We start from the raw sequence: 57,671 nt of genomic DNA, 5'->3' as shown, positions 1-57,671 counted from the left end.
ACGCCGCCAGACCAATCATACGCCCGGGCGACAGGTTTTGGGCATCAAACACCGTGGGATGTGCGGTTCCGGTGCGATAGGCTTCGGCGGTGTAGCTGCCTTTCTGGGTACGGCGCAGGATCATTTGCAGGGTGGGCGCGATAAGCCCTTCGTCTTCCAGCCGTGCGCGGGTGTCAGGGCGGAACGCGGCCAAAGTCATCAACAGGGCCCGCAGAAAGGCCTGATCCGAACCGGAAGACCCTTGCGAAATCACGGTATAAGGCCAGTTGGCTGGGAACAGGTCCTCGGCGTCATGGTCACGATGTTCGGGATAGACATACAGATGGTTGCTTGCATAGGCGCGGAAGCTTTGCGCCGGGGACATTGGGATGGTCATTGCCAGTCGGGGCAGGCTGCGCTCTACACCCGGATCGGAAACTGCGGTGGATGAGTTGCCCAGTGTCACGGCAGGGAACAGAAGCTCTCCGGCCAGACCATAGTCCAGACCTGCCTCGCGCAGCGCGGGGGTATATGTCACATGGGTCAGGTCTGGAAACAGCTCAGGGGGTAGGGTGGAATGCCCTCGGTCCCGATTGTCATAAAGTACGCCGCCAAGCCCTGATGCTACGCCCTGATGCGACAACCGACGCAGTAGCAATGCAGCGCTACCGTCAGCATTCTGACCAATCACCTGTGTGCCACGCGATGGAGCGGGCAGCTCAAGTCCTGTAACCAGCCAACCGAATGGGCCTGCCCGCACCAGATCGTCCGGGTTCAACTGGATGGTTTCGGCCTGTGCGGTCACGCTAAAGCTCAATAGAGCGGGCAGGAGGAGGAAATTTCGGAGCATGAAGTCAGATTACAATATTTTGCAGAACATATGGCGTCGAAATCGGATCAATTCTGAAAACGGCCGCGTAGCGCAGCTAAGGTCAGCCCGGGCATGATCAGGATGCAGCGCCCGTAGCGTGCGGCCAACCGGGTCGGGTTGTTCAGCAGCCGCCAGACCCACTCCAGCGCCAGCTTGCGTACCCATCGCGGTGCCCGGGTTTGTGATCCGGCGACAAAGTCTAGCCCTGCCCCGACCGACACAAAGCCGCATTCGGGGGCATGTGTTCGCCCCAATACAGCCAATCTTTCTTGCTTCGGTGCGCCAAGCGCCAAAAAACACAATCTGGCCCCGGAAGCAGCCACTTGTTTCAGGTCGGATACGGCACTAGGCCCGTCCGGGTCGTACCCAAGAGGCGGGGCAATTCGGGCCACAACTTGCAGTCCCGGATGGGCACGTTCTAGTCGCTCGGCTGCCAAATCAAGCGTGTTCTGCGTTGCACCCAGCAAAGCAACGGGCACCGCTTGCTCTGCCGCCAGTGCCGACAGGGGCGCGATCAACTCTGATCCGGGCACCAGATCAACGGGCCGTCCGGCCAATCGGGACAACCAGACAATAGGGTTGCCGTCAGCTACAATGTGGGTCTGATCCTGATAGACCGCCCGAAACGCATCAGATCCACGCATTTTGACGATGTGATCAAGATTGAGCGTCGCCACTGCAAACCCTCGACCGTCGTTCCAGTGACGGTTCAGATCGGTCAGCAAATCCTGTTGTGATGAGAAATTTACAAGATTCAATTCATTCATGCTGCTCGGGACCCGGTCCAGCGGTGTATGGGTTTCTGAGATCAGTTGATGCCCGAGCGCCATTCAGTTGTCTATGACCAGTCAAATCTCCATCTTTCCATCAACCCTCCCTGCTGAACAAATTAATCATTTTCAGCCAACTGTTTCATTTCAAGAAACTAACACTTCTGTAGATCTTTGCCTTTTGCGTGACGCAATTGCGGGGGATACTCTAACAAACGTTATGAACCTTCAGGGAAAATCTGCCCTCGTATCATAGTACCGAAATTTGAAACATTATGTGGGTTTTCACCTCTCTCAAGACGCATCTGTTTCATTGGCATTCTGCGCGGAGCGGCCTAAACTCGACACGGTTTATTAATGGATGGTTTAAAAGTGCATAGTTCTGCTCGGGAAGGCGATATCGCGATTGTTGGTATGGCGGCGCATTTCCCTGGTGCCTCATCGGTTGAGGCATATTGGTCCAACCTGCGTGCAGGATTGGAGTCTATTCGCCGTTTGAGTGATGAGGAAATTTTGGCTGCTGGCGAAGCGATGCATCTGATGCAACGCCCGGATTACGTGCCCTTCGCGGCGCCCCTGGACAAGTTCGAAGAGTTTGACGCCGAGTTCTTTGGCCTGTCTCCCAAAGAAGCCGCCATCATGGACCCGCAGCACCGTCAGTTCCTTGAGGTGGCCTGGGAAGCGCTGGAAAACGCTGGCCATCCGCCTGAAAGCTTTCCCGGCCCAATCGGCGTGTACGCAGGCTGCGGCATGGGCAGCTATTTCTATTTCAACGTTTGCTCAAACCGGGATCTGGTCGACGATGTGGGCATGTTCCTGTTGCGCCATACCGGTAATGACAAGGATTTCCTGTCGACCCGGCTAAGCCATATCCTCGACCTCAAAGGGCCGAGTGTGAATGTGCAGACGGCATGCTCGACCTCGCTGGTCGCAACGCATTATGCAACGCAAGCTTTGTTGACCGGTGAGTGCGATATGGCGATTGCTGGGGGGGTTACGATCGAACTCCCTCATAACAGAGGTTATGTTTACAAAGAGGGTGAGGTTCTCTCACCCGATGGCCATTGCCACGCCTTCGATCACCGCGCGCAAGGCACTGTTTTTGGCTCGGGTGCTGGCGCTGTCATTTTGCGGCGTCTGTCTGATGCGATCGAGGATGGCGACCATATCTGGGGCGTGATCCGCGGCACGGCGATCAACAATGATGGCGCGGCCAAAGCCGGGTACTTGGCGCCATCTGTGGATGGTCAGGCCGCCGCGATTTCCGAGGCCCATGTGATGGCCGATGTTCGGGCCGACACGGTGGACTACATCGAATGCCACGGCACCGGCACCTATCTGGGGGATCCGATCGAAGTGGCCGCGCTGACACAGGCGTTTTCGGAAACCACACAGGAAACGGGCTTCTGCCGGCTGGGCTCGGTCAAAACCAATATCGGCCATCTCGATACCGCCGCCGGGGTGGCCAGCCTGATCAAAACCTCTCTGGCGCTGCATCACAAGCAGATCCCGCCCAGTCTGGGCTATGAGAAACCCAACCCGGCCATCGACTTAGAGAATAGTCCGTTCCGGGTGAATGACACTCTGACCGATTGGGTCTCGCATAAGGGCCCGCGCCGCGCCGGGGTGAATTCTCTGGGTGTCGGCGGCACGAATGCGCATGCCATTCTGGAGGAAGCGCCTGAGCGAGCCGCATCCGAGCCGTCGGATTGGCCGTTTCAAATCCTTACGGTTTCGGCGCGGGGCAAGAAAGCGCTGGATGCCAACAGCGTGGCACTGGCCGAACATCTGCGAGCCAATCCCGATCAGGATTTGGCCGATATCGCCTGGACCCTGAAAAACGGACGGCGCGGATTTGAAAAGCGGCGCGTCATCGTCGCTGAAACCCATGAAGAAGCCGCCGCGATCCTTGAGGAAAACGATCCGCGTCGGGTTTTCACCCATACGGTGATCTCGGACGCGCCGGAGCATGTCTTCATGTTCCCCGGCGGAGGCGCTCAGTACGCCGGGATGGCGCGCGACCTTTATGAGACCGAGCCGGTCTTTGCCGATTGGATGGATCGGGGTCTGGATATCCTGCAGGCCAAGCTTGACTATGATATCCGCGCGATCTGGCTGCCCGAACCGGGCGAGGAAGAGGCTGCGGATGAGCGGTTGAAAACACCCTCGGTGCAGCTGCCGCTGATTATGATCACCGAATATGCGCTGGCGCAGCTTTGGATGGAATGGGGTGTTCAGCCCACCGCTCTGGTCGGCCATTCGATGGGCGAAAATACCGCGGCATGTGTGGCCGGTGTGATGTCGTTTGAGGATTGCATCGGTCTGGTGTATCTGCGCGGGCGGCTGTTTGATACGGTTCCGGCCGGTGGCATGCTGAGCGTCCCCTTGCCCGCCGATGATCTGCGGCCACTTTTGGGCGATGACCTTGATCTGGGTGCCGTGAACGCCCCCAGCCTGAGCGTAGCGACCGGACCACAGGCGGCGCTGGACGATCTGGAGGAACGTCTGCGCAATCAGGGTGTCGACTGCCAACGCATCCCGATCGATATCGCGGCACATTCGCGGATGCTGGAGCCGATCCTAAAGGAATTCGGCGACTACCTGCGCTCGATCGAGTTGAAGGCCCCACAGATCCCGTTCCCCTCGAACCGCAGTGGCAACTGGATCACCGAGGCCGAGGCTACGGACCCCGAATACTGGGTCGGCCATCTGCGCAACACCGTTCATTTTGCTGATTGCATAACCACGCTGTCCGAGAACCCAGAGCGTATCTTCATTGAGGTCGGCCCAGGCAAGGCGCTGGCCTCACTGACCGGACAACATGACAAGGTCGACGCCAATCAGGTGATCAGCAGCCTGCGTCACCCGAACGATGACGTGGCTGACGATGCTTATTTCATGGCCATGCTGGGCCGGATCTGGGCTTTGGGCGGCGCGTTCGACTGGGAGCAGATCTGGGGCGAGGCGAAGCGCAACCGGGTGCCTCTGCCCACCTATGCCTTCCAGCGCTCACCTTACTTCATCGAACCCGGCACGACACAGTTTGAGACAGCCAGCCAATGGCTAATGCGCACCGAAGACCCCGCCGATTGGGGCTATCGCGTGGCCTGGACACCGAAATACGCGGCCTGCGATGTCGATGTCACCGGCGATCTGTCGGAGGCGGCACAGGAAAGCTGGCTGATCTTTGCGGACGAGGCTGGGCTGTGTACCAACCTGGCCGAGCGCCTGAAGCAAGCCGGTCACAAGGTGGTCACGGTCACGCCCGGCGATGCCTTTGCGCGCATCAGCGAGGATCATTACCAACTGGCGCCGGAACGCGGGCGCGAAAGCTATGATGCGCTGATCCGCGATCTGGTTGCACAGGAACGCATCCCAACCCGGATTGTGCATGGCTGGCTGCTGACACAGGCCGAGACCTTCCGCCCCGGCGGCAGCTTCTTCCACCGTAATCTGGAACAGGGCTTTTACAGCCTGTTCTTCCTGGCGCAGGCCATTGGGGACGAAGATCTGCCGATGCCCCTGCACCTTCATGTCCTCAGCTCGGGCGCGCTGCAGGTGAGGGATGAAGCCCTGCCCTATCCCGAGAAAGCCACGGTCACTGGCCCGACCCGCGTGATCCCGCGCGAATTCCCCGGCCTGACCTGTGCGCTGCTGGATATCGACCTGCCGCAGAACGCTGGCAAGCGTCGGACCCCTGCCCTGCCTGACGGCCTGACCGATCAGGTGCTCGAAGACCTGTTGGCCCTGCCTGCCTCGTTCACGGCGGCGATCCGCGCGGGCAAGCGGTTTGAACAGGGCTATCGCCCGCAGGCTCTGGCGGAGCCGTCTCTGGACGATCTGCCCCTACGCGATGGTGGCACCTATCTGATCACCGGCGGTTTTGGCGGCATTGGCCTGACACTGGCCGAAGCGCTGATTGCCAAGGTGAATGCCAATATCGTCCTGCTCGCGCGTGGAGACCTACCGCCGCGGGATCAATGGGAAAACGTGCTGAACAACTCGGCCCCCCAGGACAAGACGGCCCGCCGTATCCGCGCCATCGAAAAGCTGGAAGCGGCTGGGGGCAAAGTGCTTCCGATGTCTGTCGACGTCAGCAATGTTGAAGAGATGCGCCGTTGCGTCGAAAGCGCCACGCAGGAATTCGGTCAGATCAACGGCGTGATCCATGCGGCTGGACTGATCGACGACGCGCCGATCATGACCAAGACCATGATGGAGATCGAGGATGTCTTTACGCCCAAGATCCATGGCACGCAGGTCATCGACCAGATCTTCCCCGACGGATCGCTAGATTGGCTGGTTCTGTTCTCATCCAGTTCGACCGCAACGGCACCTGTAGGTCAGGTCGACTATGTGGCCGCCAATGACTACCTGAACGCCTATGCTCGTGCGCGTTCGGGCGACAAAACGCAGGTTGTGTCGGTCAACTGGGGTATCTGGGCCGATGTGGGCATGGCCGCCGACGCGATGGAGGCTCGGACCGGCACTGCCGAGCCTGCGCCGGTGACATCCGCAGATGTGCCGATGCTGGATCAGGCAAGCTTTGATGACGCAGGCAACCGCCTGCTGAGTGCGACTTACAACGCCCAAGACCGCTGGTTCCTGAACGATCACCGGACCAAGGCCGGGCATGCTCTGATCCCCGGCACCGGCTATCTGGAAATGGCCTCCGAGGCCTTGCGGGTGCAGGGGGAAACCGGCCCGTTTGAAATTCGCGATCTGTATTTCCTGCGCCCTCTTGCAGTCTCGGACAGTGAAGATCAGCAGGTCCGTCTGCGCCTGCCACGCAGCGATGTGGGCTATGACCTAACGGTCGAGAGCGGGTCGGACGATGCGTTCGAACTGAACGCCCAAGCCAGCTTGTCTCTGTTGCCGTTAATCGCGCCCGCACCGCTGGATGTGGAGGCCATCGCCGCCCGTTGCGGCCCGGCCCATCAGGCCGAAGGCGCGGGCCGCCTGCGATCCCCGCAGGAGGCGCATCTGAATTTCGGGCCGCGCTGGCGGGTGCTGACCTCAACTGCACTGGGGCAGGATGAGGGCCTAGCGCATTTGGCACTGCCAGAAGCCCTGCAAACGGATATCGATGCAGGCTACCACCTGCACCCTGCCCTGATGGATCTGGCCACGGGCTGGGCGATGGAGTTGATCGCGGGATATCAGGCCTCGCACCTGTGGGTGCCGGTCTCCTACCGCTCGGTCCGCGTTTATGCACCACTGCCCGCGCAGATCGTCAGTTGGATCCGCAACGCAGGCGACAACCGCGCCGAAGGCGAGACCGCCAGCTTCGACGTCACTATCGCCGCCCCGGACGGCACGATTTGTATTGAGGTCGAGGGGTTCTCGATCCGCCGGATGGAAGATGCGGTGGATTTTGCCTTCACCGAAAGTGCCCCAGCGATCACCTCTGAGGTTGACGCCCCGGCGCCCCTGTCCCCGGCCGAGGAACGGCTGCGTCACAACCTGTCTCAGGGTATTCCAGCGGCAGAAGGGGCGGACCTGTTCTTCAAGGCACTGGCCAGCGGGCAATCGCAGATCATCCTGTCCTCGCTCGATCTCGACGGGCTGATTGCGCAGGCTGCTGATAGTGGCGCATCCACCGAAAGCTCGGATCAGAAATTCCAACGGCCCGAGTTGGACTCGGATTACGTCGCCCCGGAAAATGACATTGAACGCCGCCTCGCCGGGTTCTGGCAGGAACTACTGGGTGTTGATGAGATCGGTGTCGAGGACAGTTTCTTCGATCTGGGTGGGCATTCCCTGATCGCGGTGCGCCTGTTCGCGCAAATCCGCAAGGCCTATAACGTGGACTTCCCGATCTCGGTCCTGTTCGAGGCCCCGACCATCCGCAAATGCGCCGACCTGATCGCCGCCCGTGGCGTGCCGACAGAGGACGGCGAAGGCGATGCGCCAGCAGCATCCCCGGCGACACCGGAGCGTCGCTTTACCCATCTGGTGCCAATGCACTCCGGCGAAGGTGGACCAAAGACTCCGTTCTTCCTGGTGGCAGGCATGTTCGGAAATGTGCTGAACCTGCGCCACCTGGCGCATCTGGTGGGCACCGACCGGCCATTCTACGGCCTGCAGGCGCGCGGACTTTACGGCGATGAGGAACCGCACCGCGATCTGCGCGAGGCCGCCAAGGACTACATCGCAGAGATGCGGCAGGTGCAGCCCTCGGGGCCGTACATGCTGGGCGGTTTCTCGGGTGGCGGTATCACGGCTTATGAGATCGCCCGTCAGCTCACTGAAGCCGGGGAAGAGATCGCGGCGCTGGTCATGTTGGACACACCCTTGCCGGTACGACACCCGCTCAGCAAAGCGGATCGTTTGAAGATTCAGCTGCAGGAGATGCGAAACAAGGGCGCAAGCTACCCCATTCAATGGGCCAAGAACCGGATCGCATGGGAGATTCAAAAACGTCAGCCCAAGGAAGAAACAGCTGAGACCGGCCAGCAATTCCACGACACCGAGATCGAGGCCGCGTTCCTGGAAAGCGTCAACAGCTATCCCTTGCACCCATGGGACGGTCCGCTGACCCTGTTCCGCCCGCCTTTGGTCGGGAAATGGGAGTTGGGGCCGGGCAAACTGGTACATCACGAACGCTATTACCTGACCCATGATAATGACTGGACGCCCTGGGCCCCCAATATCGAAGTGTTCGAGGTTCCGGGTGATCATGACTCGATGGTGCTGGAGCCCAATGTCCGCGTGTTGGCCGCGCAGATGAAGACCTGTCTGGAAAATGCCGAGCGCCAGATCCCGCGTCCAACCCTCCGGCAAGCGGCGGAATGACCATGGCTGAACCCACACTCCTGACGGTTATTCTGAATTACAAGACACCGGACATGACCCTGCGATCCGTCAGCGCCGCGCGACAGGCGATGGAGGGGATCACAGGCGAGATCATCGTGGTGGACAATGATTCACAGGATGGATCGTTTGAGGCCATCGCGGCCCATGTTCAGGATCAGGGTTGGGACAAGGACAATCGCGTTCGGGTCATCCAGTCCGGTCACAATGGTGGCTTTGGCGCGGGCAACAATGTGGGCATTCGGGCGGGCCTGTCCGATGGCACGCGGCCCGACTATGTTTATATCCTGAACTCTGACGCCTTCCCGTCCGAGAACGCCATAGACCTGCTGTTGGAGCATCTGGAAACCACGCCTCAGGCAGGTTTTGCCGGCAGCTACATCCACGGCGAGGACGGGGATCCACATCTGACCAGCTTTCGATTTCCGTCTATTGCCAGCGAGTTTGAAAGCGGCATCCGCTTTGGGCCGATCAGTCGATTGCTCAAAAACCGGATCGTGCCCATTCCCATCCCGTCCGAGACGCGCCCCGTCGACTGGCTGGCCGGGGCAAGCTTGATGATGCGGCAAAGCGTTCTGGATGAGATCGGCTTCTTTGACGAGCAGTTCTTCCTATATTTTGAGGAAACCGACCTGTGCCGCCGAGCCGCGCTGGCGGGCTATCGCACCGACTACGTACGCCCCAGCGAGGTCATGCATATCGGGTCCGCTTCAACCGGTATGAAAAGCTGGAGCCGAGTGCCAAATTATTGGTTCGACTCGCGCCTGCATTATTTCATCAAGAACCACGGCCGATTATATGCGGCCGGTGCCACCTGCGTACATTTGACCGGTGGTTTCCTGCACTGGTTGCGGTGTTTGATCACCCGTAAGGACAGCGGTGTTCCGCCCCATTTTTTGCGTACCCTGGCCTGGCATGACCTGTCCGCCTGCTTTCGCGCACCCACTCGCAAAGCCACGCAGGACAGCACATCCAAGCCAGTTATTGGAGAGTAACGATGCCTTTCAGCACATTTCTTATTGGCCATGAATCCCTTGTCATTCAATGCGGGGAAATGCTGCTGGAGGCGGGGCACAAAATCCAAGGGGTGGCGACCCGCAACCCGGATGTCGAGGCCTGGGCACAGTCGCATTCCCTGCCTCTGCATGCCGCTGGTCAGGATTTGTCAAACCGGATCGAGGGTGTGTCGTTCGACTGGCTGCTCAGCATCGCCAATCTCGATCTGTTGCCGCAGACGCTTTTGGACAAGGCCAGCAAGGGCGCGGTCAATTTTCATGACGGCCCGCTGCCGCGCTATGCTGGTCTGAACGCGCCGGTTTGGGCCATTCTGAACGGTGAGGCACAGCACGGGATCACCTGGCACAAGATTTCGGGCGGTGTCGATGAGGGCGGGATTGTCGCCCAGAATCTGTTCGATATCAGCGACCGTGAGACCGCCCTGACCTTGAATACCAAATGCTATGGCGCCGCCATCGAAAGCTTTGGAGATGTGATCCGCGCGCTTGAGACGGATCAGCCGACAACCCCGCAAGATCTGTCGCAGCGCAGCTATTTTGCAAAGAACGACCGCCCGGCGGCAGCCGCTAGGCTGGATTTCTCCAAGCCTGCCACTGAGCTAGCCGCTTTGACCCGCGCGTTGGATCATGGAGAATACTGGAACCCGCTTTGCTGTCCGAAGATCGAGCGTGATGGCCAGATCTGGCTGGTCGGCTCGGTCGAGGTCAGCGATCAGCAAAGTGACGCGACACCCGGTACCATTCTGGCAAGCACAGCCGACAGCCTGACCGTTGCAACAGGTGACGGAGTGGTTGAGGTCAGCGGATTGCGCAATGGTTTGGGGGCTTCGGTCTCGACCGATGGGCTGTTGAACGGGGGCAGCGCCCTGCCCGTACCTACCCCAGATCAAGTGGTGCAGATCGACCGTTATGTTTCTGCCACTCTGTCCGCTGAACCCGAATGGCGCATCCGCCTTGAGGCGCTGCAACAGATCGAGATCCCCTTGATCAACACAGCGGCCCCGTCCGGTGCGCCTCGGTCGCAAGTGCTGCACCTTCCAACTGGACTTGACAATATCACCGCCCAAACGGCGTTGGCGGCCCTCATGGCGCGGCTCAGCGACACCATACATCTTGATCTGGCGCTGCGGCTATCGGATGCGGCATCACCCTATCTCAACAGCTGGGTTCCGATCCGCTTTGCGGCTGATCAGGCCTCTGCAGAGGCGCAAGAGGGGCTGAGCCAAACCATCGCACAGGCCCGCGAGATGGGTCCGTTTGCCTGCGATTTACCCGCGCGCATGCCGGGATCAACTCCGCTGCAAACGCCTGCGATCGGTTTGTCCGATGACGTCTCGTTTGGTCTGGTTCCGGGCACAAGCCTGACTCTTGCCGCATCCGGGGATCAGGCCGCGCTGTTTGTGGACAGCGGACATATCTCGGACGCCGCTCTGCACCTGTTTGCGGCCCGGCTGGAAAACCTGCTGGTGGCACTCTCCGGTGCGGCACAGCGCAGTCAGACGATTCAGGACCTTCCGATCTTGCCCGAGACCGAGCGTGCTCAGATCCTGCAGGACTGGAACGATACCGACACCGCATACGATCAGACCTCCTGCGTGCATCAGCATTTCGAGGCGCAGGTCGCACGCACGCCAGATGCCCCGGCGCTGGTCTTCGAGAACCTTAGCTTCTCCTACACCGAGTTGAACGCTCTGGCCAACCAGGTTGCGCATATTCTGCGTGAGATGGGTGTAGGCCCCGATACGCTGGTTGGTCTGCATGTCAAACGATCCCCGCTGCTGTTGATCGGAGCGCTGGGGATCCTGAAGGCGGGCGGAGCTTATGTGCCGATGGATCCGGCCTATCCTGCGGACCGGACGGCGCTGTATCTTGAGGATAGCGGCGCGAAGGTGGTGCTGACGGAATCCGCTCTGGCCGCAAGCCTGCCCGATCACGGCGCGCAAGCCTTGCTGCTTGACACGGACCCACGGCTGGGAACAGCTGCGACAGACAATGTCGACAGCGGCGTGCGTTCGGAGAACCTCGCCTACATGATCTACACCTCCGGCTCGACCGGACGCCCCAAGGGGGTCATGGTTGAACATCGCAACGTGTCGAACTTCTTCACCGGCATGGACGATCGCATCAGTCATGATCCGGCCGGGGTCTGGCTAGCGGTGACCAGCCTGTCCTTCGACATCTCGGTGCTCGAGCTGTTCTGGACGCTGGCGCGCGGCTTCAAGATCGTTCTCAGCGATGATGAAAACCGCGCTTTGGTCGCAGGCGATGCGACCGCCGGAAAATCCATCACCGGCAAGGGGATGGAGTTCAGCCTGTTCTACTGGGGCAACGACGATGGTGTCGGGCGCGACAAGTACAAACTGCTGCTCGAGGGTGCGAAGTTCGGAGATCAGAACGGCTTCTGCGCCGTCTGGACGCCCGAGCGTCATTTCCATGCCTTCGGTGGCCCCTACCCGAACCCGTCCGTGACGGGCGCAGCGGTCGCCGCCGTGACCGAGAATATCGGTGTCCGCGCAGGCAGCTGCGTCGCACCTCTGCACCATACCGCGCGCATTGCCGAAGAATGGGCGGTGATCGACAACCTGACCAACGGGCGCGCGGGGCTTGCCATCGCCTCTGGCTGGCAGCCTGATGATTTTGTCCTGCGACCGGAAAACACGCCGCCGGAAAACAAACCGGCGATGTTAGAGGCGATCAGCACTCTGCGTCAGCTCTGGGCTGGCGAGACAGTGGAATTCCCCACCAAGTCCGGGGATATGCACGGCGTGGTTACGCAGCCGCGCCCGGTATCGAAGAAACTGCCCGTTTGGGTCACCACCGCAGGCAACCCGGACACGTGGCGCGAGGCCGGGGCCATTGGTGCCAACGTGCTGACTCACCTTCTGGGCCAGAGCGTCGATGAAGTCGCCGACAAGATCGGTATCTACCACGCTGCGTTGCGCGAAGCGGGGTATGACCCCGATGATCACACAGTCACCCTGATGCTGCACACCTATGTCGGGCGGGACCGTGAAGAAGTGCGCGAGGTCGCGCGCGAGCCGATGAAGGACTACCTGCGCTCGGCGGCCGGTCTGATCAAGCAATATGCCTGGGCCTTCCCGGCCTTCAAGAAACCCAAAGGTGTCTCGAACCCGTTCCAGCTGGATTTGGGTAGCCTGTCTGATGAGGAGCTCGAAGGCATCCTCGATTTCGCCTTCCTGCGCTATTTCGAGGATTCCGGCCTGTTCGGCACCGTCGAGGACTGCCTGACCCGCGTCGAAGAACTGAAACGCATCGGTGTCGATGAGATCGCCTGCCTGATCGACTACGGTATTTCGGTCGATCAGGTGATGGAAGGTCTGAAGCCTCTGGCCGAAGTTCTGCGCCTGTCCAATCAGGATACAGAACTGGCCGAGGATGACTATTCCATCGCCGCTCAGATCATCCGTCACAACGTCAGCCATCTGCAATGCACCCCAAGCATGGCCCAGATGATCCTGATGAGCGACGAGGCGCGGTTCGCCTTGTCCAAGATCAAGCACATGATGATCGGTGGCGAGGCCCTGCCCGGCTCGCTGGTCAAACAGATCAACAAGCTGTCGCCTGCGCATATCGAAAACATGTACGGGCCGACGGAAACAACGATCTGGTCAACGACCGAAACCGCCGCTTCTGCCGAAGGCGTGATCAATGTCGGCACGCCCATCGCCAACACGCAGGTCTACGTGCTGGACGAACACAGAAACCCCGTTCCCATCGGCGTGGCCGGAGAGCTGTATATCGGCGGCGCTGGCGTCACCCGCGGTTACTGGCAACGCGAAGACCTGACTGCCGAGCGGTTCGTGCCTGACCCATTCTCGGATAGGGCGGGTGCACGGCTCTATCGCACCGGAGATCTGGTGCGCTGGCAGACGGATGGCAAGCTCGATTTCCTGGGCCGGGCCGATCACCAGATCAAACTGCGCGGCTATCGCATTGAACTGGGCGAGATCGAAAGCCTGATCGACGCGCAAGCCGGCGTGCGCCAGTCCGTTGTCATCGCCCGCGAGGACACGCCCGGTCTGGTGCAACTTGCCGCTTATATGACGGTCGACCAGCCGGTGGACGATAAAGCGCTGCGGCGGGCGCTGTCCGGACAACTGCCGGACTACATGGTCCCGACACATTTCGTAACGCTGGAGAGCTTCCCGCTGACACCAAACCGCAAAGTTGACCGCAAGGCCCTGCCTGCCCCGTCAGTGCAGAAGCCCCGCGTTGCGCCCCCGGTATCGGAACCCGCCGCGGGCGGCTCGGTCCCGCAGAAGATCGCAGCGATCTGGTCGCAGATTTTGGGGGTCGCCGATATCAGCGGACGAGACAATTTCTTCGATCTCGGCGGGCATTCCCTGTTGGCCGTACAGGCACACCGGGAAATCCGCAAAGAGTTGAACGTGCCGGGCCTCAGCATCACTGATATCTTCCGCTTCCCGACTTTGGCAGGCTTGGTCGAGACCATCGAGAAGAAAACCGGAGTGAAACCGGCGGACGCAGAACCAGCCCAACTAGCGCAGGACAAAGCCAGCAACCGCAGCGATGCAATGGCCCGCCGCCGCGAAATGCGCGCACGCAGACGGTCGGCATGAACAGGTTTGCGACTTCGCTATCGGAAACAGTATTTTCGCATGCGCGCATGTGTCTGAAACGCCCAGTTCACAGGTTCCAAAAATGATCAAACGATATCTTCCGGCCTTTGTTCTGCTCGCCATCGCCACCATTGTCGGAGTGGTCCGCCTCGGAACGGCCAAGCCGATGGAAGCCGAGGCCTTCGACGCACTATATGACGCGCCGGGCCCGGCACCGGCTATGCCGCAGAACGTCTTTCATCTGGGTCACAGTCTTGTCGGCCCTCTTATACCCGTGATGTTGACGGAACTCGCCGGGGACAAACACAATTACAGCAGCCAATTGGGTTGGGGCACGCCCCTGAAAGGCCATTGGGACGCGGGTGAGGATATCGCCGGTTTTGAGCTTCACAACACACCCTCAGAATACAAGAACGCCAAAGATGCGCTTTCGTCCGGGGAATACAACACATTGGTCCTGACCGAGATGGTCGAAATCCGGGACGCCATCAAATACTTCGATAGCGGAAAATATCTGCATGAATGGGTGCAGTTGGCCAGACAAGCAAACCCGGAGATACGTGTTTATCTCTATGAGACATGGCACCCTCTAGATGGTGAGGAAGACTGGCTGGACCGCCTCGACAAGGATCTGGAGCGCTATTGGGAAAAAGAAATCCTGCGCCGCGCCGCGACGTATGAGGATACACCGCAACCTACCTACGTCATCCCCGCCGGTCAGGTCATGGCACAGTTCGTGCGAGAGGTCGAAAGCAGGGGCGGTGTGGGACCTATTTCCAATCGTCGTGATCTATTTTCCGATAATATCCATCTCAGTGCATACGGCGCTTACCTCGTTGCATTGACCCACTATGCGGTGCTGTACCAGAAATCACCAATCGGGTTACCCTACGAATTGGTATGGATTGATGGTTCTCCCATGGACAATCCTGGTCCAGTAGCTGCTCGATTAATGCAAGAAACCGTCTGGGATGTGGTGCAGCGAAACCGGCGCACTGGGCTTCCTTAGAACTGAGAGCCTTGTAGGGGTGTGAGACTCAATACTACTTCGTTTCAGTTTGCTCGAGAAGTCGCTGCGCAATCGACTCCGCATGACTAAACGCAAGATGATTGTTGTCGGTAAAAAGCGGTCTTTCCTCTACTACAGCTCGGCATATACCATCATCACAAAAAGGTTCGATCAAAGATACGCGGCGTACCCCATTATCATCAATGGTTTCAAACGCATCAAAGATTGTTTCGAAGGTCTTCATGTGTTCGGCAAGCGTTTCGTCAACTGGCCAATCGCGCTCGAACGCAATATTGCCCGCCAATGTTTCGGGCACAGAATCCAATGCGGCAAAAAACGGCTCAATGATAGTCACCCGTTTTCCTGATGTGCGTAGTTGAGAAACAGTTTCGATTAGCTGCTTTTCGAATACTTCGGCCACCTCTGCTTCAGGGACCCAACGTCCCTCAAACGGCTTCCCTCCCACTGGCAATCCCTGACGCCAGATTGACACCAGCACTACTTCTTTGACGCCCGGCGCGCGTTTTGCAAATGCCAAAGCTGACTCAAATATCTCCTGGCATCGATCCCCGCCCGCGCCTAGCACGGGCATGCATCCGTGATTAAACCAAAGCGCACCTCCGCGGCCTTCTTTTGTCAGCCACACATCAAGAGCTCCGGAGAGTGCCAGTGCATGGCTGTCTCCAATAACCAATACTTCCCGCTCGGCATTTTCATTCCCAAGGCCGCAAAATTGATCTATTGCGTCCCCTAGGTACTCGCACTTTTGAAATGAAGACGGAGTGTCTTCTCGAAACGCAAGTATCGCCGACACTTCTGGAGCAAAACGCCCCGGAACACCATCACTACGTATAATCAAGCCAGAGATAGATAAAATTGCAACTGACGCCAATGAAACCATGCCGACGTAGAGCCAGCGTCCCGCCAGCACTTGTCCACGTCGCACTGGCGTTTCAATCAAATAGTAAATGTTGGCGGCTACCAGGAAAGAAAACACAAATCCAAGAACGCGCCATTCAAAGGTAAATTCTAGCGTATGTTCTTGTAGAAAAATCCGGATGGGCCAATGTACCAAATACAATGGGTAGGAAATTTTACCTACCCAAACCATTGGCTTACTTGCCATCATTCGTGTTAATGGCGCGTGCGTTGCATAGCCGCCAATAAGCATCGCTGCAGCGCCAAGGGTGGGCAACAATAAGAACCATCCTGGCACTTGGGTGAGTGGACCATGGACAACCACCGCCGAGGCGATCAACGTAAACCCCAAAGGCCCCATAGCGTACAGCCAAAAACCAGTAGGCTGGCGGTTATGTACCATCAGCGCAAGTAAAGAACCCAACAATAACTCCCAAGCGCGTGTTGGTAAAAGGTAGAAAGACAGCTCTGGCTTAATTGGTGCGAATATCAGCCCCAACCCGAAGGAAGTAAGCATTCCCAATATGACTGCCGGCAAGAGCAATCGTGGAAACCAGCGCCAAATTCCCCAACAGACCAGTGGAAAGAAGAAATAAAACTGCTCTTCTATCGCGAGGGACCACATGTGAAGCAGCGGGACCTCACTCGCTTGGAGGCCAAAATAATTTACATTGCGCCAGAAATAAAAATTCACGACATAGAGAAGAGACCAAAGGGTCTCAGTCGCCAGTTCTGCATATCGATAGGGTAGAAACAGAAACCATCCGGCAACAAGCGTCAAAAAAAGTGTTGCAACCAGAGCAGGGTAGAGCCGCCGAATCCGTCTATAAAGAAAGTAACCGAAATGAAAACGCCCGGCTTCTAGGTCACGACAGATAATCCCGGTTATCAAAAATCCGGATATGACAAAGAATATATCAACTCCGACAAAACCAGCCCTACCAATCGCAAAGAGATCAAAGTGAAACACTAAGACCAGCAGTACCGCTACTGTCCGGAGACCATCAATGTCAGCTCTATACTCCATATGGTTCTCAAAATCGCTTTGGGTTGGGTTTGCAAAACTCTAGCAGGTTTTCAGCCCAATAAGTTCTTCAGATAAGCGCCATATGTGGACTTGGCAAATAGCTGAGCCCGCTCTTCAAGTGCCGCATCGTCTACCCAGCCGTTTTGCCAAGCGATCTCATCCAAGCTGCCGGTTTGCATTCCTTGCCGATCTGTCAGTGTCCGCACGAAGTTCCCCGCATCCAGCAGAGACCCGTGCGTACCGGTATCCAGCCAGGCAAAGCCGCGGCCCATGGTCTGAACGTTCAGCAGACCTTCGGTCAGGTACATCTCGAGCAGGGATGTGACCTCCAACTCGCCACGCTCGGACGGCTGGACCTGACGGGCGCGCGCCGGGGCGTCGCCGTCGAGGAAATAGAGGCCGGTCACCGCATAGTTTGAGGGTGGGACTTTCGGCTTCTCGATGATGCCGCGTACTTTCTGCCCTTCGAAATCGACCACGCCGTAGCGTTCGGGATCGGCCACACGATAGGCGAAGACAGTTCCGCCGCTCTCTTGCGCATCTGCAGCACGCAACAGGTCAGGCAAGCCGTGGCCGAAAAAGATATTGTCTCCCAGGATCATCGCGGATGGCGCACCTGCCAGAAAATCCTCGGCCAATGTATAGGCTTGCGCCAGACCATCCGGCGATGGCTGCGTGATCCAGGTCAGCGACAGGCCGTACTGGCTGCCATCGCCCAACAGACGCTGGAACTGCTCCTGATCCTCTGGCGTCGTGATGATCGCGATCTCACGGATATGCGACAGCATGAGCACGCTCAGCGGGTAGAAGATCATCGGCTTGTCATAGATCGGCAGCAGCTGCTTTGAGACCGCCATGGTGATCGGATACAGCCGCGTTCCCGAGCCGCCCGCCAGAATGATACCTTTGCGTTGCATGATCTATCCTTTCAAAGCAGGGCAGTCTGTGACCTTCAACTCGGCCAGCACCTGCATCAGGCCCGCTTTCCAGTCAGGCTGCCCAAGCCCGTAAATGTCATTGAGCCGCGAACACTCCAGCCGCGAATTCAGCGGTCTGGGGGCCGGGGTCGGGTAATCTGTTGTCGGAATATCGGTGATCTGAGTGGCCAGACCCGCCTGCGAGACAATTTCGCGCGCGAAACCGGCCCAGCTGACATCGGGTGCCCCGGAATAGTGAAACACCCCGCCTTCAGCGCGCCCTCTGGCCATGGTCAGCAGCGCCCCGGCGATATCGGCGGCCGGGGTCGGTCCGCCGATCTGGTCGGCCACGATGGTCAGGCTGTCTCGGGCCTCAGCCAGCCTCAGGATGGTTTTGACAAAGTTATGACCGTGGGCTGAGAACACCCAGCTTGTCCGCAGGATCGCATGCCATCCGCCTGCTTGGGCGATCTGGCGCTCTCCCTCCAGCTTAGTTTGGCCATATACACCCAACGGACCGGTCGGGTCTTGGACAGCCCGAGGCAAGGCCCCTGCCCCGTCAAAAACATAGTCGGTCGAGATATGCAGAAAAGGCAAATCACGCTCTGCCGCAGCCCGCGCCATGACACCCGGCGCCTCGCCATTGATCATCCGGGCCAGCGCGGGTTCATCTTCGGCCTTATCGACCGCCGTATAGGCGGCGGCGTTGATGATCACATCGGCATCTGTGTTGCGGATCGCGGCAGCGCAGCTTTGTGGATCAGACAGGTCCGCTTGGGACCGGTCCAGCGCCTCGATCGTGATGTCATGCGCCGACGCATGCCTGCGCAGTTCCGTGGCCACCTGTCCGCTATGCCCGAAGACCAGCGCTTTCATCCGGCCACCCCGAGCCGCTCTCCAACGCCACTGCGGTCCTGAAGGGCGGCCAACCATGCACCATTGTCCAGATACCACTGAACTGTCTGCTCCAGCCCGGTTTCAGGTGTGTAAGAGGGTTGCCAGTTCAGTTCTTCCCGGATACGGGCCGGGTCGATGGCATAGCGACGATCGTGGCCGGGCCGGTCGGTGACAAACGTGATCAGATCGGCATAGGGCGTTTTGCCCGGCTTCAACCGGTCGAGGATCGCACAGAGCATTTTGACCAGATCGAGATTGGTCATCTCGTTCTCGCCGCCAATATTATAGCTGCGGCCCAGCTTGCCTTGCTCCAACACCAAAAGCAGCGCCTCGGCATGATCTTCGACATGCAGCCAGTCCCGGATGTTGTCCCCTGCCCCATAGATCGGAATCGGCTTGCCAGCCAACGCGTTCAGGATCACCACCGGGATCAGCTTTTCGGGAAACTGGTAGGGACCGTAATTGTTCGAACAATTGGTCAGAACCACCGGCAGGCCGTAGGTTTCATGCCAGGCCCGAACCAGATGATCCGACCCCGCTTTTGAGGCCGAATAAGGTGAATTTGGCTGATAAGGACTATCTTCGGTGAAAAAGCCTGTCTCGCCGAGTGACCCAAAGACCTCATCGGTCGAGATGTGATGGAAGCGGAACGTATCAGGTTTGCCTACCCCGGCCCAATAGGCCCGCGCGGCTTCCAGCAGGACGTAGGTGCCAGTGATGTTGGTGTCGATAAACGCTGCGGGTCCGTCAATCGAGCGGTCAACATGGCTTTCGGCGGCGAGATGCGTGATCGTATCGGGCTGGTGTTTATTCAGGATCGCGGCCATCGCGCCTGCATCCCGGATGTCGGCTTGCTCAAAAACATAGCCCGGTGCATCCGCCACAGAGGCGACATTATCCAGACAGGCCGCATAGGTCAGCGCATCAACATTGACGACCGAATGACCATCGGCAATTGCGCGCCGGATCACGGCAGAGCCGATGAAGCCCGCGCCGCCTGTCACCAGAATTTTCATTTGATATCCTCAATTGTGAACGGGCTGTCGATGTCCCGCAAAAAACGGTGCGATTTTATCTTTATCAGACAATTGCGGTTCGGCCAGATCGAGCGGCTATTTGATTTCTATATGGAGATTATCCAACCGCATGGTATCTTCTGTGTCTATAGTATGAAAACCCAACCATCTATAGAATACCTCAGCTTCGGTTACCAACGCCGTGAACCCATGTGTGGAACCTAACCGGAGAGTGCTTATCACATACAGTCGGAAAGATTAAACAACCCGATTTCAGCGACGCCGGCTGTTCCCGTTACTAGACCGGCACTGCAACTACTACAAGAGACCCGCCAAACGGCATTGGCATTCCAAGCCTCCTAAGAATGGCTTCTACTGACATTACAGCGGATAAGACAGCATTCCCAAATCGAGAAATATTGAATTCATCCTCTGGGTTGTAGCAATCCAAGTGTTGTTTGCGTCGACGTGACACAAACATCAGAGGAGAGAGAAGAAATACATAGGACGTCCTGTACTCAACCTTGAGGCCTGCTGTAAGGAGCTTATCCTGCAATTCGGCAAACGAATACCGGCGTTCATGCTTGGCAAAGACATCTGCCTCAGACCAAAGCGACATGTGTTGTGGGACCGTAATGAAAAATCTTGAATGCTCATCTCTTAGCGCACTACGAATGGACTTCATTACCTCCAAATCGGCATCTATATGTTCAAGAACATCAAAGGCGCAAATGATATCATATACAGTGCTTTCATCAAGATCTCGCGCGTCAAGTTGGTGAAATGAAATGCCGGGCAAGCGTTTGCGAGCATTGACTAAACCCGTATTTAGAAATTCCGTCCCAGTTATTTTTGATCCAGGAAATTCTTTACTGATTGCCTCGGTCACAAGGCCATTTCCGCATCCGATTTCTAGAATTTGATTGTGCGATCTTCCAAACTTCTTTAGTAGGTTTACTATTAGCTTGTTGCGGTTCTGAAACCACCAGTGCCAGTCCTCATATTTTTTAAGTAGATCAAATGCTTCTTCATCAAAACCAGTATTTCGTTTCATACGAGGCAACTTACTATAAGGTTGTTTGTGTGACTACCAAAAATGACATTGAGTTCTTTTGTACCTGCGTAGAGCGTTATATTCTTACCGACCGATTCTGAAAGCATATCTCATCCACATTTCTCAAAAACAAAAGGAATATCTATTTCCCACAAATATGGTGCTGCTTTATCTTTACCAGACAACTGCGGATTGGCTATCTTAAGAGGCCAGCTAATTCCGATATCAGGATCATCCCACCGAACAGCACCTTCTGTTTCCGGGGCATAGGTATCAGAACATTTGTAGATGATCTCTGTATTCGGTTCCAATGTCATGAAGCCGTGAGCAAAACCGACGGGCACCAGCATCATCCGGCCATTGTCGAAGCTGAGTTCTTCCCCAACCCATTGACCGAAAGTCGGTGAGCCTTTGCGAATATCCACGGCGACGTCAAAAAGCCGGCCTCGTCCGCAGCGCACCAGCTTGGCCTGTGCTCGTGGGGGGACTTGGAAATGTAAGCCGCGTACGGTGCCGGCGGTGTCGGAAAGTGAGCGGTTATCCTGTACGAACACGGTTCCGATGCCCTTAGCTGCAAAGCTGTCTAGGTTGTAAATTTCCTCGAAAAAACCACGCTGATCGCCAAAGCGTTTGGGTGTGATCAGCTTGACAGCCGAGATAGAAAGAGGAACCATGTCCATAGCTAAAAGTTCTCATGTAATCCACCTGAACTACATTTTCAGGAGTCTTTCTAGACCTGTTCTTACATGACAAAATCTCTTGTCAACTTCTAAAAGTATAAGTTAGTCGCTCATTGTAACAAATGGCAAAGGCTGATAAAGTTAGGGGCGTTTCCCTTGCCTTTTTATACCCGCTATCTACCAAGTTTATGTTTTGATTTTGGAGCCTTTAGCTTGAAAATATCTAATAGAAAAAGAATTCTGGTGATTGGCGGGGCTGGCTTCTTGGGCTCACACCTTTGCGAGCGCTTGCTTCACTGCAAATCCGCCGCATAGTCAAACCAACCAGATGCGCCAGATCCTCTTTTAGCTCAGGCGGCCATCTGTCCCAAAATCCCCGACGACGGACATAAGGCTCTTTCGTTGCTCTGAAACCCGATTTTCCGGCCATTTTTTGATTAGGTTTTTTGTGCCGAATTCCTGATTGGGAGAAGGAACGACAAAGATGAAAGCAGCTAGATTTACGGATGGGCTGATAGTCTTTGCGGCATGGTTGAGTATCTCAAGAAGAGGGAAGCTGGGTGTTCAGCGTTGTTCAGGGTGGAGGGTTGTACGTATCAACTCAAAAGGGAGGACAAATTCACTCACTGCAAAATTCGGCTAGCTCATTTGGCACTGTCACTAAGTTAGAGCACTGTTGGTTTGGCGCAGTACCAAACTCGCCCCGAAGCTGATTACCAGCCCGACGGCGGCCAGTGAAAGGAGCATTGAACCCGCGAAATACGTTTCTCCCGGCATCGTGAGGTTGCTCACATCGGCAACATTGTTGACGCGCCAGATGAGAAAGAGACAGGCTGCCCCAATCGTCAGCAAAACGCGCGGCAAGAGCACCAACAGAGGAACCAATGGCACGAGAATAACAGCGTCATAAGTATGAAGTGGCACCGTGGCTATAACAAGGGCAACCGCGCATCCTGCTGCAATCGCCCGCCTAGGTGCTGCATCTTCGTTGCGGGAAATCCATCCAATCAATGCGCAAAGCACTAAGGCAGCAAGCGTGAGTGGGATGGTCGAAATATCGCAACCCGCGATATGATGGAAAAGATTCCGCAATCCGGTGGTGCTAGGAGGGAAGTTGACTTGGTATTCTCCATATTCTCCAATGCGCTGCACCATCAATGACAGCACATTGCCGGCCCCGTGCAGCAAGAAAGGCTGCAGCGACGACAACAAAACAAAGATGCCGCTGCCGATCAGTGCAGGCCACCAAAACCTCGAGACAATTAACAAGCCTGCCAGAGGCAAACCAACCGTCGGTTTCAAGGCCAGAATGATCAATGCTATCAACATCATCCATCGATTTCGTGACAGCCAAGATATAAGGAAAAGCGTCACACCCAGCATGACTAAGATGCTGGTTTGCCCCAAAGCCAACGTGAACGCAGTGGCAGAGGCCAGTGAGGCAAAGATACCCATCGCGATAAATGCACCCCGCTCCACCCCGGGCAGAAACGTCGATAGCCGTTGCCAGTAAAACAGGCAAGTCCCGACTAAGAGCAATCCGTTTAATGCGCGCCAAGCTTGTCCTGAGAGCGTGTACTCAGCTCTCGCGCTCACAACAGCAAGCGGCCACCAATTCGGGGGATAGAACCAAGCATGCGGCCTGTTCAGACCAACAAACAATACATCTCCAGTCTCGGCATAGACGTCCGAATAAGGATTGGCACCATCGTTCCAAAGATAGCCCGCCAGCCAAATACTTTTGAAGTCTATTGTATCAGACGGGTCTAAAAACGACTTTTGTGCTAGGTACGCGAGACCAAGAAAAAGTATCGCAAGTCCGCAAAGCAGAAGAATTCGTGAAATCAGCCAATTTATTTTTAGTTGCACGTTACCCCTCACTTAAAAACGTAAAACCGACTCATCAGAAAGAACACACCTGTGTATGTTACCATGGCTGGAATCTGTGCGATGCCCGGCGAAAGGCCCATCTCGATTCCTCCATGCAGTACCGCTAGATTTACTGCTAGGCTGACACCGAAGCCGAAAAAAAACTGGATTGCACGCTTGGCGCTTGGCGCATGATTGAATGTAAACTTGGAGTTTAAGAAAAATGAACTGCACACAGCGACGCAATGACCAATTACATTAGAAACTCCCGGCGGGGTGCCTACAATGTATAAAAAACCGTAGAAAACCGTTAAACCGACAAGCGTGTTCACGACGCCGACCAGACCAAAGGCAACGGCTTGCAGCAACAATTCATTCAATCGCGATTGCTTGGATGTATCCGTGGCCAGCTTAGGCACGTTTGAACACCTCCTTGATGTCGTCGATTGAGCCCGGATCTTTGTCGCTAGATTGATCATAGTCAGAACTCACTAGTACATCTTGCACGAAGTACAGCGGGCGCTGCTTGGTTTCGTTGAAGATGCGACCAAGGTATTCGCCAATAACGCCCAGAACCATGAGCTGAACACCCCCGATCAGCGTGACAATGGCGACGAGTGACGGAAACCCATCGACCGGATCGCCAAAGAAAAGCGCTTTTAACACGATGTAGATTCCGTAGACAAAAGCAAGCATTGCGACCAATAGCCCAATGTAAGTCGACAGTTTCAGGGGCAGTATGGTGAACGAGGTGACCGCTTCGAGGGACAAGTTCCAAAGCTTCCAATAGCTCCATTTAGTCTCATCGGCAAAGCGAGGGTCGCGGTCGTATTCAATTGCGATCTGACGAAAGCCCACAACCGCAAACAGGCCCTTCATAAAACGGTGCTGCTCACGTAACTGAAGCAAAGCATCTAGAGATTTCCGGTCCATCAAGCGAAAGTCACCAACATTAGCAGGAAGTTTGACCTTTCCACCAACCCGGCTCATAGTTTTATAGAACAACTGGGCGGTTTTCTTTTTTAGCCATGTTTCACCTGCGCGGCTGCGGCGCTGTGCGTAGACGACGTTGTATCCCTCGTGATGCTTTTTGATCATTGACGGGATCAGCTCAGGTGGGTCCTGCAAGTCGGCGTCAATAGGGACCACCACGTCACCGCGCGCGTGGTCCAAGCCAGCCGATAGGGCGATCTCTTTGCCATAATTGCGACTCAGATCAATTACTATAATCGAAACTTCGGTGTTCATAAGCTCGCGTAAGCGATCCAATGTTTCGTCCGAGCTGCCGTCATTCACATAGATAATTTCGAGTTCGATGCCGTCAATTTTGCACGCCGTCTTTGTGCGCTTATGAAACTCAGCAATACCGTTTTGTTCATTATAACAAGGAACTACAATAGAAAGTAACATAAACCAGATATCCACAAATACACTCAGATAGCACCACTTGAACGAACCGCCCTAGGACACAATCAGTAGCCATAGCCGTAGCTGTCGGCCTTATCTAGAAGTCGGCATTTGTTCAGCACAACACCCAGCAGGTTGCTGCGGGAGCCAATCTCGCGCTCGCATTTTTCTAATTCCTCGGCGGTAGTCGTTTCAGCAGCAGCTAACAAAATCACGCAGTCGATTTGATCGAGAAAGGCAAATGTATCGTCGCATGCCAGCAGTGGCGGCGTATCAAACAGCACTACGTCTGGTTGATATAGCTCTTCCAGCTGATCAATCACATGCGCAGCGCCTTGGCTTTGCAAAAGTTCTGCCGAATTAGGGGTTGGTTTGTGATTGGTCCCAAAAGCGAGCTTTTCTTGATGGCAAACCAACTGTTTTTCCGGACTGCCACGGCCTTCCAAAACGCTAGAAAAAGCTTGTTCTTGGGAGATTTGTAATAGTTTAGCCATCGAAGGACGCCGCATGTCCAAATCAATTACAAGGGTGCGGCTTTCGCGCTGACGGGCAAGGCTGAAGGCCAAATTGAGACACAGCGTTGTCTTTCCACAAGCGCTGCCTGGTGACGTGATGGCGAGCCGCCGCCAGTTATTTTTCTGCATCTCATACAGGATGCGTGTGCGCAGCACATCAAACGGGGTTGTTAGATCTGCGGCCCGATCGATAAAGACGCGGCCTTTTTTCAAAGCGGCGATGTTGAACTCCGCGACAGGCAATTCGGCCCATAAAGAAACCGAAGCGGGCGCTTCAACGGCTTCAACAAATGATGCCGGTTTAGCGATATACCCGGTAGGGGGCAATGCGTGTCCTTCGTCATGGGTCACGTCCTGCGCGCGGGCGGCGCGGGCTTTTTGGATAGCGGATTGGATACGTTCCATGCACCTATTCCTATCAGCCAATACCGAAACGGCTGAGCAAAGCGTCAATTCCGAGCTTGTCGCCAACCTCTTCGACAAACAGGTCGAGCGGCATATAGTGGGAATGGATCAGATAAAGTGACACACAAACCCCAAAGACCGGCGCTAGAATAGCGCAGAAGACAAATACGCGCCGGAGTGCGATCTGTCCCGAGGTCTGGACGTAGGGTACGACGCCAAAAGCCGGGACACCAAGCCGGCTGACCAAATCAGCGGGTCGGCGTATAGTGTTGTTCAACAATTCTAACAGCACAAAAACGCCCAAAGCCAACCCTATCCCACCCGCAAACCCGGCTGCGGCAATAAGCTTGCGGTTGGGATCGGTTGGATTGGCCGGAGCGATAGCCTGCTGGGTCACGGTTATGCGCCGACCACGAGATTGCGCCTCAATCTGATCACCGGTGCGTGCCTCGGCCAAGCTGGCGGTCGCTTGTTCATATTGTATGCGTAGAGTGTCGTAGTCACGCTCCAATGTGCCTAGCGTGATGGCATTAGTTGGTGTCTGTTCAATCGCCGCAGCTAAATCATTCAACTCTGTTTGGATGATTGTTTTCTGTTCACTGATAAAGTCAATCTGCCCGTCGATATCCGACAGTTGAAGTTCATACGCAGAGATGTTCGGGGCGTTTTCTGTTCCCAACCCCAACGCGATATTGGCCGCCTCAAGCGCAGCAATCTGCGCATCCAGTGATTTCACCCTTGGGTGGTCCGGGGAATAAATCACCACTGCAGCAGATCGCTGATCTTTCAACTGACGCAATTGACGCTGCTCAGGGGTTAAGCTTTCTCCTGTAAAATCTGGGCGCCCTGTGCGTTCATAAATTTCAACCAGCCGGGTCCGGCGGTCGCGTAACCCTGACAACTCCCGATCGAGTTGCAGATTGCGCTCCTGTAGCGAGGACTGTCGGGTACGGCGGTAATCCAACCCTTCAGGCAGAGCGTCTTTGTGATTTTCTTTGAAAGCCAGAATGCGGGCACCCTGTGCGGCCAACTCTTCATCTAGCCTGGCCACTTCCTGCACAAAGAACTCCAGAGTCAGGCTGGTTGCTCCGGTGCGTAAAGCCACATTTTCTTGTAGAATTTGGGTGACCAGCTCATTGGTGACTGCGGCCGACACCTGACCCGAAAAAGATTGAAAAGACACCGATACGAACGGGCTGGCATAGGGCAGAGAAATGCTAATACGAGACCGCATATCCGCAACGATAGCATCCGGCCCCATATCGGCTTCACCAGCGTAAACATCAAATTTCTGTGCCAAATCCAGAAGGTTGGCACGGTTCATCAAGCGTTGCTCGATCACCTGCAGGATTTCAACCTCACTGGCCTGAACAGTGGTGGCCGCCAGATCGTCGGGAATCTGCGGCGATTCCACCACTAGTCGGGCGGTGGCGCGATAAACCGGAGGCAGTGTCACAGCCAACACAAGGCCGGCTGCGGTGCAGATCGCCACAATTACAAGCAGATATGGCAACCTGCGCAGCAGCAACGACCAATAAAAACGAACTTCACCCATCATGACAAAGATCTGCTTTCTTCTACGGGCATGCCCGAGGCAAAAAAGGCACCGTCATCTAGAACCTGCTGCACCAGATTCCATGAAACCCTTTTTCGATCACGCGTGAAGGCATAAACCATGGCAAGGTCGCAAAGCTGATTGACCAGCCTCGGCACCCCACCGGTGGCCTCATAGACCTTGTCCGTTGCAGCTGGGCCGAAAAGATTGCGCTCTGCCCCGGCAACCTCTAGGCGGTGACCGACATATTTCCGTACCGTAAGTCTGTCCATCGCCGTCAAATGGAAACTGGAGGAGACTCGCTGCGCAAACTGGCGCATATCCGGGCGCCGTATAATTTCCCGCAGTTCCGGTTGGCCCACCAAAACCAGTTGCAGCAACTCATCTTTGTTTGAGTTGATATTGGTGAACATCCTGAGTTCTTCCAGAGACTCGGCGCTCAGGTTTTGCGCTTCGTCGAAGATCAGGATGACCCGGTGGCCGCTAGCATATTCATCGATGAGAAAGGTCTGGAACGCCGCAAAAAGGTCAACATAGGTGGCCTCGGCTGGTGCAGGCTGATCCAGCGACATCAACACCCAGCGCAGTAACTCACCCCGATCACCATGCGCGTTCGAGATCATGCCGATCCGGACCTTGTCATCCACTGACTTCAACAGGTGATGCAACAATGTGGTTTTACCAGTTCCAACCTCACCGGTGATCAGGGTAATCGGTGCTCGGGTTAGGATACCGTATTCCAGCATCGTATAAGCCCGACTGTGAGCATCAGACCAGAACAGGAAGTCCGGATCCGGCAGCAATGTGAACGGGCGCTCGGTCAGGCCGAAATGCTCGGTATATATATCCAGGCTGCTGCTCGAACGGCTCTCCTGCGTGGTATGACCGGGATTGATATTCACCGTACTCTGCTCTTTCACTAAAGAAGATGGCGAAACAAAAGCCTGCGCCGTTTTCATCTTATCATCTGACAAGAGTGGTTTCGAGGCGTCAGCGTTTCCTGCCTTCCAATTGGTCCGGTTTCCGGCAAACCTCCAGCGACGGCGCAGCACAAGCGGGTTTAGCACCGCCTTGCTGGGTATGGAAAGCCGATAGGGCATTTCCTTCATCTTCCGTTCAGGACGGGCTTCAGCCCGCACCCATCATAACAGATTTGATACTCACTACTCATAACACTGCACTTTTATCAAACACTTAGTATAGGGCCTCAACTGCCATCAGCGAAGTCTGCGTCGGGCCAGTATGATCAAAACAAGGTTACACCTTCGTTCTCAACTGACCACTGCATAGTTCCTGTCGGCGGAATCGCCCCTGCATAAGAATCGCGCGCTACAGCCGAAAACCATATTTCTTCCGTCGCTCTTTTTACCTTTCCAAACAGGACTATACGTACATCATCCCCGGCGATCGCGCTGTGTCCTTGATCACAGAGATATCTTTCCAATCATGCTTTATTCAGGTTGCCCAAAGGCCCAATCTGTCCACTAAAGGAACATAATGTGTTACCTGCATATTTTTTAGACATATCATTGGAAACAATGCGGGTTATGTGGCGCGCAATAGAGCGAATTTTTGTCGATTTTGCGGCAAATTTGCTTTTATGTGCAACTGTCCGTTTGTGGAGGCGGCAGAAATGGTGTAAAACTTTCCACAGTGTTAAAAGGTGCTGCTGTAATTTCGATGTAATTTTCTTGTTACGTTTCCATCGAGTCGCCCTTGTGTTTCGGGTGTAAGGCACATCTCAGTTTGTTGGTGTTGGTGAGTGTTCCGGTTAGTAGGTGTTAGCGAGTGTTTGAGAGTAAAATGATTGTTCAGTACACGAATGTCCCAGACAAGGCACAGCCCGTTTCCTCTGCGCTGCCTTCTCAAAACGTAGCGTCCCGACCCACAAACACCTATCGCAACATTGGCAAGCGCGTGCTGGACACTGCGTTTGTGCTGATGGCTTTGCCGATCGCCCTGCCAATCATGCTGATTATGGCTCTTCTGGTCGCCAAGGATGGGCACAACCCATTCTATGGTCAGACCCGCGTCGGGCGTGGCGGTCGTAAGTTCACCATGTGGAAGTTGCGCACCATGGTACCCAACGCCCAAGCCCGCCTTGAAGGATATCTGGCCAGCAACAAGCTGGCACGGCTGGAATGGGATGAACACCAGAAGCTCAAGAACGACCCGCGCATTACGCCGGTCGGTCATATTCTGCGCAAAACCTCGCTGGATGAGCTGCCGCAGCTTTTCAACGTTCTGACCGGAGACATGAGCCTGGTTGGCCCGCGTCCGATGATGCCCGATCAGCAAAAGCTGTACCCCGGTCGCGCATATTACGACCTGCGCCCCGGTATTACCGGCAGCTGGCAGGTTTCTGAACGCAACGGCTGCAGCTTTGCTGGCCGCGCCGATTTCGATACGTCTTATTCTCGGAACGTATCGCTGAAAACCGATATGGGCATTCTTTGCGCCACGGTTGGCGTCGTACTTGGCGGGACCGGATACTGATCCGGTTCTGACCGCTTTCTGATTTTCATCTTACCTCTGACTGGTATTCCCGTGCCGTCCCGGTCAAACTGACCGGGATAAACTACGAGCAGGAAGGCCCCAATGCTGCGTCCGCGCCGTTTCATACATATTCCGCTTCTGTTCTGTGCAGTACTGGCACTGGCCGGATGCGAAAGCTCCGAAGAACGTGCCGAACGGCATTTTCAGGCTGCGCTGGCCCTGCTTGAAACCGGTGACACGGATCGGGCGCTGGTCGAATTGCGCAACGTGATCAAGTTTGACAATGATCACGGCGAAGGCCGGTTGGTCTTTGCCCGGGTCCTCGCCGAACAAGGTGATATGGAGCAGGCCATCAGCCAGTATCTGCGCGTCGCCGAACAGCAGCCCGATTTGCTGGAAGCCCGGGTTGCCGTCACCCGCATGGCGCTACAACAGAATGCCTGGGAGCAGGCCGAACGACATGGCCGCGCGGCAAAAGATCTTGATCCGGAAGATGCAGAGGTCATCTTCCTGAACGCTTTGCTGGACTATCGCGCAGCGCTTTTGGCCGGTGATGAAGCGCAGATGCAGGACGCCGTGACCGTTGTGCAGCAAAAGCTGGTCAACGATCCTGATAACCGTCTGGCGTGGCGGCTGACAGTTGATCACGCACTCACGCGAGGCGATCTGAATCACGCGCTGCGTGAAATTGACAACGCTTTGGTTCATCTGCCTGACGATTTTGAGCTGAACCTGGCCCGACTGCAGTTGCAGATGGAACAGCAGGACATGCCGGCAATCGGCGCCACCCTGCAGGATATGGTTGTACGGTTTCCCGATGATCAGCAGGCCCGCAACATGCTGCTGGCCTGGTATCAGGAACAAGGGGAAACACAAAAGGCCGAGGCTTTCCTAAGGCAATTGGCCGATACCCCCGGTGCCGGGGTGGACCCGAATCTTCAGGTCGTCAACTTCCTGCGCAGCACGCAAGGTAACTCGGCCGCCAGATCCGAGTTGCAGCGTCTGATCAGTGCAAACCCGGACGAAAAGACCTATAAAGCCACGCTAGCCGCCTTGGATTTCGAGGAAGGAAATACCGAAACCGCCATCGCCGACATGCGGGAATTGCTGACCGATCCGGATACAAGCGAAGAAACCGCAAATCTACAGGTCATCCTGGCGCGGATGTTGTTGAAGACCGACGAGATTGATGGCGCAAAAGCCCGGATCAACACAGTGTTGGAACAAACACCGGGTCATGTCGAAGCCCTCAAGATGCGGGCCGCCTGGCAGATCGAGGATGACCAGCCCGAAGACGCCATCCTAACTTTGCGCACCGCTCAGGCCGAAGCGCCACGTGATCCCGTTATCATGACGCTGATGGGACAGGCTCATGAGCGGGCCGGCGCGCGCGAACTGGCGGGCGAGCGCTATGCCTTAGCGGTTGAAGCCTCAAACCGAGCTGCCGGAGAAAGCCTGACCTATGCCGCCTTCCTGATGCAAGACGACCGCCTGGACGTGGCCGAAGAGGTGCTGAGTGACGCGTTGCGGCGGTCGCCCTCAGACATCCGGCTGCTATCGGCGATGGCCAACCTACAGATGCGCATGCAGAACTGGACACGGGTCACCCGGATCATCTGGCAGTTGCGCGGGCTGGATACCCCGTCTGCCACCGCTGTCGCTGACCAGATCGAGGTGGCTTATCTGACACTGCAAAGCCGGAGCGACGATGTTGTTGACCTTCTTGGGTCGCTCACTGAAGCCGATGATCGGGATCGTGCCGCTCTGGCTGAACTGATCCGGGTTTTGGTACAGCAAGACAGAACTGACGAAGCGCAGGCCCTGCTTTCAGAACGCCTAACCAATGAACCTCAAGATCCTGTGCTGCGCTATCTGCAAGCCGGTTTACATCTGGTGAAGGACGAACCTGATCAGGCCGAAGCTATATACCGAACTTTGATCGAAGAGTTTCCCGAAGGGACTCAGCCTCTGCGCCAACTGGTTGGATTATTGCGATCCCAGAACCGGGGCAGCGAAGCAGATGCCTTGATCGACACGGTTATTTCACGGCAACCTCAATCCATACTCCCCCGGCAGCTTAAAGCAGAGCAACTTGAACAGGCCGGAGATTTCGAGGGCGCCATTGCGCTCTATGAGGCGCTTTATGTGGATGACAGCAGCAATCTGGCGATTGCAAACAATCTGGCAAGCCTCATATCGACCCATCGCCAGGATGAAGACAGCTTGTCCCGTGCCTATACGATCGCCCGCCGCCTGCGTAACGCGGATATACCGGCCTTTCAGGACACATACGGCTGGATCGCGTTCCGCCGCGGCAATCATTTCGAGGCCCTGACTCATCTTGAGCCTGCCGCGCGCGGGCTACCCGATGATCCATTGGTGCAATATCACTTGGGTGAAACGTATATGGCCCTAGGCCGGGTAGAGGATGCGAGAAACACGCTCGAATTGGCCTTGGATCTGGCCGGGGACAGCGACCTGCCCCAGTTTGAACGTGCAAGAGAGCTGTTAAACAGCACTGCGGCCTCAGACTGAATGCGATATCAGGCGTCTGTCACGACCTGTGTTGGCAGTTTTTTAGGCAGCAGCAGAGATACGGCGATCCAAATACTGATAGTCAGGCTCCCAGCCCCAGCGTAGATCAACAGCGCCGTCCAGACAGACAGGCCAAAGATCAGAGCGGCAGCACCAGCGCCCGCTCCGACAAGCATGCTCAGCAAAATGGCCCCAACACTCATGATGTCTCGCTATGCCTCTATCCCGGGCAGTATACCTCAGGTTGAATTTGTGCGCCAATTCTTTCGCTTATCTAGTGTAGCACTGGCAAAACCCGGCCACTCATCTTCCAATTGTTGCCTTTACGACAGTCTGTGTTCAAAAAACCCGTCTAAAGCGCCTTGGTTTTCGGAAAGAATGGCGCTTTGGCCAAAACCCTCGCAATATGGATTTGATCGGTCGCGCATCGGCAAAAGTAAGGTGGCTGCCAACACGCGCTCCGTTTGGGGTTGAGAAGGAAGAGTTTGGAAATGAAAGCTGTTTTAGCGTTATGTGGCGCAACAATCGTTAGCCTTCTGATGGCCCTGCCCGCACTGGCACAGGGATATCGGGTCCAACCCGGGGACAGGTTGCAGATCGAAGTATTGGAAGACGAAAGCCTCAACCGCGATGTGCTTGTGCGCCCGGACGGGCGCATCACCATGCCACTTGCTGGCACCTTGGCGGCCGGGAACCGAACCACAGAGCAGATCGAAGGTGACCTTTCTCGTATGCTGTCGCCGAACTTTGCTTCCGCGCCAACTGTTTTTGTATCGCTAAGTGCGATCGCAGAAGAAGACGATGTCGAACCGATCGACGTGTATGTTGTAGGTGAAGCAGAAGCCCCCGGCAGATATGAGGTCGAACCAGGTACAACATTGCTGCAACTGTTCGCAGAAATGGGTGGTTTCTCCAGATTTGCAGCGACAAAACGAGTAATGCTCCGTCGTACGGATCGGGCCGGTAACGAAACCGTCTATAGGTTCAACTACGATGCAATCCTTGAGGGCACAGGAAATGGGGCCGCGACCAGGCTGGCGGATGGTGACGTGGTCATCATCCCGCAACGGCGCCTGTTCGAATAACATCGAAGAGGGGAAACAGTGAAACGGAACCTGTTGATGCATTCAGCACCTTATCGTGCTGCATGTTTCGGTGTGATTTTTGCGACAGCCTCACATGCGCAGGAAATTCCGGTCGAGCCCGGCGGACCAGTGATGCGGTTCGGCATCTATGAGCGGCTGGAAACCGGGCGCAATCTGGGCCTCGATGTCCCGGAAGAGGGGCACGGCACCATCGCCTCGACGATTTTCTCCTTTGGGCTCAACAGCGAAACCCGTACTCAGACCTTCGATTTCGACGCCACAACGGCCCTGCGTTTCAGCAACTTGGACGACGAGGGCAGCGAAGTTGATTTCGGCGATACCCGCTTGATTCTGGGTTATACCCGCGACGCAGCGAACGCAGGCATGCAGTTACAGGCCAATTATCTGGGTTATGATATCGGGTTTCTGCGGTCACTTTCCGACTTTGTCGACGATGAAGGCGTGATCGACCTGCCCCCTGATTTCGCAGACCTGACAGGCGATGGAACGCGCCGCGAATATAACCTGCGCGCAGAGTTCGACTTCGGCCGGCAAAACGTGATTGGGTATAATTTCTTCCTGGAGTTCAATGAGCTTAGTTACTCAGACACGACGGATGCGTCATTGTTCGACGAGGATACAATCGGAGCAGGTGTCGGGGTGACCTTTGCGCTCTCGCCGCGCACTGAAGCCAGACTGGACTACAGCTTCGAACGCAATGAACGTGACGATCCGGGGCAAACGACTGAGGACCGGGATGACCTGATCTTTGGTCTCACCAACGAACTGTCTTCGCGCACGATTTTGGATGTCTCATTCGGCTATAGTAAGATCGACGAACAAAGCCTGTCCGGAGACGACTTAACCGAAGGGTATGTCGGAGGCTTAGGCGTCATCTATGACATGCCAAATGGCGACCTGACCGCTGATCTCGACTCGTCTCTGGAAACGGAAGGTCGGCTGGACACATTGACTGTCGGGCGCAGCTTGGAAATCCCCGGCGGCACCTTTTCGGCCAGTTTGGGCGGCGCGCGGGTACCTGGTGGTGACAAAGGGTGGATCGGATCCCTGAGCTACGCACAGGAACGCGGCCCTAATGAAATCTTTGCCGAGTTGCGTCGTGATGTATCCACCAATGCCTTCCGAGAGCTTCGCTTCGAGACCGTCGCCGATATTGGCTACGTGCGACTTCTCACGCCAAACTCACGCATCGGCCTGGGCGCGATCTACGCGTTAACCGAAGAAACGTCGGCCGATCCCCGGACCGAGTATACCGAACTCAGCGCTGTCTACAGCCATAGGTTGACCGAATACTGGAATCTCAACACAGGCGTAAATTACCGCATGCGCGATGAGGAGGGGTTGGGCGAGGCGACCAGCCCGCTGGTCTTCTTTCAGATCGGCCGCGACTTTGTCTGGCGCCCATAAGTTAAGTAGATAATACCTCAAGCAGCCTATTTATCCGGAACTATCACTAGCACACACCCAATCCGATGATCGCGACTTCGGTTTATTTGGCTATAAGCCCCGAAATTCCATCTTGGGCTTGACCAAACCTTCCGTTTCATTTGAGGGGCAATGCTTCGCCGAACAACCCAAAACGTCCACTCTGAAGCACCAGAGGGCTATCAATTGTGCTTAGAATTTTCCGAAAACTCCTTGGTAGACGGAGAGGATAAAAGCGTTGAGTTTCCCCGAAGTTAAAAGTCGGGCCGGTTTTACAGATTCAGGGGTAAAGCCCTGGAGAAACAGGCATGAACATAGACCTATACTGCAAAAAAAACTGAACCTATTGTAGCCTGAGCATAGCCATGTGTCAGAATAAATAATTGCTTTAAGAGTATCATTCGAAAAGGGGCAGCTTCATTTATGGACATTGATGTAGCGATGTGCGGTGACCGCAATGTGATTTTGGGGATGGCAGTCTCAGGTCGATCCGCTCTGGAACACGCGAGCTCAAACGTGAACTTCTGGGTGATATGTCAAGATTTCACGGACGATGACAAAGACAAGCTAAGCCAATCATGGTCACATGAGCGCCTAGGTAAAATCTCGTTTGTCGACATTTCACGCGACAGACTAGTCAATTTCAGATCAACGAGTTACCTAAAAAGCAAGGTGGCCTATGCGCGTTACTACGTCGCTGATTTCTTTCCTCATCTGATGCGCTGTGTCTATCTGGATACAGATCTACTGGTAATGCGTGACTTAGCGGAGGTCATGACGCTGAATCTGGGTGGTAAGGCGATGGCCGCAGTTCTTGATGTTGGAGTTCGTGTCAACCAAGATGAGGGAAAGATGCAACAGGCGCGCTTGGGATTGAGTTCAGCCGAAACGTATTTCAACTCAGGGTTCCTAGTTCTCGATTTGGACTATTGGCGCGAGAACAATGTGACATCCAAAATCATAGATATTAGCATCGAAAAAAAGGATATCCTTGATTCACAAGATCAGGATGCATTGAATATCATTTTTGACGGAAATGTCCTTTTTCTGGATTCTAGCTGGAATGTATCCCAGTACGAAAAGCCATCACCGCTTCAAGGAAAGGTTGTTCATCTGATAGGAACGATCAAACCGTGGCACGCAAGATACGCCCAGAAGTTTGCAGAACCCTACTATCGCGACACAATCCACGCGGCCTTTTTCGATGTGCTGGAACGGACGGCCTATCGTGGCCAGTTGCCACGTTATCTTTTTGGCTTGGGGGCTGTGATTGAAAGTATCGGGGCCAAGATTCCAACAAAAGATATGATGGCACGTAAACTAAGCCAGTTCATAAACAATGGGGGTTGATTGTGAATTGCGGGTTCGGTTCGCAATCTCATTCTGCTGGCAGGCGATACAAGCATCAAAGCGGACACCTTTTCAGCGACTTGCCACTAGATCCCGAGATTTCCCTTTCATCCAAGCCAGTAACGGGCGCTCTACGAATAAATAAAGTGGCATGGTAGTCACCAAAGCCAGTACGCAGAGCAACGCAACTGCACCCCAGAATCCCACATGACCCATTACAAATAGTCCGGGCGCTCCCACTGAAAGAATGATCATCGGCAGTTGATGTATTAGGTATAGCGAATAGGAATATTCCCCAAGCCAAGCGACATTGGCAAACCAGCGTCGCTCGGAGATTGCGAAGACGGCCACAAGAAGTGCGCTGCCCGGCCCCATGGACACGATGTCGGGTATTCCGCGCACGGTCAGTAGAGGACTGGCTATTAAAGGCAGACATGCGATCAGACATCCCATCGGGAAAACCCAGCGTGCTGTTGTCCATTGTGGTATTTTGCTAGCCCGCAGCGCCCAGCCGAGCCAAACCCCGATCAGAAACTCAATTAGCAATGGGCTGGTCAAGTGTTCTGCGGTCGCGCCCCAGGTCTCAGCCCCCACGAGCCGCCCCAGCACAATCATTGTGGGAAAGGCAATGGTGATCAACGTAAGCGCAAGCGATCGCGGGAAAACCAATAATCCAGCGAAAATCAGATAGAAGATCATCTCATAGGCGAGCGTCCAGCCCGGTACGATAATTGACGATGCCATTCCCGGAAGGAGCAGCAATGCTCCGAGGGTCTCGCCCGCGCCTAGCCAAAATTGCCCCAGTGCAACCTTCGCGACCAGATATGCCACGGCTGCGATCCAATAGATCGGATAGATACGAATAATGCGCCGCCAGAGGAAAGACCGCATAGCATTGGGGGTGCCGAAGGCATCGTAAGCGGTATACGCCATAACGAGGCCACTAATGACAAAGAAGATGTGAACCCCGGCCGCACCGATATTAGACCAGACGGCGATGTTTTCGGCGTGTTGGATTTGTTCAAATGGGGCTACGTAAAGAATAGCATTATGTACCAATACCAAGGCCGCTGCGACAAAGCGAAGAACTTGGATTGAGGCCAGTTTTTGATTTTTTTCAACCAATCCCTTTCCTCCAGCACAACCTAAGCTTATCCCAAGAAAGGCGCGTAAGTCTTCCCAACCCGCTTTTTGAATTGCGCGTCGGGCAATTGGCTATTCTAAAGCCTGGTCAAGCGTTTGAGCTATCTCTTCCCAGTCGGCGGTAAAGTTCTCGACCGATCCGCTGGCGATCACGAATGCATAGCCCATGCCGTGCCGGTCGGTGAAGAACTTGAGAACCGATGTAACCCGATCAGGTGGTTGAATTGTAAAAAGCACTGCATCATTGGCCATGACGGCCATGCCATGCGCGAGTTGGCTGCCTTCCACGCCCGCAATGACTTTGGCCCCGGCGCAGGCAGTGATAAGATCTTGGGTTGAGGTTTGCTCAGGAGCCAAAACCTGGAAGCCGCGCTCGGTGGCGAAGCGCTCTGCAATTTCGGCCTCATTGACGAGAAGGCGGGCATCGCCGGTTGCGCCGCGCAGCAGGAAAACACCGGGATGCGAGTCGTATGTTTCGCCCTCAATCAGTTTTTCACGCACTGCTTCGACGCGGGCGCGACGCTCAGTATTATTGGTGAAATCCTCAAACATGATGAGTTCACGAAACCGCGCACGATCAAGCCTTCGGGGTTGCATGCCCAAGCGCTGCTCATAATCTGGCACGTGACCGGACGGGGCCACTCTTGTTGTAAACGGTGCCCCATAGGTCTGGGCCAAAAGGTAGCGCGGACAATCGTCGCTCAACCAGTTTGCGAACCAACGGTTGCCCCACCAGCTTTCGTACAAGACGCCACTCTCCACGTCACTTGGCACAACATACGCTGGCAAGCGCCGGGTTCTTTGGCGCAGATGCCGGATGCCTCGAGCTGTGTAGAGTACACCATCGATAAGATCGACATCTTTCAGCCGATAGCCATAAGTCGGGGCTTGTGGTTTATCGAAGTTGCCGTTAAAGGCCTGCACGACTTCTTCATGGCTCAAGAATTCGGTTGCCTTGATCCGATCCAGCTGTCCCGGCAGAAATGTGGCTGGCCGGATATAGCTGCTTTCCTTTGGGTGAATCTGCCAACGCTCCTCGGCGACGTCAATGAGATCGTCAGCTGAAATCCCTGCGGCACGTAAGGCGGGTCTGAAAGATATCATCGGGGCCTTTCCGGGTCTGGACCCTGTCTGACTATCGGCAAATATCGCCTAGCGGTCGTGTCACATCCTGCAGCTGACCGCCTTCGACTAAAATCTCACATGGCAGGTCGTGGCTGATGAAATATACCGGGCTGGCCGTCAGCCCGTAAGCGCCGCTTGAATGGACTGCAATCAAGTCTCCTGCTTCGACCGGAGGCAGTTCAACACCGACCCCAATCTTGTCGAGTGGCGTGCAAAGCGGGCCGGCAAGGTTCACCTTGCCGGCCGGTGTTCCGCCACCGACCTTGTGCATGCGGTAGTTGCGATGAATAACCATGCCGAAATTGCCAGAAGCCGGCAAATGGTTGTTCATGCCGCCATCGCAAATCCCGATACGGGTTCCACGCGACTCTTTCACCCGGGTGACGCGGGTCAGGAAATACCCGGCCTCTCCAACCAGATACCGACCCAGCTCCAACACCAATTCGGTGTCGCTGAACCGGGGGGCTGCCCGCAATTCATCAAGCTCGTCCACGATCCCGGCTGCAGTCGCGGGAAGATCAAGCGCCGTGTCTTTCTCGAAATAAGGGATGCCAAGCCCCGAGCCGAACACAAGCTTTTCGGGCTTCAGATCATAGCGGTCCGAAATTTCAGTAAAGATCCGCATAAATGTCCGGTAGTTCTCGCAGATCGCTTCCGAGACCAGGCACTGCGTTCCGGAATATACATGCAATCCCATGAGGCGCAGATGTTTAAGTGCCAAAATCTGCGGGATCTCATCATGCATTGTTTCATAGTCAATGCCGAACGCGCTGGGGCGACCGGCCATCTGGTCGCCAAAGCCTTTGGGCACCTGGTCCGGAGCGATACGGATCATAATGTCCTGCACGCGACCGGCCTCAGCAGCAATACGATTTGCTCGGATTGCCTCGTCAACAGATTCAACGATCAACTCGCCAAGCCCGGCTTCGATCGCTTCGACAAGCTCTAGATCGCGTTTGCCGGGTCCGGTAAAGCTCATTCTTTCCGGCTTCCAGCCTGACCGAACACCAAGACGCATCTCGCCGATGGCAGAAATATCCAGGTTAGCGATACGTGTCTCAAGCCAGCTTAAGAGGCCCGGATTGGGGTTGCTTTTAACAGCGTAGCTAAGGGTGAAACGCGATCCGAACGCAGCGTCAATCTGGGCAATACGCTCTTCAATATAGTCTGCAAAATAGACATAAGCAGGCGTACCGAAATCCTCGGCAGCCTGTGCCAGAATGGCATCAGCCCTTTCGATGTCATGCATTCTAAGATGCGCCTTCAGTGTATTGGATAATCCGAGCCGGTGTGTCAAAATTCTCCAGCGTTACGTCTTCAGGTCTGACCTGAATACCGTTCTGCTCCTCAAGGAACATGATGAGATTCATCATCAGGACTGAATCGAGCAGACCGGAAGAAAAAAGCTCCGTCTCTGGTTCGATCGCGTCTTCGGGTTCGATTGAATTGGTCAGATACGAGATCAAGGCATCTTGAGTAAGTGTCATATGGAATACCGGTATACTTGGAGTAACAGAACAGGCGAAGTGTCTAATGCAAAGAAGCTATTGTCTAGTCGGATTGTTGGCCAAAACATGGCGGCAGCCCGATGAAGAAATTACACCGGTTCATGCAGTGCTTTGCGCCAGATAAAGGCTACAACTCTGCAACTTTGGCGCGATAGAGGTCCATTTTTTCTGGCCAGAATCCGGCGCTCAACGACTTTCGACCGTTGGGTGTCTGCAGTTCTTCCTTTATCGATTCTATAAAGTCTGGCCATTCTTCGGCATTCTTACAATGCTTCGAAAATATCCCTACCTCCGGCCAGTATATTGGCATGACCATGGAGTTGGATAGGATGGAGTCGTTCCGTTTCACGACAAACTTTACTATGATAGCGTGCTTTGGAGCCGTCGTGTTTGTCCTATGAAATTTTTTCGGGTTCAGGATGAGTAAATCCCCGCACTTCACATTCGGGGCATCGACCGTGTTCTTCTCGATATGTGTGGTGTCTTTTTCGGTATTCGCCTTTGTGGTGATGTTTGAGAATTTGAAACCACCTTCGCTCTCTTCCATGATGTGATAGTAGTTATCTTCCGCATCATTCACTGTGGGCAACATTGCAACCGGGCTGGAGATTTCGTCTGGGTCCAGAAGTATCCATGCATTGAGGCATTCCTCGAATGTGAACAGTTCGGTGTCCATGTGCCATTGGGCGCCGAAGGCATTGTCTGAATAGATATAAAAATCGTTTAGGTAGAGCGCTTCGCCTTTAACCTGCTCAGCAACTTCTGATGTAATTTTTCTAAATAAGCCTGACTCAAGTTTGTCCAACAAAACATAACTTGGGATGGCGCCATCCTTAAGTATGTATTCCTTGCAGGCCTGTTTGAGATACGAAATATCTTCTTCAGTGAAGAAATTTTCAATTAAGCGAAATGTCTCTATTGCTTCGTTGGTGGTACTTTCGGACATAACTTCAGCCCCTAACTCTTAACGATTCTAAATATTCACAACTCTATCATAACTCAAAGATTCAAGGCACAGATAGAGCAGAGAAACCCGGCAAGATTTGGGCGGAGAGGGAAGAACCGCCCGTTTGTTTACATCAACGCTAGGTTCCTTCGGACATGCTTCTATGCACGATTTCAGGGCGCGCCAGTTTGCCGCTTGAAGTGCGCGGCATCGGCTCCGTCCAGACCCGGATGATCCGGGGAACCATGTAGCTTGGCATTGCTTGTCGACAGTGTGTCATTAACTGGTCGGTATCGAATCCATCGAGCGGGGTGACCGCTACATGCACGACCTGCCCGAGATCTACGTCATCGACGCCATAGGCGACCGCCTCCGCAACAAAGCCACTTTTGTAGACATGATCCTCGACCTCATCAGGGCTGAGGCGGATGCCGCTGGTTTTGATCATCGCATCGTTACGCCCAACGAACCATAGATCGCCATCTGCATCGACCTCGACGATATCCCCGCTATAAACGACCTTTTCATCACCAATCAGTGCGCTCAGTTCAGGGCAAGGGCGGATTTTTTCCGCTGTCAGGTCCGGCTTTCCCCAATAGCCCAAACTGACGAGAGGCCCGCGGTGCACAAGCTCGCCCTTCTCACCTGGTCCGGCGATCCCCTCGCCCTCTTTGATGACATAAACCTCGGATCCTGGAATAGCTTGTCCCATCGAACCCATTTTCTTATGAAACCTGTCCGGTTCGAGATAGGTTGACCGGAACGCTTCGGTCAGCCCGTACATCAGATAAATGTCAGCGTTAGGGAAAACATCAGGCATCATTTCAAGGATATCCGGAGGGATTTTTCCCCCGGTATTAGTAACACGCCGCAGCGCGGGCAACGGTGTGGGATGTGCCGCAAGAAGGCGGATGATCTGGTTTAAAAGCGGAGGTACACCGGCGAGTCCGGTAATCTTTTGTTCAACCATAGTGCGGACGATCTCGGCAGGCATGACCACCGGCTGATGTACGATGGTGCCGCCCATCAGCAGCATGGTAGTGAGCTGATTCAGGCCTGCGTCGAAATTATAGGCCAGGACGCTGATCAGGCGTTCGTCAGAGCCAAGTTTCAGATAACGCGCAACTGCCCGAGCGCCAGCAACGATGTTGCGGTGGCTTAACATCACCCCCTTTGGCTGACCGGTAGAGCCGGAAGTGTAGATGATCATTGCCAATTCTGTGTCGAGCACTCGGGCCATCGGGGCGCCGGTTTCCGACAATGTTCGCCAACTGTCGAACGTATCAGCATCCGGCGCCTTGCCATGCACGAGAACTCGCTGGACTCGGCCCGGAAGCCCGTTATCTGCCAGCGCTCGTGCAGTACGACTATCTGCTATGATAGCGGTTGCGCCGCAGTCCTCAGCAACGTAGGCAAGCTGCTCAAGGGTCCATTGGGTGTTTACATTGACAACCACCCCGCCAATCCGCGCCACCGCGAGCATCGCGACCACTTCTTCGATGCTCTTGCGCAAATTCACAATGACACGTTCGCCGCGCCCGATCCCCTGATGTGCTAAATAATGCGCCACGACATCAATCTCTGTGGACAGAGCGGCATAGTCGACCGAACGCCCAACATCCACCAATGCGATCTTGTCGGGATTGCTGTTCAAGCTATCAGAAAATAGTTCATAAAAAGTTGTAGCCAAGGCACTCAAGACGTTTCTCCATCGGCTTCTTTTTCTGTTGAATCGTCCCTGCCCTTTTTAAGCAAAGCACTTACATTGGGAAAAATTTTTGGTGCCGGAGCCTGAACGATGGAATCCGCGGGAACATCAGTCACTACAAGTGCGTTGGCACCAATTCTCACACGGTCTCCGATCACGATCGGCCCAAGTATAGTAGCATTTACTCCTATAAAGACATCATCACCAATGCGTGGTACTCCGTCAGTCATATTCATGCCGATGGTAACGTTATGCATCACACCACACCGGTCTCCAATTACAACATCCGGATGAATGGCAAGAAAACCAGACGCGTGTATGATGTGAAAATCATCACCAATCCGTGTTTCCGGCTCCAACCAAATCTTAGTAAAATTAGAAACAATAATCCTGATAATCTGATACAGTTTCCAAGGAACCCATCTCAAAAATGGGTTTTTTATCCTAAGTATCCAACTCCCTAACCGATAGGTAATCAGGGCAACAAACGCTGCGCCATGCCCCCTGTGGCGTCTGTATTCCTTGCGTATAGTGTCAAACAACTGCGTGTACTCTATATGATAGTTTAAGGGTCAAAACTAAAAATAAGCTATCCTATTTCAAGTGTACGTTTTTCTGAGTGCAAATCTAATCGTACAACACTTTTCCACAACAAGGCCAAACCTCAAAAACTATGTACGCCAAATGCTGTGTTGTGCAAACTACGCGCTATGGCTTCCATCATCCACGAACCATATGAGGGCTTTCCAAAGATGACAGGTTCAAGAACGTCACATCATCTACCAACACGCCCTTTTGTTTTCTAAATCAGACTCAAAAACCGGTTCGTAGCCTCCTTTTGGAATGGCCTTTAGCAGCCAAGAGAATAAGAGGCGGCTACTGCGTGAGCCGGTAGCCGTTCCCCTTATGGATCAGAGGTTCAATCGCACACGAACAATCAAACTGGTCCAGTTCAATTCAATTGCTCTAGACAATCAACTTACCGTATTGTGCAAAACCGAAGGCCAAACCAAGGGATTTTAGTATAAATGATTGTTTGCATTCATGAGAATAGGCGCTCGGAAGAGCCCGGGCTACGTTTGCTCATCTGTAGCCTGGCCCAAAATTCTCCGGACGTTCGCGTTGCGCTTTTTGTATCCAATATGAGCGATGAATTTCTCGAATGGGCGTCTGACAAGGTCAATATCGTTCACCAAAGTGAAGCCTTGGCACATGAGCTTTATTGGAACGTGAAGCCCACAATTCTGAAATTCTGTCTATGCGAGCTCGGGTTCTCTGAAGTAGTCTGGTTGGACGCTGATCTATTTGTGACTGGCAATCTGACAGATTTTTTTTCGCGTCACGCGCCGGGCGGGATCTCGGCGACCCAGGAGACACGGTGGTCGCCGACGCCTCATGACGATAACGCTTTAAGATGCCGCCTTTGGGGGCTTGTTCCGGGGCGGTTTCACCCTTTTGCTTTGAACTCGTGCGTGGTCAGAGTGGGACAACAGCATGTTGAGCTGTTAACGGAATGGGAAGCGCTTCTTGCAAGCGAGGAATATCAAAACGCTCGGAATATCCCGGTAGAAGAACTAGGCCCCCACCTCTTTACTGATCAGGACATATTAACCGCATTGTTGGCAAGCAACCGATTCTCGAAAATACCTGTTGATTACATATATTTGGGTGATGACATCGTACACTGCTTCGGTTTGAAGGCCTTTACACTGGCTGATAGGTTCAAATGGATCTTGAACGGCGCGCCGACCTTCATACACGCACAGCGCAACAAACCGTGGAGCAGAGAGGACGCCGGGAAACCCGCCATTCAAAGTTTCTATGATGACTTGCTACCCAATGTTGTTTGGGCACCGAAGATCCTGGCGAAATGCGGTATATCGGAAAATTGGACCAAGCCCCAAACTAAATACAGCGCCGCATCTCGGTTTTTATGTATGAATTACCCGCCATTGATCGGTATTTTCTTTGCTACGTTCTTTGATGCAAAATATTGGGCTGCAAAACAGGTCAAGGCTCTCTATCGTCGTTAGCTGTCTTCGTTAGACCATCCTTAAGTTGGGGGGCTCTACAAAAAACCGGGTGAGTTTCAGAGCAGCCGATCACAAGCCTTCGCGCATCGAGCCATTTCTGGAAAACCGAAGCGACTTACACTATCATACAAACATACAGTTCAGACGAGTAGGGAGCAAAAAGCGCAGACTCCCGAATGTTTCTGCGGAGAACGCAAAGTGCGAGTGATAAATTATGTAGCGGTGTGCTTGGCCTTGCAGTTCACCACAGGCCATCCAACCTATGGTAGCCCGGATGGGCACAATCACAGCCATGGCGGCATTGGTCACGGTGATCACAGTGCGGGCTATATTCCTCCCCCGACGGATGCATCTGAGGTTGCGGCTTATGTTGCTGCGGTGAAGGCTTTGCCGGATGCGCATGCGCATGGGGACGACCCCAGCAAGGCGGGCGAACATATGCGGCTGTTGGAACTGGTGGAGCGCGCCGAAGCGACCCATGTGGCGATCGGCGATGGCGACTGGTTTGATGCCTCCAACTGGTACGAGGGCCGCATCCCCGATGCCGGCGCCAAGGTGCTGATCCCCGAGGGCATCAGCCTGCGCTACGAAGGTGAGAGCGATGCATCGCTGTTCACTGTGCGTGTCGATGGTGAACTCAGCTTTGCCACCGACGCGGATTCCAAGATGCTGTTGGACACGATGGTGGTGTCGCCGACGGGCCGTCTTGAGATCGGCACCGAAGAGAACCCGATCCAGGCCAATGTCGATGTGCAGATCGTGATTGCCAACAATGGCGATATCGACACCGGCTGGGACCCGATGCTGCTGTCGCGCGGGGTCATCTCGCATGGTGCAGTTGAGATCCATGGCGCCGAGAAGGAGAGCTTCCTGAAGGTAGATGATGCGCCGATGGCGGGCGATACGCAGATCCAGCTGGCAGAGGTGCCCGAAGGCTGGCAGGTTGGCGACACGATCGTACTGAGCGGCACCCACAAGCAGGGCGACGCGTGGCTGGGTTATCACGGGTATTTGGAGAGCCAGGACGAAGAGGTGACAATCACCGGCATCAACGGCTCGACCATTACCATCGACCGGGCACTGCAATATGACCATGACACACCGCGGGCTGACCTGAAGGCTTATGTAGCCAACATGACGCGCAATGTGACCATCTCCAGCGAAGATGGTGAAGACTCGGCGGTGCACCACCGCGGCCACACGATGTTCATGCACAGCGATGATGTGGATGTTCGTTACGCGGCCTTTGATGACTTGGGGCGTACCGATAAATCAGAGCCTGCAGGCGATGTGGGGACCTTTGCCAGCATTGCCTCCGACACCAATGTCAAAGGCCGCTATTCGTTCCATTTCCACAAAACCGGCACCGAAGATCAGGAGAACCCGGCCATCGCGATTGGCAATACGGTCAGCGGCTCGCCGGGCTGGGGCTTCGTACACCATTCCAGCCACGCCAATTTTACTGAAAACGTGGCATTCGATGTCTTCGGCGCCGCCTTTGCCGCAGAAGACGGCGACGAGACTGGCATCTGGCTGCGCAATATGGCGATCCGGTCCGAAGGTGTGAACGAATCGCCGAAAGACTTTAACAATCTGGATCGCCATGACAATGGCCGTACCGGTGATGGTTTCTTCTTTGCCGGACGACTGGTCGAAGCAGCCGAAAATGTAGCTATCAACACCTCCAACGGCTTCGTGTGGATGCACCGCAGCGCACCATCTGCCCCATTGGCGGAAACCCTGCATCAATCAGAACTGGGCTATGGCAACGAAACAGTTCGAGTTGATGGCGTCCCGATTCAAGGTTTTCGTGACAATGAAGCGTTTGGTACAGAAGTCGGTTTGATCGTGATCAAGCATACCCCGGCCCAGAACTCAGACGTTCGTTCGGTGTTGGATGGTTTCCTAAACTGGGAGACGTCGCACGGTGTACTCATAGAATACACAGCCCACTACACGTTGAAGGATTTCGACCTGATCGCGACAAAAAGACCTCCCGGGGGGCTGGGTGGGGCCGGAACGGGCTTTGATCTCAGTGGAAGCAATGCGGTTGATATCGTTGTGAATGGCCTGACCGTAGAGGGTTTTAGTGTCGGCGCTGATCTAAGCGGTGGGTTCATTACAGGTGCAGCATGGGATGATGCCGACTTCGGCAACATCCTCATCGATGTAACAATGCTTGACAATGCTACGGATTACGTCGGTTACAATCCAGCGCGCCATTCTATCTTGAGCTCAGACAATCTGTCTCCCGGACGTCTGGAGTTCGAGCTGCAGGGTGACACCACGCTTTCCCCGAATGAGACGTTCTACTTCAACGGGATCAAGACCGATTCAATTGGATCGTTTGATCGCCAGTTTGCCTTGGACGAACACTACTTGAGCGGCTACAACATTCGAACCTTGCTGGAAGCGGAAGGTTACTATGAAACTGCAGATGGTACCAAGGTGATGCTGATCGAGGATTTCGTCGCGGATCGCGCTACCGGTGAGTTGAAGAAATTCGCCCATGTGGTCACGCTGGACTTTCCTGACTGGGAACTCGCCAACGCTCCGTTCCGGGGACCGATTGATCTGAACAGCGCAGCGCCTGACGTCCGTGATGATGCGTTCGGCGCAACTCAGAACCAGGATACCCTGCTGAATGTTTTGGCCAATGATTCCGATCCCGAGGGTGATGCGCTGCGGATTGACGGGCTGACCAACCCGGAACACGGGGATCTCTACCTGCAGGACAATGGGCAACTGCTCTACCGCCCGGATATCGACTTCGTCGGTCAGGACAGCTTCACCTATTGGGCAACCGATGAAAACGGAAACTACGAAAGCGCAACTGTGACAGTGGATGTATGGGATCTGTAAATCATTGTAGAATGTAAATCTCTGCCAGCCCGACCACATTACCAATGGTGAAGCATTGCCCCTCTGATTAGACAAGGGCGCAATCTTCGTCAGCTCGTCCGAGGTTTCCGCGCCATCACTGCATTGGCTTTGGAATCTTGCGTTGAATCATCCGGTGGCCCGCCTCGGCGTGTTCGCACTGCCAGGGTCACCGGATGTGCTGGTTGTGCATCAAGCGCTTGACTGGTGTTTTCGGGTTTCTTTTGCTCCTGATACGCGTAGCGCCCTGCCAGTGCTCCGCTGATCATCCATGTCAATGGAACAAGTGTTGCATTCGGGAGCAAGTCCACAAGGTTGGCCGCCAACAGTAGTGCCAGCCCTGAGGTTTCATATCCGAAGCCGCGCCGTTTACATTGCATCGCCAAAAAAATGATTGGCAAAGTCAGCAAACCAAAACTTGCTATGTATCCTAGCCAGCCTGATGTTCCGATATAGATAATCCAAGCTCCATCAGTTGTACTGATATCAACACCGGTCGTTGAATCGAATACCTTGCTGCGCCCCCAACCTCCCCAACCCGTCACCGGTTTCAGGTTGGCGCGTTCCAGCAAAATTTCTTCGTTGTGCAGCCGAAATTCCAGCGAGGCCGCCCGTTCTTCGCTGAATTGTAGAGCGATATTGTGAATCCGTTCCGTCGGTACCCACCCAGCACCGCGCATCATGGGGTACAACAAAACGATCCCAGCCAAGATAGCAGCCAGTAGAAACTGCCCACGTATCTTCATAAGACAGGCGGCTGGCAGCAATATTAGCGTGATGACAAAAGCTCCGACGCTCTTGCACAAGAAAAGCACCAGCAACAAGTAAAAGGACGCAATCCGCCACAGGTTGGGTTGAGAGACACGCTCTTTGCATCGGGACAGTACCGCCGCCGCCAAAATCGCCATTGCAAAAAAAACACCCAGCCAAAGCCCATGAGACAGGAAGACAATCGGCCGAAACCCCCCAGCCCGTATGTGCTGAAGAAAGGAATGCGGAAAGAAACCATAGATATTGATGTTGAGCTGCGGGCTCATCCGCACCTCGTAAAGTGCAGGTATCGTGTATATGAGCCCAGCGACACAGAGAAGCCTCAGTAAAATGACATGGCTTTCCGGGCTGGAAAGGAAACGTCGCGCCAGTAAAAAGGGAAGGATCACGAAGACCTGTCCCCCCATCAATGACAAGCCATCATAGAGCGTCAGCCCATTGATAACCGTCGGACCAGCAAAAACTGGTTCGCTATTGTTCTGCACAGTTAGCAAGGGTGAAACAAACGTCAGAACCAATAGCGTATTGAGGACTGCAACGCCCCGAGGTTTGCGAGGCGGCGGACTATTGGGTGCCACCGGAGACATCTGCCTATGCAGTGCCTGGCGCGTCTGTGTTTGCATTGCCACAAAACACATAATGGCTGCCATGATGCTCGGCAGTGAATATTTGTCGATTGTTGGAACCATTGGCAGGTCAATCCCAACCCGCTCTGGCAGCAGCAAATAGCCGGCGATGATCGAATAGATTAGAGCATGGGTGACTGGCAATCGCCGAAACAAAAAGAAGACGACGACCGGCCAGAGGTAGAACACTAACAGTGCAGTGGCGTTGGGCATTTCGATATCCAGCTATCGCCCGGAAAATCGAGCCGGGTCTGGGGGGTATGATATGTCATGGCTTCTGCCTCCGCCAAGACCACCTTCTTCATCTACTGCGGCTCACTTTCCGAAACCTGACGCACCCGGGTCAGCCATTTCCCGACCCATTAGGCAAAACGGGAAGCGGATTGTATAGCTTCGAAGTGGCTAATTCGAAAGAACTATGCCACAAGATGAAAAGTGGTTGCCGAGCCTTAGGATTTTTTAGGGGCGATATTGGCAGTCGCTTATGTCGTATTGGTACAGGCCTCCACTTGGGGCGGCAGGATTGTGAAAGCCGGGTATGAAACCAAGTTTACTTTTCGGTATTAGCCCTTTGCAAACAGGTAGTACGCGCAGGAAATCACCGCCAGATGATCATCCTGGAATTGGTTCCACTATTTCAAAAAGACGGATAACGTTAGCGGCTATTCGACCGCAGCCCAAGCATGAGTACTTATTTTTGGCTCTTCAAAGACTGACCTTTTTTGAAAACAATACTACCGAATTATCTAAATTATCTCCTATTTCGAATGTAGAGGCTTGGGAGAAGGGCCGCTCTTTACCTTGTCATGATCTAAGGCAGATGCCTGTGGTTCAGGTTGCATAGGTAAGCCCTCATTATGACTACCGCACACACAGGTCACAACGGCCCAACGCCTACCTTCCCCGAACTGACTGTTGTTATCCCAGCCAACAACGAAGAGCAGTTTATCACCCGATGCCTCAAGGCGTTGCTTGAACAAGACGGTTCAGCAGGGATGATTGAGGTGATCGTCGCCGCCAACGGCTGCTCAGACCAGACGGTTCCGTTAGCTCAGAAATACATTGACGCATTCAAAGCGCGGGGCTGGGAACTGGTAGTGTTGGACATAAAAGACGGCGGCAAACTGATGGCGTTGAACACGGCTGACGAGATGGCAAAGGGTGCGGCCCGTGCCTATCTGGATGCCGATGTGATCTGCTCGCCATCGCTGATCGAGCAATTGCAGGATGTACTCGCAACTGAAACTGCTGTCTATGCCACTGGCCGGCTGCAGGTGGCCAGTGGCCAAAGCGCTGTTACCCGCGCTTATGCGCGGTTGTGGTCACGGTTACCCTTCATGAAAAGCGGCAACGCGGCAGGGGCGGGGCTGTTTGCTGTCAACGCCGCGGGCCGCGCCCGCTGGGATAAATTCCCGAAGATCATCTCAGACGACACTTATGTACGGCTGCACTTCGCCCCCGACGAACGGATTGAGGTCTCTGCTCCATTCACCTGGCCCATGGTCGAAGGTTTTACCAATCTTGTCCGGGTCCGCCGCCGTCAGGATGCGGGCGTGGCTGAGGTCTATCGACACTACCCGGAACTACGTCGCAATGCCGACAAAACCTCGATGAGCCTGCGGGATGCCATATTGCTATTTTTCTCCGCACCCTTCGGGTTTCTGGTCTATGCCTTTGTTCACCTCATTGTGCGGCTCAGCCCCGGTGGGCCGGACTGGACCCGGGGTCGATAATGTCTCTCAACCCTTCCAAACCAGACAGGTCTGATATGCTCCAGGACACCCCAGCGCCGCAGCTGCAGACCGAGCCGATCGCCTATCTGACTGGCGAATATCCCAAAGTGTCCCACACTTTCATCCAGCGCGAGATTGCGGCACTGCGCGCCTTGGGGACTGAGATTGAAACCTGTACCGTGCGCCGCGCCAATCCAAAAGATGTGGTCGGCGAGGATCAGAAAACGGAAGAGGCCAACACGTTCTGCATCTTGGAGACGGCCCGGGCACCGCATCGCCTGATCGGGGCACATCTGAAAGCGTTGCGTACAGCGCCGGGGCGCTGGTTTTCGGCGCTACGCCTGGCCTGGCGCACACGCTCACCCGGGGCTAAGGCACTGCTTTATCAGCTTTTCTATTTTTCTGAAGCCGGTGTTCTCGCTATGCACCTGAAGGCAAAAGGCGTGGTCCATCTGCACAATCACTTCGGCAATTCCAGCTGCACGGTGGCGATGCTGACCAGCGAGATTTCGGGCATTCCTTACAGCTTTACCGAACACGGACCTGCGCTCTTTTTCGAACCGATGCGTTGGAGGATTGACGAAAAGGTCGCCCGTGCACAATCCATTGTGGCCATCAGCCATTTCTGCCGCTCGCAGCTGATGCTGTTTTCCGACCAGCAACACTGGCCGCGCATGTCGATCGTGCATTGTGGCGTCGACCCTGACCGATATGGACGCAAACCTCGCGAAAGCTTTGGCAAGCGCGTACTGTTCGTCGGGCGGCTGGATGCGGTCAAGGGTGCGCCGCTGCTGCTGCAGGCCTTCGCAGCGCTGCGTACAAATCACCCCGACGCCACGCTGACCTTGATTGGGGATGGCGCAGACCGCCCAACGCTCGAGACACAGGCACAAGCGCTTGATCTAGGCGATGCCGTCATTTTCGCAGGGTATCAGCCACAAGAGGCCGTTGCCGATTTCCTGGAAGAGGCCGATTTCCTCGTTCTGCCAAGCTTTGCCGAGGGTGTGCCGGTGGTGTTGATGGAAGCCATGGCCAGCCGCATCCCCGTTGTCGCGACACAAGTCGCTGGTGTCTCGGAGTTGGTCGCCAATGGTGAGACCGGGTTTGTCATACCACCGGGCGACGTCCCCACATTGATCCAGAAAATGCACACTCTGCTGAGCGACCCCGATCTCTGCCGCCGCATGGGTGCTGCCGGGCGGCAGAAGGTACGGACCGATTTCAACACCATGAACGAGGCGGCCTGGCTGCGCACTCTGCTGTGCGACAACCCCGATCCCGAGCACCCGCCCGACCGGCCTCAGATGCAGCCTGCGGGCGCTGAATAGGTGGCTGGGATGGGCGCTCTTTCTCCAAGGGTTGGTGTCGTCTTGATCGGCCGGAACGAGGGCGCGCGCCTGATCAACTGCTTGAACAGCATTCCAACGACGGTCGAACATGTGGTCTATGTCGATTCCGGATCGACCGATGGCAGTATTGCGGCGGCGCAGGAAGCGGGGGCACAGGTGATCGAGTTGGATCTCAACCAGCCTTTTACCGCCGCTCGTGCCCGGAACGCCGGCTTTGCTGCTCTGCATACGCAGGGTGGGATCGACTACGTGCAATTCGTTGATGGGGACTGCACCCTGCACCCCGACTGGATCGAGGCAGCCACCGCTTTTATGGCCGATCACCCGAAAGCTGTGGTGGTCTGCGGTCGGCGGCGTGAGATGTTCCCCGAAGCCTCGGTCTACAACCGGCTCTGCGACTGGGAATGGGATACCCCTGTGGGTCAGGCTAAAAGCTGCGGCGGCGATGCGCTGATGCGGGTGGATGCCCTTGCCGCTGTGGAGGGGTTCAACCCGACGCTCATTGCCGGGGAAGAGCCTGAGCTCTGCGTGCGTCTGCGCCGTCAGGGTGGTGAGATCTGGCGCATAGACCACGAGATGACTGGCCACGATGCCGCCATGACGCGGTTTGAGCAATGGTGGAAGCGCATGCGCCGCGGCGGCCATGCCGCAGCTGAAGGCGCGGCGATGCACGGGGCAGCGCCCGAGTTGCACGGCATAGCGGCCTGTCGCCGGGCGCTTTTATGGGGAGTCTTATTGCCTTTGCTGATCCTGCTGGCGGCACTGTTGATCACACCCTGGGCGTTGTGGCTGCTACTGATCTACCCTGCGCAGGTGCTGCGGCTGGCGCTGCGAGTAAGCGTAACCAATTGCGCTTCTTGGGAGCGGGCGTTTTTTCTGACCTTGGGAAAATTCCCCGAGGCCTTGGGCGTACTTGAGTACCAAATGCGCCGCTTCACAGATCGCCCTGCCAGGTTGATTGAGTACAAGTAACATCATTGCTATTCCGCAGCCTTTTTCAAAGGGAATTGGGCGCGATGGCACCTTTGTTTTTTCGAAAACGACCCGTGTCGTATTTAAACCATCAACACAGCTCAGAGGCCTGAACAGCGACGCCGGAGATATATCTCGAATGGCATCCACGGCTTTGGGAATCTCGAATATTCTGCTGGGATAAAGTTGTTGTCGTCGCCCATCACCTACTGCAATTGACCATCTAAAACGAGAAGTGAATTGAACCGGCTCAGTATGGTCGGTTGACGTATCAGAGAAAACTTGCTGCATATCCGCAATTTGTTATCTTGATTGCTAGAATATATTGGCCAACTTTCCGTTCTGTGTATTGTTAGGATATTGTAATTAGTGTTGCCTCAAAATTCACAGCAAAGTACCAGTCGCAGATTCAGAGATGGTGCCATAGGTTTGTGGCCCCTCTTCTTTTTTTTCGTAGTAATTCTTTATGTAGTCACGCTGATCTTTATGCCGATTGTCTACGACACTCTGCATCTTCCTGATACGTTGTTCATTCTCAACAGTGGTTGGAGGGTCTCGCTGGGGCTTAAGCCAGGAATAGACTACAACACATTTTATTCTGGGTTGACCTCCCGCTATCTGGCCTTGACCTACTGGATATTTGGCCCTGATGCGCGCGCTCTGGATTTGGCGGTGCTATTGCAATTCGTCACATTGTTGCCGATGGTCTTTCTGGCAGTGGTTGGACGAGTGGGATGGCTATCTCTTTCCATTATTGTCGCCGTGTTGGCCACTACAATACTGACACGGGCTCCTATGGAAGAGTTTGTCACGGTCAATCAAATACTGTCGGCACACTCCTTTTCCTACAATCGACTTGGTCTGGCGCTGTGCCTTATCCCCTTTCTGACAGTCCTGCTGCCCATTGGAACCCGACGGTCAGAAGCCCTAGCGGGAGTGGCAGCTGGCATTGCCATGGCCATGGCTCTGATGACGAAATGGTCATTCGTCATTGTATTACCACCGACCATACTTGCCTTACTATTGCAACGTCGCTGGCCGATGCTTTTGACATTTCTGGCCGGGTTTATCTCTGCGGCCATACTTCTGGATCCGACCGGTCAGAAATTCCTTGGGACATTCTCATATGTCATGGCCGCCGCGGGTGCAGAAGAGGGCATGGGTGGCATCAGCGGTATTCTGTTCAAAACGCAACGGGTTCTTCTCAGCCACATCTTCGTAGTTATCTCGGTGGTAGCGGGCTTGGCTTGGACCCTGCATGCATTGCCATCACATCGTTGGGGGTGGTGCTTAAGTGCCTTGATCATGTTGGCCGGTATCGGGATCACGTGCCTCTCAATGGGGCCATTTGGGCTGGTCGGTCATCAAATTCTACCAGCTGCAGTTATCGTCTTGGTCGTTTTTACCGAGCATATAAAACGTTACGACCCATCCAGTGACAGGACTAGCTGCGCGTTAGCAGTGATTGTAGCACTCGGATTAGTCTTACCACATGTTGGCAATGCAATACTTGTAACCGCGGCGGCCTTCGGAAATCGCCATGAGGGACTGATCGCTCAAGGATCTATGGTGGGCTACATTCAACGTTATTCAGATGCGGCACCGGGCCAGACTATCGACGAGATCAACGCTGATATTGCCGCAAGGATATCCCGCGAAGGTACGATTGCACGAGACTTAGAATATCCTGTTTTTGCAGACGGTTTGGCAGCGCTGCAATTATTGTCTCCTCAGGGGAAACACGGCATCATCGCTGATGGCAACTTTAACTTCGAATTTGCTGCATCGGCACCACCTGTGACAGACTTTCCACTGTGGCAGCGCCCGACATCGCCGGAATTTTTAGGATACACCCAGATTCCCCAAGAGGCCGATATCGTGATGTTGCTGCGTCACGGAGGTACCTCTGTTGGAGCCATGCTACAAGGTTGGATGGGGGAGGATTTCAAGTTCTGTCTGCAAACACCCATTTGGGAAGTTCACACACGCATTGGTTCAGAAGTGAGTGGCTGTTTCAACGAATAAGTAGCGTTAGACCCAGCGTCGAGGCACATATGAGTAACATACCTTTCAACAGGCCGACCCTGATCGGCAAAGAAATATCTTTTCTACGTGAGGCCATTCAACGCGGTCAGTTGTCAGGCGATGGACACTTTACCGATCTCTGCAACCAACGCATTGTGCAATTGACCGGAGCCCGCAAGGCATTGCTGACCCACTCTTGTACGGCTGCGTTGGAAATGGCTGCAATCCTGTGTGATCTCAGCCCTGGTGACGAGGTAATCATGCCTTCGTTCACCTTTGTTTCGACTGCGAATGCTGTGGTTCTGAGAGGCGCAACTCCAGTTTTTGTCGACATCGATCCTGTGACCCTGAACATTGATCCAGCACGTGTCGCCGAGGCCCTAACACCAAAAACGCGGGGCATATTCGCCGTGCATTACGCTGGATTTTCCGCAGACATGGATGCGCTGGCTGAGATAGCACAGGCGCAGGGTTGCCCTTTAGTGGAAGATGCTGCGCAGGCTATCGGCTCAACCTACAAAGGACGTCCATGTGGTAGCCTTGGAGACCTCGCCGCTTTCAGCTTTCACGAAACCAAGAACATTATCAGCGGAGAAGGTGGAGCGCTGACAATTAACCGTGAGAGCTTCTGCGAACGAGCGGAAATCATCCGGGAAAAGGGTACCAACCGATCACAGTTCTTTCGCGGTCAGGTCGATAAATATACCTGGGTGGATATAGGGTCGTCGTTTCTGCCCGGTGAGTTGATCGCATCATATCTCTATGCGCAACTTGAAATGGCCGAGATGATCAATGCCCGCCGCCTAGCCAATTTTGATCGCTATATGGAAGCGTTTCTACCACTGGCCGAGGCTGGGCGCCTTCAAGTGCCGCGTTGGTCAAGCGACTGCATAGGAAATGGACATATGTTTTATCTTCTGATGCGCGACCTTGAGGATCGCAGCGACTTTATCGCACACCTCAGGGAACGGGACATAGTGGCTCCTTTTCACTACGTGCCGTTGCACAACGCACCGATTGGGCAAAAAATAGCCCGTACAGTAGGGCCGATGGATGATACTGATCGCATTTCGAAGACGCTTGTCAGGTTGCCCATGTATTTCGATCTTTCTGCCGATATCGAGCGAGTAATTGATGTTGCGTTAGATTTTCTGAGCAAAAAATAAAGCAGCGCAACGTGACAGAGACGACAATTAAAATCCAGTCTACGGAGCTAAGACTGCCTGGGCAGAGGCCCCCGAAACTAGGCAGTTAGCTAGAGTGGATACCTCTGTATAAGGTTCTCGTGGGGCCGGAGGCAAAATCGTTTACTTCTTTTTATTTCACTTAGGTTCTATTCGAACCTTCTCAGACTAGCCTATAGAGAATAACGCCGCGAGATTATTGTAGCGGATGCGTTCGAGTTTGTGCTCCGGTATTCCATGCGTCAGCATTTCAAAGCGGGCGATGGCTGATTTAGGAGAATATTCAGGAAAATCAGACCCGAAAGTGACCCTTTGATCCAGGTTTTCGCATATGAACCGCATGTCCTGATCAAGCGAGCTACCCGCGTAGCGAAGAATCGTGAACGAAAGATCCAGTATCAGGTTGGAGTGCATGCGGACCAACTCAAACACTTCCAGCATAGCAGACGCGCCACCGTGCAATAAAACAATCTTGGTCTCCGGGCAGTGCAGAGCAATATGGTCGATGATGTCCGCTGCTGGTCGGGTCACAATCTTTTTCTGCCGGAACAAGGTATCCATAAACACAACCATGCCTGAGCGGCCCGCAGCTTGAATTGCTGTAATACAACGCACATCCAAAGGATTGTATTCATTCAGTCTTGAATGCAATTTCAATCCCCGAAAGCCTTCGCCCGCCAATTGCTCGACCGCCCTTTCAACAGCTTTCTCGTCGCCGAATTTTCCCACATTTATGGACCCCACAGGAACGAACCTATCGGGATGCATTTTACTGAACCGAGCAACGTCCTCATTGTGAGCAAAGTCGGCAATCGCCACTAAACAGGCACGCGCAACATGTGCCTCGTCCATTTGTGCCAGCAAACGGTCAAGGCTGGCATCATAACGGTCATGTCCCAGCCAGCCTCCGTCATGTGTTGCGTGCACCAAAGAGTCGAAATACTTCACCCAGATAACCTCTTGGTTTTATGTCGTTTCTATTTTTATCAAGCCGGCAAAATATTCCGCAGCAGTTCTCGCCAGCTCTGCTGTGTCGCCCCTTGTAATCACGTGTCCTGCGCGGTCTGTTGCATTTCTCAAACGCCCAACTTCTTCACCAACCTGAACATAGACCTGCGCGTCAATACAATTCGGGTCAGACCTGACCGCCTCCAGTCCACTCACAGACACAACCCGGCCCGGCACAGAAACCAAAAATTCTATTGCTGATCCTGCTGGATTATGGGCTGTAAGAATTGGTTTCTCCCCAAGAGCAACATCTATTGCGGCCTGGATCAGATCAATACCAGTGGCGAGGGGCGTTAGGTGGGACGAGATAAACCCCCCACCCAATCGGGCAGCGATCTCCATAATGACAGGGCCTTCATCCGTCAGTCGAATTTCGGCATGCACAGGCGCATTGTCTATCCCGCAGGCCTCTATGGCACCTCGTGTGGT

41 protein-coding genes (1 of these 41 running past the window's edge) are annotated in these 57,671 nt (G+C 54.7%); 16 read left to right on the top strand and 25 right to left on the bottom strand.

Annotated features, from left to right (window positions below; all coding sequences use genetic code 11):
* A protein-coding gene (locus ACR0AI_RS21255; protein WP_480676875.1) for a hypothetical protein crosses the window boundary here: on the bottom strand, positions 1-784 show its 5' portion. Its footprint begins 728 nt before the window's first position; the window shows 784 of its 1,512 coding nt (coding positions 1-784); its start codon is at positions 782-784; its stop codon lies off the left edge, out of view.
* Positions 785-876: 92 nt separating this feature from the next.
* Positions 877-1,680 (bottom strand): WecB/TagA/CpsF family glycosyltransferase, encoded by an 804-nt coding sequence (locus ACR0AI_RS21250; protein WP_480676877.1) that lies wholly within the window; start codon positions 1,678-1,680, stop codon positions 877-879.
* A 297-nt stretch (positions 1,681-1,977) separates the two neighbouring features.
* Between ACR0AI_RS21250 and ACR0AI_RS21245 the strand changes: the two genes are divergently transcribed.
* The 4 genes from ACR0AI_RS21245 (at position 1,978) to ACR0AI_RS21230 (ending at position 15,059) form a co-directional block, all read left to right on the top strand.
* The gene (locus ACR0AI_RS21245) at positions 1,978-8,415 is read left to right on the top strand and encodes a type I polyketide synthase (RefSeq protein WP_480676879.1); all 6,438 of its coding nucleotides are present in this window, start codon (positions 1,978-1,980) and stop codon (positions 8,413-8,415) included.
* A 2-nt stretch (positions 8,416-8,417) separates the two neighbouring features.
* Positions 8,418-9,428, top strand: a complete 1,011-nt coding sequence (locus ACR0AI_RS21240; protein ID WP_480676881.1) for a glycosyltransferase family 2 protein — start codon at positions 8,418-8,420, stop codon at positions 9,426-9,428.
* A gap of 2 nt (positions 9,429-9,430) precedes the next feature.
* On the top strand, positions 9,431-14,050 hold the full coding sequence (locus ACR0AI_RS21235; RefSeq protein ID WP_480676882.1) for a MupA/Atu3671 family FMN-dependent luciferase-like monooxygenase: 4,620 nt from the start codon (positions 9,431-9,433) through the stop codon (positions 14,048-14,050).
* Positions 14,051-14,132: 82 nt separating this feature from the next.
* Positions 14,133-15,059 (top strand): hypothetical protein, encoded by a 927-nt coding sequence (locus tag ACR0AI_RS21230; protein WP_480676884.1) that lies wholly within the window; start codon positions 14,133-14,135, stop codon positions 15,057-15,059.
* Between the two features lie 34 nt (positions 15,060-15,093).
* Here the strand turns inward: ACR0AI_RS21230 and ACR0AI_RS21225 are convergent, their stop codons facing one another.
* The 12 genes from ACR0AI_RS21225 to ACR0AI_RS21170 all read right to left on the bottom strand — a co-directional run bounded on the left by ACR0AI_RS21225 (position 15,094) and on the right by ACR0AI_RS21170 (position 28,221).
* Positions 15,094-17,004, bottom strand: coding sequence for an acyltransferase family protein (locus tag ACR0AI_RS21225; RefSeq protein ID WP_480676885.1), 1,911 nt, complete (start codon positions 17,002-17,004; stop codon positions 15,094-15,096).
* A gap of 50 nt (positions 17,005-17,054) precedes the next feature.
* Positions 17,055-17,921 (bottom strand): glucose-1-phosphate thymidylyltransferase RfbA, encoded by an 867-nt coding sequence (rfbA, locus tag ACR0AI_RS21220; protein ID WP_480676887.1) that lies wholly within the window; start codon positions 17,919-17,921, stop codon positions 17,055-17,057.
* Between the two features lie 3 nt (positions 17,922-17,924).
* Complete coding sequence (gene rfbD, locus ACR0AI_RS21215; protein WP_480676889.1) at positions 17,925-18,797, bottom strand: dTDP-4-dehydrorhamnose reductase; 873 nt, start codon at positions 18,795-18,797, stop codon at positions 17,925-17,927.
* The gene (rfbB, locus tag ACR0AI_RS21210) at positions 18,794-19,834 is read right to left on the bottom strand and encodes a dTDP-glucose 4,6-dehydratase (RefSeq protein WP_480676891.1); all 1,041 of its coding nucleotides are present in this window, start codon (positions 19,832-19,834) and stop codon (positions 18,794-18,796) included. The genes rfbD and rfbB overlap by 4 nt, the downstream gene beginning before the upstream one ends.
* Positions 19,835-20,132: 298 nt before the next feature.
* A complete protein-coding gene (locus tag ACR0AI_RS21205) occupies positions 20,133-20,888 on the bottom strand; it encodes a methyltransferase (RefSeq protein WP_480676893.1) in 756 nt (251 codons plus the stop codon).
* A gap of 110 nt (positions 20,889-20,998) precedes the next feature.
* Entirely contained in the window at positions 20,999-21,568 is a 570-nt protein-coding gene (gene rfbC / locus ACR0AI_RS21200; protein WP_480676895.1) for a dTDP-4-dehydrorhamnose 3,5-epimerase, read from the bottom strand.
* 660 nt (positions 21,569-22,228) lie between these two features.
* Complete coding sequence (locus ACR0AI_RS21195; protein WP_480676897.1) at positions 22,229-23,437, bottom strand: glycosyltransferase family 87 protein; 1,209 nt, start codon at positions 23,435-23,437, stop codon at positions 22,229-22,231.
* Positions 23,438-23,445: 8 nt separating this feature from the next.
* Positions 23,446-23,856 (bottom strand): GtrA family protein, encoded by a 411-nt coding sequence (locus tag ACR0AI_RS21190; RefSeq protein WP_480676899.1) that lies wholly within the window; start codon positions 23,854-23,856, stop codon positions 23,446-23,448.
* Complete coding sequence (locus tag ACR0AI_RS21185) at positions 23,849-24,862, bottom strand: glycosyltransferase family 2 protein (RefSeq protein WP_480676901.1); 1,014 nt, start codon at positions 24,860-24,862, stop codon at positions 23,849-23,851. Before ACR0AI_RS21185 ends, ACR0AI_RS21190 begins: the two co-directional genes overlap by 8 nt.
* A 47-nt stretch (positions 24,863-24,909) precedes the next feature.
* Positions 24,910-25,764, bottom strand: coding sequence for a CpsD/CapB family tyrosine-protein kinase (locus ACR0AI_RS21180; protein WP_480676903.1), 855 nt, complete (start codon positions 25,762-25,764; stop codon positions 24,910-24,912).
* A 13-nt stretch (positions 25,765-25,777) separates the two neighbouring features.
* Positions 25,778-27,322, bottom strand: coding sequence for a GumC family protein (locus ACR0AI_RS21175; RefSeq protein WP_480676905.1), 1,545 nt, complete (start codon positions 27,320-27,322; stop codon positions 25,778-25,780).
* Positions 27,319-28,221, bottom strand: coding sequence for an ExeA family protein (locus ACR0AI_RS21170; RefSeq protein WP_480701471.1), 903 nt, complete (start codon positions 28,219-28,221; stop codon positions 27,319-27,321). Before ACR0AI_RS21170 ends, ACR0AI_RS21175 begins: the two co-directional genes overlap by 4 nt.
* 886 nt (positions 28,222-29,107) lie before the next feature.
* Between ACR0AI_RS21170 and ACR0AI_RS21165 the strand changes: the two genes are divergently transcribed.
* Both ACR0AI_RS21165 and ACR0AI_RS21160 read left to right on the top strand, forming a co-directional pair.
* Positions 29,108-29,815: a sugar transferase gene (locus ACR0AI_RS21165; RefSeq protein ID WP_480701469.1), complete on the top strand. Its 708-nt coding sequence runs from the start codon at positions 29,108-29,110 to the stop codon at positions 29,813-29,815.
* Positions 29,816-29,917: 102 nt separating this feature from the next.
* Positions 29,918-32,350 (top strand): tetratricopeptide repeat protein, encoded by a 2,433-nt coding sequence (locus tag ACR0AI_RS21160; RefSeq protein WP_480676909.1) that lies wholly within the window; start codon positions 29,918-29,920, stop codon positions 32,348-32,350.
* A gap of 8 nt (positions 32,351-32,358) precedes the next feature.
* On the opposite strand, the gene ACR0AI_RS21155 is transcribed toward ACR0AI_RS21160, so the two are convergent.
* The gene (locus ACR0AI_RS21155; RefSeq protein WP_480676911.1) at positions 32,359-32,553 is read right to left on the bottom strand and encodes a hypothetical protein; all 195 of its coding nucleotides are present in this window, start codon (positions 32,551-32,553) and stop codon (positions 32,359-32,361) included.
* 288 nt (positions 32,554-32,841) lie between these two features.
* Here ACR0AI_RS21155 and ACR0AI_RS21150 point away from each other — a divergent pair, with 288 nt between their 5' ends.
* The 3 genes from ACR0AI_RS21150 (at position 32,842) to ACR0AI_RS21140 (ending at position 36,231) form a co-directional block, all read left to right on the top strand.
* Positions 32,842-33,435, top strand: a complete 594-nt coding sequence (locus tag ACR0AI_RS21150) for a polysaccharide biosynthesis/export family protein (RefSeq protein WP_480676913.1) — start codon at positions 32,842-32,844, stop codon at positions 33,433-33,435.
* A gap of 36 nt (positions 33,436-33,471) precedes the next feature.
* On the top strand, positions 33,472-34,863 hold the full coding sequence (locus tag ACR0AI_RS21145; protein ID WP_480676915.1) for a porin family protein: 1,392 nt from the start codon (positions 33,472-33,474) through the stop codon (positions 34,861-34,863).
* Positions 34,864-35,304: 441 nt separating this feature from the next.
* A complete protein-coding gene (locus ACR0AI_RS21140; protein ID WP_480676917.1) occupies positions 35,305-36,231 on the top strand; it encodes a glycosyltransferase family 8 protein in 927 nt (308 codons plus the stop codon).
* A gap of 72 nt (positions 36,232-36,303) precedes the next feature.
* Here the strand turns inward: ACR0AI_RS21140 and ACR0AI_RS21135 are convergent, their stop codons facing one another.
* The 7 genes from ACR0AI_RS21135 to ACR0AI_RS21105 all read right to left on the bottom strand — a co-directional run bounded on the left by ACR0AI_RS21135 (position 36,304) and on the right by ACR0AI_RS21105 (position 43,203).
* On the bottom strand, positions 36,304-37,356 hold the full coding sequence (locus ACR0AI_RS21135; RefSeq protein WP_480676919.1) for an acyltransferase family protein: 1,053 nt from the start codon (positions 37,354-37,356) through the stop codon (positions 36,304-36,306).
* Between the two features lie 90 nt (positions 37,357-37,446).
* Positions 37,447-38,478, bottom strand: a complete 1,032-nt coding sequence (locus ACR0AI_RS21130) for a glycosyltransferase 61 family protein (RefSeq protein WP_480676921.1) — start codon at positions 38,476-38,478, stop codon at positions 37,447-37,449.
* 31 nt (positions 38,479-38,509) lie between these two features.
* Entirely contained in the window at positions 38,510-39,748 is a 1,239-nt protein-coding gene (locus ACR0AI_RS21125; protein WP_480676923.1) for a type III PLP-dependent enzyme, read from the bottom strand.
* Position 39,749: 1 nt separating this feature from the next.
* Entirely contained in the window at positions 39,750-39,986 is a 237-nt protein-coding gene (locus tag ACR0AI_RS21120) for an acyl carrier protein (protein WP_480676925.1), read from the bottom strand.
* Between the two features lie 148 nt (positions 39,987-40,134).
* Entirely contained in the window at positions 40,135-40,953 is an 819-nt protein-coding gene (locus tag ACR0AI_RS21115) for a phytanoyl-CoA dioxygenase family protein (protein WP_480676927.1), read from the bottom strand.
* A gap of 139 nt (positions 40,954-41,092) precedes the next feature.
* Complete coding sequence (locus ACR0AI_RS21110; protein WP_480676929.1) at positions 41,093-42,652, bottom strand: AMP-binding protein; 1,560 nt, start codon at positions 42,650-42,652, stop codon at positions 41,093-41,095.
* On the bottom strand, positions 42,649-43,203 hold the full coding sequence (locus ACR0AI_RS21105) for a serine O-acetyltransferase (RefSeq protein WP_480676931.1): 555 nt from the start codon (positions 43,201-43,203) through the stop codon (positions 42,649-42,651). Before ACR0AI_RS21105 ends, ACR0AI_RS21110 begins: the two co-directional genes overlap by 4 nt.
* 600 nt (positions 43,204-43,803) lie before the next feature.
* Between ACR0AI_RS21105 and ACR0AI_RS21100 the strand changes: the two genes are divergently transcribed.
* Both ACR0AI_RS21100 and ACR0AI_RS21095 read left to right on the top strand, forming a co-directional pair.
* Positions 43,804-44,694, top strand: a complete 891-nt coding sequence (locus tag ACR0AI_RS21100) for a hypothetical protein (RefSeq protein WP_480676933.1) — start codon at positions 43,804-43,806, stop codon at positions 44,692-44,694.
* Positions 44,695-44,928: 234 nt separating this feature from the next.
* Complete coding sequence (locus ACR0AI_RS21095; RefSeq protein WP_480701467.1) at positions 44,929-47,556, top strand: Ig-like domain-containing protein; 2,628 nt, start codon at positions 44,929-44,931, stop codon at positions 47,554-47,556.
* A gap of 89 nt (positions 47,557-47,645) precedes the next feature.
* On the opposite strand, the gene ACR0AI_RS21090 is transcribed toward ACR0AI_RS21095, so the two are convergent.
* Positions 47,646-49,184, bottom strand: coding sequence for a hypothetical protein (locus ACR0AI_RS21090; protein ID WP_480676841.1), 1,539 nt, complete (start codon positions 49,182-49,184; stop codon positions 47,646-47,648).
* A 644-nt stretch (positions 49,185-49,828) separates the two neighbouring features.
* Between ACR0AI_RS21090 and ACR0AI_RS21085 the strand changes: the two genes are divergently transcribed.
* The 5 genes from ACR0AI_RS21085 (at position 49,829) to rffA (ending at position 56,216) form a co-directional block, all read left to right on the top strand.
* Positions 49,829-50,704: a glycosyltransferase family 2 protein gene (locus ACR0AI_RS21085; RefSeq protein WP_480676843.1), complete on the top strand. Its 876-nt coding sequence runs from the start codon at positions 49,829-49,831 to the stop codon at positions 50,702-50,704.
* A 35-nt stretch (positions 50,705-50,739) separates the two neighbouring features.
* On the top strand, positions 50,740-52,032 hold the full coding sequence (locus ACR0AI_RS21080) for a glycosyltransferase family 4 protein (protein ID WP_480676845.1): 1,293 nt from the start codon (positions 50,740-50,742) through the stop codon (positions 52,030-52,032).
* A 9-nt stretch (positions 52,033-52,041) separates the two neighbouring features.
* On the top strand, positions 52,042-53,025 hold the full coding sequence (locus tag ACR0AI_RS21075) for a glycosyltransferase family 2 protein (protein ID WP_480676847.1): 984 nt from the start codon (positions 52,042-52,044) through the stop codon (positions 53,023-53,025).
* Positions 53,026-53,511: 486 nt separating this feature from the next.
* On the top strand, positions 53,512-55,050 hold the full coding sequence (locus ACR0AI_RS21070) for a hypothetical protein (RefSeq protein WP_480701465.1): 1,539 nt from the start codon (positions 53,512-53,514) through the stop codon (positions 55,048-55,050).
* A gap of 29 nt (positions 55,051-55,079) precedes the next feature.
* A complete protein-coding gene (gene rffA, locus ACR0AI_RS21065; protein WP_480676850.1) occupies positions 55,080-56,216 on the top strand; it encodes a dTDP-4-amino-4,6-dideoxygalactose transaminase in 1,137 nt (378 codons plus the stop codon).
* A 186-nt stretch (positions 56,217-56,402) separates the two neighbouring features.
* On the opposite strand, the gene ACR0AI_RS21060 is transcribed toward rffA, so the two are convergent.
* Positions 56,403-57,182 carry an amidohydrolase family protein gene (locus ACR0AI_RS21060; protein ID WP_480676852.1) on the bottom strand — a complete coding sequence of 260 codons (780 nt, stop codon included), beginning with the start codon at positions 57,180-57,182 and terminating at the stop codon, positions 56,403-56,405.
* An 18-nt stretch (positions 57,183-57,200) separates the two neighbouring features.
* Positions 57,201-57,671, bottom strand: a 471-nt coding sequence (locus tag ACR0AI_RS21055; protein ID WP_480701463.1) for a hypothetical protein, incomplete at its 5' end; no start/stop codon positions are given.

The sequence above is a fragment of the Ruegeria sp. BG3 genome, assembly GCF_056538485.1.
Note: the sequence above shows the minus strand (reverse complement) of the source record. Positions and strands in the feature narration are given on the sequence as shown.

What these genes read in the sequence shown, in the direction of transcription:
- ACR0AI_RS21250 (WP_480676877.1), bottom strand. Translation starts at nt 1,680, where the DNA reads ATGGCGCTCGGGCATCAACTGATCTCAGAAACCCATACACCGCTGGAC.
- ACR0AI_RS21245 (WP_480676879.1), top strand. Translation starts at nt 1,978, where the DNA reads ATGGATGGTTTAAAAGTGCATAGTTCTGCTCGGGAAGGCGATATCGCG.
- ACR0AI_RS21240 (WP_480676881.1), top strand. Translation starts at nt 8,418, where the DNA reads ATGGCTGAACCCACACTCCTGACGGTTATTCTGAATTACAAGACACCG.
- ACR0AI_RS21235 (WP_480676882.1), top strand. Translation starts at nt 9,431, where the DNA reads ATGCCTTTCAGCACATTTCTTATTGGCCATGAATCCCTTGTCATTCAA.
- ACR0AI_RS21230 (WP_480676884.1), top strand. Translation starts at nt 14,133, where the DNA reads ATGATCAAACGATATCTTCCGGCCTTTGTTCTGCTCGCCATCGCCACC.
- ACR0AI_RS21225 (WP_480676885.1), bottom strand. Translation starts at nt 17,004, where the DNA reads ATGGAGTATAGAGCTGACATTGATGGTCTCCGGACAGTAGCGGTACTG.
- rfbA (WP_480676887.1), bottom strand. Translation starts at nt 17,921, where the DNA reads ATGCAACGCAAAGGTATCATTCTGGCGGGCGGCTCGGGAACGCGGCTG.
- rfbD (WP_480676889.1), bottom strand. Translation starts at nt 18,797, where the DNA reads ATGAAAGCGCTGGTCTTCGGGCATAGCGGACAGGTGGCCACGGAACTG.
- rfbB (WP_480676891.1), bottom strand. Translation starts at nt 19,834, where the DNA reads ATGAAAATTCTGGTGACAGGCGGCGCGGGCTTCATCGGCTCTGCCGTG.
- ACR0AI_RS21205 (WP_480676893.1), bottom strand. Translation starts at nt 20,888, where the DNA reads ATGAAACGAAATACTGGTTTTGATGAAGAAGCATTTGATCTACTTAAA.
- rfbC (WP_480676895.1), bottom strand. Translation starts at nt 21,568, where the DNA reads ATGGACATGGTTCCTCTTTCTATCTCGGCTGTCAAGCTGATCACACCC.
- ACR0AI_RS21180 (WP_480676903.1), bottom strand. Translation starts at nt 25,764, where the DNA reads ATGGAACGTATCCAATCCGCTATCCAAAAAGCCCGCGCCGCCCGCGCG.
- ACR0AI_RS21175 (WP_480676905.1), bottom strand. Translation starts at nt 27,322, where the DNA reads ATGATGGGTGAAGTTCGTTTTTATTGGTCGTTGCTGCTGCGCAGGTTG.
- ACR0AI_RS21160 (WP_480676909.1), top strand. Translation starts at nt 29,918, where the DNA reads ATGCTGCGTCCGCGCCGTTTCATACATATTCCGCTTCTGTTCTGTGCA.
- ACR0AI_RS21155 (WP_480676911.1), bottom strand. Translation starts at nt 32,553, where the DNA reads ATGAGTGTTGGGGCCATTTTGCTGAGCATGCTTGTCGGAGCGGGCGCT.
- ACR0AI_RS21150 (WP_480676913.1), top strand. Translation starts at nt 32,842, where the DNA reads ATGAAAGCTGTTTTAGCGTTATGTGGCGCAACAATCGTTAGCCTTCTG.
- ACR0AI_RS21145 (WP_480676915.1), top strand. Translation starts at nt 33,472, where the DNA reads ATGCATTCAGCACCTTATCGTGCTGCATGTTTCGGTGTGATTTTTGCG.
- ACR0AI_RS21140 (WP_480676917.1), top strand. Translation starts at nt 35,305, where the DNA reads ATGGACATTGATGTAGCGATGTGCGGTGACCGCAATGTGATTTTGGGG.
- ACR0AI_RS21130 (WP_480676921.1), bottom strand. Translation starts at nt 38,478, where the DNA reads ATGATATCTTTCAGACCCGCCTTACGTGCCGCAGGGATTTCAGCTGAC.
- ACR0AI_RS21125 (WP_480676923.1), bottom strand. Translation starts at nt 39,748, where the DNA reads ATGCATGACATCGAAAGGGCTGATGCCATTCTGGCACAGGCTGCCGAG.
- ACR0AI_RS21120 (WP_480676925.1), bottom strand. Translation starts at nt 39,986, where the DNA reads ATGACACTTACTCAAGATGCCTTGATCTCGTATCTGACCAATTCAATC.
- ACR0AI_RS21115 (WP_480676927.1), bottom strand. Translation starts at nt 40,953, where the DNA reads ATGTCCGAAAGTACCACCAACGAAGCAATAGAGACATTTCGCTTAATT.
- ACR0AI_RS21100 (WP_480676933.1), top strand. Translation starts at nt 43,804, where the DNA reads ATGAGCGATGAATTTCTCGAATGGGCGTCTGACAAGGTCAATATCGTT.
- ACR0AI_RS21090 (WP_480676841.1), bottom strand. Translation starts at nt 49,184, where the DNA reads ATGCCCAACGCCACTGCACTGTTAGTGTTCTACCTCTGGCCGGTCGTC.
- ACR0AI_RS21085 (WP_480676843.1), top strand. Translation starts at nt 49,829, where the DNA reads ATGACTACCGCACACACAGGTCACAACGGCCCAACGCCTACCTTCCCC.
- ACR0AI_RS21080 (WP_480676845.1), top strand. Translation starts at nt 50,740, where the DNA reads ATGCTCCAGGACACCCCAGCGCCGCAGCTGCAGACCGAGCCGATCGCC.
- ACR0AI_RS21075 (WP_480676847.1), top strand. Translation starts at nt 52,042, where the DNA reads ATGGGCGCTCTTTCTCCAAGGGTTGGTGTCGTCTTGATCGGCCGGAAC.
- ACR0AI_RS21070 (WP_480701465.1), top strand. Translation starts at nt 53,512, where the DNA reads ATGCCGATTGTCTACGACACTCTGCATCTTCCTGATACGTTGTTCATT.
- rffA (WP_480676850.1), top strand. Translation starts at nt 55,080, where the DNA reads ATGAGTAACATACCTTTCAACAGGCCGACCCTGATCGGCAAAGAAATA.